Origin of the sequence: Halobellus rarus, from assembly GCF_024494595.1 — an archaeon.
GTDB classification, from domain to species: domain Archaea; phylum Halobacteriota; class Halobacteria; order Halobacteriales; family Haloferacaceae; genus Haloquadratum; species Haloquadratum rarum.
Map to the genome: position 1 here is coordinate 552,407 of NZ_JANHDI010000001.1, position 55,454 is coordinate 607,860.

Sequence of the window (55,454 nt, forward strand, 5' to 3'; positions counted from 1 at the left end):
CGCGAACGCGACGAGGTGAATGAGACCGGACGGGAGCAGCGGCTCCAACACGGGCTCGATGAGCGACGCGACGGCGGGTTCGCCGACCCACCCGAGCCCCAGCGAGGCGAGCGTGATGCCGAGTTGCGTCACCGCGAGGTAGTTGTCCAGGTCCGTCATCACCGCCTGGAGGGAGCCCGCCCCGGCCCGGCCGTCGGCGACGAGCTGTTCGACCGACGTTCCGCGGACCCGGACGAAGGCGAACTCCGCGGCGACGAAGAAGCCGTTCAGAACCACGAGGAACAGCGCCAAGAAGAGCTGTCCCACGGAGAGCGCGACGTTTACCATCGACGACGCCCGTTGGAGGTACCGCTACTCGTTTCTGCTGTGTTCATACTTCTCTCTCTCCGCCCGTTCACTAAAAAGGTCGAGTGCACGATCGGCGCGTCTCTCGGTCGTGGACGGGCCGACGTGCGCAGATGGGCGTACGTCCGTCTATCGTCAACGTTGGATTGGTCGGCTTCGATAGTTTATGTGGCCTCGGCACTCACGACTCACAATCTATCCATAGTGAATGTGCTTAGAGCGTCTATGGGCCGTGCTCGTATCGCTACTGTTTGTCCAGCATCCGAATGCCGCGCTCCACGACAGCCTCGGTGACGAAAAGACTCGTCTCCCGCTGGAGTGCTCGCATACGCGATGCCGCTTCGTCCCTGTCGAGTAATCCGCGACCGTAACCGAGTGCGATGACACCGATTGAGCCGTGTACTTCGATTCCATCGGCTGACGCCGACTCCCGAGCGGCGAGATCGTCTGTCAGAAGAACGACTTCCCGTTCCCTCGCGACTGCTATCGCGGCACGCTCTCCCGCGTCCAGTTCCTCGAACTCGACTTCTGTTCCTTCGGCTTCGACACGTTCGTACGAGAGGTCTGCAATCCCATCCGGAAGACCTCCTCTTTCGATTTCCTCGTAGACCGTCTCAGGAATCAGTAGCGAATCAAACGCCGACAACAGTTCGATCGAATCGATTTCGGCGAGGTGAATGAGCGGCCCTGCGTCCGAGACAGCGGCAAGCGTCACGCGTTCAGGCCCCAGTCCACGTCTTCCTCGACGAGGTCACGCTCTCGTTCCACTCGTTCGACTTTCGTCCGGCCGACGCGCTCGACGGCCTCCTCGCGGTCGAGTTCGCCGTCGATGTACCGAGCGAGTACGAGGTCCTCCCACAGGTCTTCGAGACCGCGTTCGAGTGCCCGTTCGAACACCTCGGATTCCGGAAGCTCTCGGGCTTCCGCGATCTCACGGACCCGGTCGGAAATTTCGGCGGCCATACCGTACGATTGCTCGGCAACGTTCTTAAATCCGTGTCCGCCGTTCCGACGAGATCCTGACTGGGGCCTCTGTCTACTGCGGCCATTTCCGGATGCCCGCAGAGACACCGTCTATCGGCAAAAATGGCGGCCTCTGCACTCATAGGGTTCGTCGTCGCCGAGCGCCACCCCGGCTCGGAACGGTGCCGTCGTCATCGGCCGGTCGGCGCTACGGACGGAAGTCAGAAGAACGTTCGGAGACGTCGGTGCCGAGAAATCAAGAAGACGTTCGGAGACGTCGGTGCCGAATTCAGACGACGCGGGCGAACGCCAGCGTCCCGCTCGTTCGCTCGACGATCGCGCGGACGGTCTGGCCCTCGCGCGCGCCGGAGACGAAGATGGTGAATTTCCCCTTCTCGGCGACGCCGTCGCCCTTCCGGCCCGTGCCGGTGATCTCCAGTTCGTAGGTCGTCCCCTCCTCGACGGCGGGGCCCGAGGAGGACTGCGTCTTCGCCGCGCGCTTCGCGACGGGTCGGAACGCGCCGCAGGCCTCACAGCGGAGCATGTCGACGCCGTCCTCGGTGACGAGGCGGGTGTCCGGGAGGCCGCACTCCGTACAGGTGACGTACTCGGCGACGTACTCGTCGATGGCGGCCTCGAAGTCCGCGACGGTGAACGATCCGTTGTAGCGCGCGCGGTTCTCGTCGAGTTGTCCGTTCGTCCCCAGTTCGCGCTGGACGTTCCGGTGGACGTGCTCGACGTCGCGGCCGAGCGCGTCGGCGATGTCGCCGATGTTCGTCAGCCGGGTGAACGCCCCGTCGGTCTCGCCCGCGGGGTCGGGAATGCTGAGTCGTGACTGCTCTTCGTTCCGCTCCGGGAGCGCGTCGAGCGCCCTGTCGAGTGAGTCGGCGTAGTTCATACTCGCAAAAATGGGTGGGGCCGTATAGCCGTTCCGTGTGCCGTGTTCGCCCGCGACGATCGGCGGTGACTTCGGACCGCTGAGTCACTCCGCGCGGGGCGAGACGACCACGAGGTTCTCCTCGTCGACCAGGTTGGACAGCCGATCCCGATTCCCCGGATCGAACTGCCGCTGGCAGCGACGCGTCCACGAATCGGACGCCGCGACCGAGTGTGTATCCGTCTCAACGGACGCCGCGCCGCTGCACTCACCGGTCGAGCGGGCGGTGGACGCGTCCTGACCCGTCTCGGGTGGCCGTGCGTCGGTCCCGTCGTCCTCGGTCGCAGTCGTCGCGTCGTCTGTCGTTCGATCCCTTCGATGCTGGCGTGCGTGTCGGACGTTGGTGCTCACTGGTATCGGCGTCGGCGGACGTTCGTACGGCGGTACGCGGATCGGAAACAGGTCACTCGCGTACGCGTACGAGAGGCATATCATCAGCGACGGCCGTATCTATAATAAAAGTTTATGGATCAACTGACGAGGAACGATTCCGCGCTCGGTGACCGATCGAAGACTCAGCGGTCCGGGGCTTCGGCCCGCTCCCGCGCGGCGGCGACGACGAGCGGCAGCGTGACAGTGGCGTCGCCGACGACAGTCACGTTTCGCGCCGACTTCTCGAGTTTCCCCCACGAGCGGGCCTCGTCCAGCGTCGCTCCCGAGAGCCCGCCGGTGTGGTCGGGGTCCATCGTCAACTGCACGGCGTAGTCGTAGGCGTCGGGGATCGTCAGCATCGTCTGGAGGACGTAGTTCTTCGGGACGCCGCCGCCGACGACCATCGCACCGGCCCGGTCGGCGTCGAACGCGAGGTCCGACAGGTGCGTCATATCCCCCAGCGCGTCCAGTCCGAACTCGGAGGTCTGCGAGTAGATCCACGCCTGAATTCCCAACACGGAGTCCTGGATCGCCGGACAGTATATCGGGACGTCGTGTTCGTAGGCGGCGGCGGCGACACCGGCGTCCTCTTCGACGTTTCGCTCGCGGTTCTGCTCGGCGTTGGCCCGGCCGAGTTCCGCGGTGAACTCCTGAATCGACACCCGGCGCTCGACGGCGGGAAAGACGTTGTCGCGGAGGTGCGACTCGAACAGCGCGAAGTGCTCCTGGGGGAGATAGACGTTGTAGATCCGGTCGACGCCCTCGTCGCGGAGGCGCTCGTCGTGATCGCGCGGCGTCTCGCCGGTCGGCTCGGCGTCGGGCGCGGCGGGATGGGGATCGTGCGGCTCCGCCCGTCCGTGGTGGTGTTTTCCGCCGACCGCCTCGATGGCGTCGTGCGTCAGGTTCGCGCCCGTCGTCACCAGCGCGTCGATGTGTCCGTCGCGGATGAGATCGACGACGATCTGGCGCATCCCGGTCGGCACCATCGCCCCCGCGAGGCCGAAGAAGTTCGTCACGTCCTCGCGAGCGAGCATCTCCGCGTACACGTCGACCGCTCGGTCGACGGTCGCCGCACCGATCCCCGCCTTGCCGTACTCGGTCGCGAGTTCGCCGACGGTCATCCCGCCGCGGACCTGCGCGTGGCCGATCGGCGACTCGTGAAACTCCTCGCGGTCGGGCTCGTGGGATTCCTCGTCCGCCCCTGAGGGGGATTCGGAGCCCTCTGCGCCGCTCTCGTCGCTGTCGTCGCTCATACACCGTTCTGTGCGGTCCGGTCGGTTATGCTTCGCGATCCGTCGGGAGAACTGCGCGCTTCTCGATCCCCGTCCCGCGATCGGTTCTGTGCCCTCTCAGTCCGCTCCGACCCCCAGTTCCGTCTCCGCGGTCGCGAGGTCTCGCATCCCTCGCAGCGCGACGGCGACGAACCCGACCTTCGAGACGATGTCGAGGTACGTGAACACGAGGACCTGCGTCTCCGGGAGGAGCAGGCCGACGCCGGTGGGCGCGAGCAGCCACACGACGGGGTAGAGCGTCCAGACGACGACCGTGAGGTTCCGAAGCGTCACGAACGCCGACTCCTGTCGCGTTGAGGCGAACGAGGCCCGACGCGGGAGCGTCCGGACCAGCAGCCAGACCAACACGAGGTACGCCAGCGTCCCGACGCCGAACAGCAGGTACCGTGTTATCCCGCCGGCCGCGGTCGCGGCGACGCCGGCGACGATGACGACCGCGTCCACGGCCACGAGCGCGCCGATCACGCGGCGGCCCGGCTGCGAGAGCAGTGCGAGATACAGCACCATAAGCGGCGTCGTCAGCAGCCAGTCGGTGTAACGGACGATTTCGACGCTCGACCCGGCGACCGTGATCGTCCCGTAACCGAACGCCATTATCAGGTACGCGACGGCCGCGATGCCGGTGATACCGAACAGGACCGCAGAGAGGTCGCGGTTCTCGCCGCCGAGGAGGAGGCGATACGCCGTCGGCAGCGTCCCCGCGGTCATACCCGCGACGCCGACCCACAGCCACAGCGTGGTGCTGAACTCCATCTCAGTCGCCCCCCGCTCCGTCGCCGTTTCGAGCGCGCGGATCGGCCGGATCGAACCCGTCGGCCCGCAGTCCGGCGTCGGAGCCGCTCCCGTTGGTCGCCGGGACGGATCCGTTACCCCCCGGATCGACGCCGGTGTCCGCCGAGAACTCGCTCGACCCGGCGCGCTCGTCGACCGTGAAGTCTTCGAGCACCGTCCTGAGTTCGCGCGCCTGTTCGGTCAGTTGCTCGGCCGCGTCGCTCACTGTCGTCATCGTGCTGGTCTGTTGTTGCGCCGCCGCCGCCGCGTCCGTCGCCTCCTCGGCCGTCTGATCGCCGATGGCCGCGACGTCGTCGACGCGATCGACGACCGACGTCGCCGAGGACGCCTGCTGTGCGGTCGCGTCGCGAATCTCCTGGATGGAACTGTCGGTCTCGTCGACCGCGGTCGCGACGTTGTCGAGCGCGTCGATCGCGGCCTCGACGGTCTCGACGCCGCTCTCGATCCGCGCCTGCGTCTCCGTCATCGCCGTCGTGGTCTCGCCCGCCCGCGCCTGGATGCGGTCGATCCGGTCTTCGATCTCCGCGGCCGACTCGGCGGTCTCCTCGGCTAGCTGCTTGACCTCGTCGGCGACGACGGCGAACCCGTCGCCCTCTTCTCCCGTTCGTGCCGCCTCGATCGAGGCGTTCAGCGCCAGCAGATTCGTCTCCGCGGCGATGTCGGTGATCACGTCGACGACCTCGCTGACCGCGTCCAACTCCTCGGCGAGCGCGGTCACTTCTTCGGCCGTCTCGGTGGTCGTCTGTTCGACCGCGTCCATCTCCTCGATGGCGCGTTCGGCGTGCTCTTGGCCCTCTTCGCCGACCTCGGCGGCGCGCTCTGAGGCCTGCGCCACCTCGTCGACCGTGGCGGCGATCTCCTCGGCCGACGAGGAGAGCGCGTCCATCTCCGTCGAGACCTCGTGGAGCGCCTCGGTCTGCCGTTCGGCCCCGTCGGAGATCTCGGTCGTCGCAGTCGTCACCTGCGAGGAGGCGTCCATCACCTCGTCGGCTCCGTCGTCGACCCGCTCGGCCGCGGTGACGACGTGCTCGGAGAACGCCTTGACCTCGCCCATCGTCTCCGAGACCGCGTCGAGCATCTGATTGAACGAGGCGGCGATGTCCGCCATCGCCTCGTGTTCCGTGTCGGTGTCGAGACGCCGGGTCAGGTCGCCGTCGGCGACGGCGTCCATCACGGTGCCGTACTCGGCGGCGGTCGCCTCGAGCGTCTGGTTCTTGCGCTCGATCGCCTCCTTCTTCTCCTCGGTCGCGCGGATCTGCGAGCGCAGTTCCCCCCGCATCTCGTCGAAGGACCGATACAGCGTCCCGAACTCGTCGGTGCGCGTCGTCGAGAGGTCGACGTCCAAGTCGCCCTTCGCCATCGCGTCCGCGCGGCCGGCGAGCTGTCGGAGCGAGACGATGGTGTTCGATCCGACCACGACGCCGACGAACGCCAGGCTCACGAGCGCGAGCAGAATCAGCCCGACGACGAAGGAGGTGATCCGGTCACCGAGCGCGTAGGCCGTCGCCCGGTCGGACCGCGCGAGCACCGTCCACTCCAGCGTCTGCATCTCGGCACCGGCGACGAGCAGGTCCTCCTGCTCTTCGAAGCCACCCGACAGCGCCGAAACGTCCCCTTCGTAGTCGGTCAGGAGCCGTTCGCTCTCGGGGTGGGCGACGATCCGGCCCTCCCCATCGACGACGACCGTCGAACCCTGGCCCGCCGTCCGGGCGAACGACTCGGTGTGGGACTTGAGGTCGATCATGTAGATGAGCGCTTTCCCCTCCGTCCCCTCGACCAGCGAGATCACCGACACCACCGGGAAGTCGACGACCGGAACGGTGAACGGCGCGGTGACGTGGGTGTCGTCGGTCCCCTCGAACGTCGGCGGGTCGGTGGCGAACGGGGCCCCCGCCTCGGCGGGATTCACGCCCTCCATCCGCGGCATCGAACTGGCCTGAATCGTTCGCTCCTCCGTGTCGTAGTAGTGGATGGCCACGACGCCCTCCGGGAGCGCGTCGCGCTCTGCGGTTTCGGTCAGGTGCCTCGATATCGCCGCCGTGTCACCCGACGCGATCACCGACCGCGTCGAGTGCAGTCGCACCTGTCCTTCGATTCCACTGATCCACGTGTCGAGTTCGGCCGCCCGCGTCTCCGCGGACGTCCCCAACTCGTTTCTGACCTCGTCTTCGAGCGCGGCCGACGTCTCCTCCTGCACGACGAAGCCGAACCCGACGACGAGCGCCACGACCGCGAGCAGGGCGACGCCCAGTTTCGCCCCGAAACTCGATCGGACGGACTCGAACATTCCTGACCGTTTCATCTACGCCACGTAGCGAGACCTCGACTAAAAGTCCGACCCGCTGATTATCCGGCGTGATAACGCCTATATCAGTCCTGTGGCCGATTTCCGCGCCTCACAGTCCAGTCGGGTGTTCGAGCACCGTCGTCTCGACGCCCCACCCCGAAACGAGGTCGGCGAGCGCCTCGACGCCGAACGTCTCCGTCGCGTAGTGACCGGCGAGGAAAACGGTTACTCCGGCCTCGCGGGCCTCGTGGTAGACCTGCTGTTTCCCCTCGCCGGTGACGAGGGCGTCGACGCCCGCCTCGGCCGCTTCGCCGAGCCAATCCACGCCGGAACCGGTAACGATCGCGACCGCTCGGATCTCCTCGGGACCGAAGTCGAGCACGTGGGGGTCCCGACCGCCGGTGTCGAGACCGGCGAGTCGCTCTCGCAGTTCCGCGACGCCGTAGGCGTCCGACGCGCGGCCGCGCTGACCGATCGTGACGGGACCCAAGGACCCGAACGGCTCGCGGGTGTCGGCGTCGAGACCGAGGTAATCGGCGAGTCCGGCGGCGTTCCCGAGTTCCTGGTGCCCGTCGAGCGGGAGGTGTGAAACGTACAGCGCGAGGTCGTTCTCGACGAGCGCGGACACGTTCTCGTACTCGCGGCCGGTCACGCGGTCGAGGCCGCCCCAGACGAGGCCGTGGTGGGTCACGAGCAGGTCCGCGCCAGCGTCGGTCGCGGCCTCGATCGTCGCCGCCGCGGCGTCGACGGCGAAGGCGACGTGGTCGACCCCTGGCGACGAGTCGCGCCCGGTGCGGGCGAGGTCGCCGGGACCGACCTGAAGGCCGTTCGTGCTGGCGTCGACGTCGGCGTAGGAATCGGTGTCGAGTCGCTCGTCGAGCCTGCCGGTGAGCGTCGAGAGTTGCATATATCGGTCGACGAGCGCCGGGCGTTTGTATCTGTATGGACCGTCCGCGTTCGCCCGACGGTGTCGCCGGCCGTCACCCGTCCGCGTGCGAGAACACGAACTCCCGGCAGAGCTTCGCCGCCAGCGACGCCGCCTGGCCGTCGTCGCGGTCGTTGACCTCCACGACGTCGAACCCCTCGGCGTAGGGGGCGACTGCCCGGACGGCGTTTCGCATCTCCCGCGGGTCGAGCCCGAACGGTTCCGGCGTCCCCGTCCCCGGCGCGAAGCCCGGATCCGCGGCGTCGACGTCGACGCTCAGGTACGTGCTGCGCCCGTCGAGGTGGGTTTCGAGGTCGAAGTCGGGAACGTCTTCGGGGGCGACGACCGTCACGTCGTCGGAGTCGGCCCGCTCCCACTCCGTCGGCGAGCCGGTCCGCGCGCCGAGGACGACCGCCTCCTCGACGTCGACGTCGAGCGAGTCGTGGCCCTCCAAAATCCGCCGTGTCACGGTCGCGTGGCTGTACTCGTTCCCGTCGTACGCCTCGCGGAGGTCCAGATGCGCGTCGAGGCAGACGAACACGTCCGGCGAGACGGCCTCGACGCCCGCCGCGGTGACGGTGTGCTCTCCGCCCAACAGGAGTGGCAACGCGTCTCCGCGGACGACGTCACGGAGTTCTCCGGAGAGCCACGCCAGGTACTCCGCGGCGTCGTCCCAGGCGCGGACGTCGCCGTAATCGCACACGGAACAGTCCGAAAAACGCAGGTCGGTCCGCCGGTCGTAGTCGTCGAACGGCCGGGCGAACCGCCGGATTCTCTCGGGACCGAAGCGGGTCCCGGGTCGAAACGAGGTCGAGATATCCAGCGGGGCGCCCACGACGACGTACGCGGCGTCGGTACGCGATGCGGTCGCCCCTGGGAACATCTCCGATCAGACGATCTTCCGCTGGCCTTCGTAATCGAGGTATTCGATCTCGTCGTCGGGCGAGAGGTCCTCGCCCTCGGGGATGCGCATCGTGAACGTCTGGTAGGTGTCGAGGTCCATGATCTGGGCGTCGCCGTCGGTGACGGAGACGACCTGTCCCTGCTTGCGCTCGATGATCGGCACCCACACCTTCGCGTCGACCGGCTGGCTCAGCGAGCGCTTCTTGTCGTCGAAGACGCCTTTCCCCTCGACTCGCGCCTTGGCGCTGCCGTGTTTGCCGGGTTTCGCGGTGCTGTAGGCGTTGATCTTACACGGCGAGTCGTCCATCATCACGTAGCTGCCTTCCTGCAGTTCGCGGACCTGCTTCTGCTCTTTCGGCATACGTCGGGATTGTCGTGTGGTCGGTATAAACGGTTTGGAAACGGCGCGTGAGTTCGGTGAGACCCCGGAACTCTCGACTCCCCCTCAGGCGTCGTCCGGGTCGCCCTCGGCCGGTCGCCGGCCCGAGTGCTCGTCGGACCGCCGACGCGTCTCGTCCTGCCGCCGGGTGAGGCTCCCGAGCGAGCCGGCGGCCACGTTCGGGAGGCTGGCACTCAGGAGAATCGCCGCGGTCGCCTCGCCCGCCGTGTCCAAGAGCGGGAGCAGGAACTCGATCGGAAACGGCAGCGGCGCGTCGGCGACGACCGAGAGCGCGACCAGTCCGGGAATCAGGACGATCCCCCACGCCATCGCCGTCATAAGTCCGTGCCACGCTCCCTCGGCGGGATCCTCACCGGCGAGGTACCCCGCGAGCGCGCTCCCGGCGAGGCCGCCGACGAGCGTGACCCGTCCGGTCGCGGCGAAGACGAGCCCCTCGCTGCAGGCCGCGAGTGCGAACCCGCCCGCGACGGCCCGCCATCGCGTCATACTCGCGCAGTCGTCGGTTCGTCGGATAAATCCACGTGTCAAATGTTCAATGGTGATAACGAGATCACGGCCGTTCCCGCGTCGGAGTCGGCACCGAGTGAGGGGACGCCCGTCACTGTCGGCGAGGACGACCGCCACTCTCAGCGATGAAGACGGTACGACTCCCGGCGAGAACGAGCGCTATTCCCGGCGAAGTCGGTACTACTCCCGACCGCGCCGGTCGCGCATACTCTGTCGCGTGAACTGGGGCTTCGCGCGGATGCCCTTCTTCCGTCGGAACGACCGATACAGCGCCACCAACGCCGGCAGCGTCAGCACGGCGGCGACGACCGCCGGGACCACGCTCGCCCCCTCGAACGCGTAGAGGATCGCCGTCGAGAGCGCCCCGACGGCGACGAAGAGACCGTAGACGATCCGACGGGCGAGCCGATCCAGCACGTCGTTTTCGTCTTCGAGTCGGACGTTGATCGAGAGGTTCTCGCTCTCGACGCGGTCGAGCGTCCGGTTCAGCTTCGGCGGCACCTCGAAGAGCGCTCGGGACGTCTCCTGGACCTGTTTGCCGCCCTTTTGAATCAGCTGTCGGGCTGTCTCCTCGTAGTAGCCCTCCTCTTGGAGGTAGTCGGTCGCGACGGAGATGAAATCGAAATCGGGGTCGAGGGTCACGCAGACGCCCTCGACGACCGTCGCGACGCGGAGGACCAACGCGAGGTTCTGCGGCAGTCTGAGCGGGAACTCGTAGATGGTCGATTCCACCTGTTCGATGATCTGCTGGACGCGGTACTGCTCTATGTCCTCCCCGCGGGCGTCGGCGATAGCGAGTTCCATCACGTCGCCCATCACCTGGCGGTCGGCCTCCGGCGAGAGCGTCCCCATCTCGATGAGCGTGTCCAGGATCGCCTCGATGTTCTGGTTCGCGACGGCGACGTAGAAGTCGATGATCTTCTCCTGGATGAACGGATCGACCCGCCCCGACATCCCGAAGTCGTAGAAGATGATCTCGCCGGCGTCGGTGACCGCCAGGTTCCCCGGGTGGGGGTCGGCGTGAAAGACGCCGTCGTCGACGATCATCTGGAGGTAGACGCGCTGGAGCGTCGTCGCCAGCTGCGTGCGGTCGATCCCCTTCTCGTCGAGGGTCTCGACGTCGTTGATCTTCGTCCCCGGGAGGTACTCCATCGTGAGCACGCGCGGCCCCGATCGCGCATCGACGGGGCGCGGGATCCGGATCTCCGGGCTGTCGACGAAGTTCGTCTTGATCTCTTCGAGGATGCGCTTCTCCCGGCTGTAGTCCATCTCCTGGCGGATCGTCTTCGCGAACTCGTCGGCGAGGTTCTCCAGGGAGAACGCCCGCCCCTGCCCGATGAAGCGTCGGATGAGCGGCAGCGACCACCGCACCACCCGAAGGTCGGCCTCGACGAGGTCCTCGATCCCCGGTCGGCGGACCTTCACTGCGACCGGCTCACCGTCGTACCGCGCGGTGTACACCTGCCCCAGGCTCGCGCCGCTGATCGGCTCGCGGTCGAAGTCCTCGAAGGCGTCGTCGACGGGGCCGAGTTCGTCTTCGAGGACCCGTCTCGACTCCTCCCAGGGGGCCGGCGGGACGTCGTCCTGGAGACTCGACAGCACGTCGATGTACTCCGCCGGAAGGATGTCCGGCCGCGTCGACAGCAGTTGTCCGAGCTTGATGAACGTCGGCCCAAGCGTCAGCAGCGAGTCCAGCAGGATCTCTGCCCGTTCGATGCGTGTCTCGGCGTCGACGCGTCGAGTCCCGCCGAAGAGGACGTACTTGCGGCGGTCGCGCGTGTACGCGACGATCAGCGGGAGGAACTGTCGGACGACGACGAGGAATCGCCAGTACGCGCGGAGGTTCACCAGCGTGACCACCCGGCGGTTACGCGTCGTCTCCGGCCGACGTGATCGGAATCGTCTCGCCCGCTTCGGCGCTCCGCTTGGGAAGCGTGACGGTGAAGACGCCGCGTTCGACCTCCGCGGCGGCACCCGCACCCGTCGCATCCGGCGGTAGCGGCAGTTCGGCGTCGATGAACAGCGACCGGCCTTCCTCGACGTACGCGAACGACGCCGGCACGTCCTTCTCGCGTCGCGCTTCGACGACGAGTCGGCCGCGATCGACGCGCATCTCCGCGGTCTCGGCCGTCACTCCGGGGAGATCGAGCACGATCCGGTAGGCGTCCTCGGACTCCAACAGGTCGGCGAACACCGACTCCGGGAGTTCCCGAAGCGCGTCCCGCAGTGTTGTCATACCCACCGATAGGGACGGCGGGTCGAAAAAGCCCGCGGTTGGTTTCCGGGACGTCGGCCACAAGAGCTACAAGTGCCGATTTCTGTCGGTCCCGCCGAACGGCACTCCACCGTCTTCGAACGCCCTCGACCATCTCCGGACGCCTCTCGACAGCTTCCGAACGCCCCTCGTCCATTTCCGAGCGCCGTCGGATGCGACGAACCCTCCCGCGAGTCGACGGCGCGTGCCGCGGCTCTTTTTGTACTCGCGACCGCAACGTCACGTATGGATTCTGCGGATACCGACGACACACCTCCGGAGCGTCAGTCGGCCGGGTTCAAGGATCGGACCCGGATCGACGACGCCCGCCGCACGCTGCTCGACGCGGCGACGCCGCACGACCGAACCGAACGGCTCTCGCTCGTCCCCGCGGACGGCCGCGCGCTCGCCGAACCGATCGCCTCCGCCCGCGCGGTCCCCGATTACGAGCGCTCTGCGATGGACGGCTGGGCGGTCCGCGCCCGCGACACGTTCGGCGCGTCGGATCGCTCGCCGGGCGTCCTCCGCGTCGCGGACGGCGAGGCCCGATCGGTCCCCGAGACGGCCGTCGGTCCCGAGACCGCCGTCCGGGTCCACACCGGCAGCGAACTCCCCGAGGGTGCCGACGCCGTCGTGATGATCGAACACGCCGAGCGCGTCGGCGACGACCTCGAAGTGTTCGACGCCGTCACCGAGGGCGAGAACGTCGCGCCCGTCGGCGAGGACGTCGCCGAGGGACAGGGGCTGTTCGACCCGGGACACCGCCTGCGTCCCTCCGATCTCGGCCTCCTGAAGTCCGTCGGCGTCGACCGCGTGAGCGTCTACGAGCGGCCGACCGTCGGCGTGATTCCGACGGGCGAGGAGCTGGTCCAGGAGGACCCCGAACCCGGCGAGGTGATCGAGACCAACGGGCTCACCGTCTCCCGACTCGTCGAGCGCTGGGGCGGGCGCCCCACCTACCGCAACGTCGTCACCGACGACGAGGCGGCGCTGCGGGCGGCGATCCAGCGCGACCTGACGAAGGACGTCGTCGTGACGACCGGCGGCTCCTCGGTCGGGGCGCGGGATCTCCTTCCGGAAGTCGTCGACGACCTCGGCGAGGTGCTCGTCCACGGCGTCGCGCTCAAGCCGGGACACCCCGTCGCCCTCGGGCTCGTCGAGGACACGCCCGTGGTGATGCTCCCCGGCTATCCCGTCGCCGCCATCGTCAACGCCGTGCAGTTCCTCCGGCCGCTGGTGAAGCACATCGGACACTTCCCGAACGGTCCACAGCCGACCACCGAGGCGCGACTCGCGCGGAAGATCCCGAGCGAACCCGGCGTGCGGACGTTCGTGCGGGTTCGGCTGGAGGACGCCGAGAACTCGGACACCGAACCGACCCCGACAGCGGCTGACACCGACGACGGCCCCGCCCTCCCCGAGGCGACGCCGACCCGCGCGTCCGGGTCGGGTATCCTCTCCTCGGTCGCGCTGGCCGACGGCTGGGTCGCCGTCCCCGAGGGCCGCGAGGGATACGACGCGGGCGAGACCGTCACCGTCGAGCACTGGGAGTGGTCGGCGTGACCGACCGCAAGCAGTTCCACGACCTCGCCGACCCCGACGTGGCTCACGAAGCGATCGAGGGACTGGACCTCACCCCCGACCCGGAAACGGTCCCGTTGTCGGAGGCACGCGGCCGCGTGCTCGCCGAGCGGATCGACGCCGACCTCGACGTCCCGGGATTCGACCGCGCGAGTATGGACGGCTACGCCGTCCGCGGCCGCGACACGTTCGGTGCCGACGAGGCCGACCCGGCCGAACTCGAACTCGTCGGTTCCGTCCACGCCGGGGCGGAACCCGACGTCGAAGTCGGTGAGGGCGAGGCAGCCGAGATCTCGACCGGCGCGGTGATGCCCGACGGCGCGGACGCGGTCGTGATGGTCGAGCGCACCGAGGAGGTGGGGGCATCGGCCGTCGCGGTCCGCACGGCCGTCGCCCCCGGCGACAACGTGATGCTCGCCGGCACCGACGTCGCCGCCGGCGCTCGCGCGCTCGGCCCCGGAACGCGGCTCACGCCCCGCGAGATCGGCCTCCTCTCGGCGCTCGGGATCGACGAGGTCCCCGTCCGCGGCCGGCCGACGGTCGGCATCGTCTCGACGGGCGACGAACTCGTCCGGCCGGGCGAAACGCTCCACAGCGAGCGCGGCGAGATCTACGACGTCAACAGCTACACCATCGCCGCGGGCGTCGAGGAGGCCGGCGGCGAGGCGGAACTGTACCCCCACGCGGGCGACGACTACGAGCAGATGGAACGGCTGCTCGTCGAGGCCGCCGCGGAGTGCGACCTCGTCCTCTCCTCGGGGTCGACCTCGGCCTCCGCGGTCGACGTCATCTACCGGGTGATCGAGGAGCGCGGCGACCTGCTCTTGCACGGCGTCGCCGTCAAGCCCGGCAAGCCGATGCTCGTCGGCGAACTCGAGGACAGCGCGTACGTCGGCCTCCCAGGCTACCCCGTCTCCGCGCTCACTATCTTCCGGACGTTCGTCGCGCCGACGATCCGCGACGCCGCGGGGCTCCCCGAACCGCAGACCGCGACCGTTCGGGGGAAGATGGCCCTCCGCGAGCGCTACGGCGAGGGCCGACTCCGCCTGATGCCCGTCGGCCTCGTCACCGACGAGAGCGGCGAGACGCTCGTCTACCCCGTCGACAAGGGGTCCGGCGCGACGACCTCGCTCGTCGAGGCCGACGGCGTCGTCGCGGTCGACCCCGACACGGAGTACCTCGGCGAGGGCGAAGCCGTCGACGTGCAACTCTTCTCGCCGGACGTGCGCGCGCCGACCCTGCTGGTCGCCGGGGAGGACGACCCCGCGCTCTCGCGGTTGCTCGACCGGCTGGACAACCCGCGCTTCCTCCCGGTCGGGAGCCGCGAGGGCCTCCGTCGACTCGGCGGCGGCGTGCCGGACGCGGCCGTCGTCGCCGGTCCGGTCGACCGCGACGTCGACACCGTCGACCTCGGCGGCTGGACCCGCGAGTGGGGCCTCGTCGTCCCCAGCGGCAATCCCGGGGAGATCGCCGGACTCGCGGACCTCGCCGACCGCGATCTCGCCTTCGTCAACCGCGGCCGCGACGCCGGCGTCCGCGCGAGCCTCGACGCCGCGGTCGACGAGTTGGCCGCCGAGCGCGACGTCCCCCGGGCGGACCTCACGGCGTCGATCCGCGGGTACGAGATCGGCTCGAAGGGGTTCGAGAGCCCCGCCCGGGTCGTCGCTCGGGGAGACGCCGACGCGGGCCTCGGCCTCCGTGCGACCGCGGAGAAACTCGGCCTCGGATTCGTCCCGCTCGGGACGGAATCGGTCAGGATCCGCGCGAACCCGGACCGAACGGAGAAACCGGGCGTCGCGGAACTGTCCGCGGAGCTCGAAGACGCGAGCGAGGACGGACTGCTCGCGTCGCTCGCGGGCTACAAAAGCGAGTAATCGGGACGTCTCGGATTTTCGGAGTCGACTATTCGACGGTTCCGCCGTCGGCGGCGACGTCCAACCCCACTCCGCCCAGCGACAGCTCGTCGAACGAGGAGACGCGGTGGTCCGCGAGGACGCAGCGGCCCCGGTGCTCCGGCGAGTGTCGCTCGACGTGGATGCCGTCGAGTCCGGCGTTCCAGGCCGCGCCGACGTCGCTCGCGCCGTCGCCGGCGAGGACGCCGCGGCCGGGTCGAGACGGGTCGCGACCGAGCCGTTCGATCGCCTGCCGGACCGGCCCGGGGTCGGGCTTCCACCCGGTCTCGGCGGTGCAGGAGACGAACGCGTCGAACCAGTCGCCGACGTCGAGGTGCTCGACGACGGGTTCGGCGAGGAACTCCTGACAGTGCGTCACGACGCCGACCGGCACGTCGGCGGCGAGTTCGGAGACGAGGTCGGCCGCGTCGTCGTGGAGGTACGTCGCCTCCGCGCGCGCCTGCGGGTCTTCGACCGCGTGAAACGCCGGCCAGAAGGTGTCGGGGTCGATGCCCCACTCGCGGAGCTGCGGGTCGCGCGCGCCGCCGAGGCCGTGCCAGAGGACCTCCGCCTCGCGGTCGGTGAACTCCCGACCCACTCTGTCGCCGACGCGGTCGAACACCTCGCGGGTGTAGGACCATTCGGCGTCGACGAGCGTGCCGTCGAGGTCGAACAGCCAGAAGTCGTAGGTGGCGTGGCCCGGATCGGTGTTCATCGGACGAGCGCTACGCCGCGCCCCCGTAAGTGTATTTCGGCGACCGCTCTCAGTCGTCGACGACCCGGATGCTGGACCCGAGGTGTCTGTGGAGGACGTCGCGCGCACTGTCGCCGTCGAACGGCTCCGGGTTCGACTCGATCGCGTCTTCGAGCGCCTCGCGGTACGCGGAGTCGAGGCGCAGTTCGCTGAACGACACGTCCGCGACGGGCACCGACAGCCACGACTCGGCGAGTTCGCGCGCGTGGCGCTCGTCGCCGACCTCCCCGCGCCAGAGCGCGTCGCGGAAGAACAGCCACTCGCCTTCACCCGGCGGATCGGCGGCGACCTCGACCGTCGCCTCGACTGTCTCCGGGGAGATGTCTACGCCCGCGGCCGTCTCGAACCGCACTGTCACCCGGAACACGTAGGCGGCGTCCACGGTCTCCGCTCAGTACTCCGAGTCGAAGAGGTTCGCCAGCCGGATGTCCTTCTCGGTGATTCCACCCTCCTCGTGGCTGGTGAGTCGGACCTCCACCTCCTCGTAGCCGATTCGAATCTCGGGGTGGTGGAACTCCTCCTCTGCGACCTCTCCGACCTGCGTGACGAACGAGATGCCCGCCAGGTAGTCGTCGAACTCGTACGTTCGTGTGATCTCCTCGCCGTCGCGCTCCCACTCGTCGGGAAGCTGCGTTCGGACCTCGTCGTCTGAGAGTAGCTCCGCCATACCGACTACGTCTCTCGCCGGGCGCATAACGTTTCTCCCGGGACGTCCCTCTCGGGACTGTCGAGAAGGGGGGGGGCAGAACCGATCAGTCGTCGGAGGCGCTCTCGAGGACGTACTGCGGTACTTCCTCGTCGCTCGACCGCTTCGTCTCGCAGTCGCCGGCGGCGTCAGCCGTCGAAGCGCCTGGCTTCCCGCCGCCTCCGTCCTCTCGCGCGCTTCGCTCCCGTCGGGAGTTCGACGCGACCGACGTCCGCGACTCGCCGAACTCCGGATCGAAGAGCGCCATCGCCGTCTGAATCGTCGACCAGTCGTCCTCGGTGGCGGCGTCGCGGAGGCTCTTCGTCGGCGCGGCGAGCAACTGGCCGACGAGCGCGTCCGCCATCGATTCGACGGTCTCGCGCTGCTCGTCGGTCAACTCGCCCTGCGCCTCCAGTCGCGAGATCGCGGTGTCGACCTCGCGGGACTTCACCTGCTCGGCCGCCTCGTACATCGTGCTGATCGCCTCGTCGGCCTGGCGGCGCTTGTAGGTGTCGAGCAGCCGATCGAACTCCGCGTCGATCATCGCCTCGACCTCCTCGGCGGCGGCCTTTCGAGCGGCTTTCGTCTCCTCGGTGACCGACTCCAGGGCGTCGATGTCGTGGACGACGACGGCGTCGACCTCCGCGGCGTCGGGGTGGACGTCGCGCGGCTGTGCGAGGTCGATCACGAGCGTCTCGCCCGCCTCGTCGACGTCCTCGGGATCGAGGAGGTACTCCGGGTGGCTCGTCGCGGTGACGACGACGTCGGCGTCGCCGAGCGCGTTCGCGACCGCGTCGAGCGACACCGCTCGGGCGGGCGTTTCGACGGTCTCGGCGACGTGTTCGGCGTGCGGCACAGTTCGGTTGGCGACGGTCAGCTCGGCGACGCCGGCGTCCGAAAGGGCGTTGGCCGCGAGCTTGCCCATCTCGCCGGCACCGACGACGAGCGCCGTCGCCCCGTCGAGATCGATCTCCGTCTCGGCGAGTCGCGCGGCCGCGGAGCCGATCGAGACCGCTCCCTCGTTGATCCCCGTCTCGGTCCGGGCCCGCTCGCCCACGTGGACCGCCTTCGTGAGCCCGATCTCCAGCGTCGGTCCGAGCGCGCCCGCGTTGCGGGCGATCTCGATCGCGTGCTTGAACTGCCCGAGGATCTGGTCCTCGCCGAGGACGAGCGATTCGAGCCCCGCGGCGACGCGGATCAGGTGTCGGAGGCTCTCCTCGTGTCCCGTCTCGACGACGGCGTCTTCGGGAGCGTCTCCGTGGACCGCTTCGAGCGCTCGTCGCCCCCGCTCGGTGGATTCGGCGACGACGTACGCTTCCGCCCGGTTGCACGTCTGAATAGCGAACGCTTCGCTGACGCCCTCGGCGTCGAGGAGCGTCTCGACGACCGCCCGGACGTCTTCGCCCGCCGCGTCTTCGATCTCGTCGACGCCGGCGCGGTCGTGCGACACACGGGACCCACAGATCACTCCCACGTCCATCGGTCACCCCCTGTCGTGTTCCGTATCACGCGTGTCGCCTCTCGACGGGGATTGGACGCCCCCGTACGTAAAGCCTTCCAAACCAGCGGGTCGCGAACCACCGCCCGGATCGCATCACGACGCGCGGACGGATCGAGGTTCGAGGCCCGCAGTTCGGCCCGTAACTCGCCGGTCAGTTCCGCCATCGCCTCGGCCCCCTCGACCTCCGATTCGATCCGCTCGCGCAGGTACTTCGCGAGCGCCGGGCTCCGCCCGTCCGTCGAGATCGCGACCCGGACGTCTCCGTCCGCGACCGTCGCGGGCACGACGGCGTCGCGAACCCGAGCCGACGCCGTGTCGTCCGATTCGACCGAACTGCTGTCGGCCCGGTTGACGAGCAGGTCTCGCTCGCGCGCCGCGGCCGCGACGGCGTCGTTCACCGCGTCGTCGTCGGTCGCGGCCACGACCAGCGCCGGATCGCTCCGCTCGATCCACGCGCCGACGTCGTCGGGCGTCGGCCGCGCGCGGACCGGCGCGATCTCGCCGGCCGCGGTCTCGTCGGTCTCCCAGTCGCTCCCCTCGTCGAACTCGGGGCTGACGACGACGACGCGCGCCTCGACGGCGAACCGGCGGGCCTTCCGCGCGCCGACCGGTCCGCCGCCGAAGACGAGCACCGTCTGCCCGGTGAAGTCGTGGTACAGCGGGATCATTTGCGTGGGTCTCGTTCCGCCTCTCCGATCATTCGGTGTTCGCCGCGGCCCGCTCGTCGAGTCTGATCCCCGTCTTCTTCAGGATTCCAGTCGAGAACAGCGAGTCCCAGTCGTCGTCGCCGACGTCCCAGTACTCGCTCATCGTCTCGCGCACCTGCTCGATCCGGCGCTCGCTCTCGGCCTCGGAGCGCCCGTGGGTCATCGCGAAGAAGTTGTACGGCCAGACGCCCTCGTGTCGCGGTCGCCGGTAGCAGTGGGTGACGAACGGCAGCGACGCCACCGCGGGGCCGACCTCGTCGACGACCTCGTCGGGAACGTTCCAGACCGTCATCCCGTTCTCGGTGTAGCCGAGCGCGTAGTGGTTCGGCACGACGCCGACGCGCCGGACCTTTCCTTCCTTCTCGAACCGCTTGATCGTCTCGACGACCCACCCGGTGTCGCGACCGATCGCGTCGGCGACGTCCGCGTAGGGCGTCTCGGTGATCGGCAGGCCGCCCTGGATCTCGACGACGAGGTCGCGTTCGGCGGGCGTCAGCGTCTTCGACTCCGTCGGGGTCACATCGGGGCCGAGATCGGACAGGTCGACGTCGCCGTCGGGGATCGGTCCGTCGACGAGGAACTTCGCCTCCACGCGGAACTCCCGCTGCTTGGGGAGGTTGTACGTTTCCTGACCGGTCTCGCGTTCGATCTCTCCGAGCACCGCCTCGACGCGGTCCTCGTCGGCGACGCTGACGACGAACCACATATTGAGGTGGGGGTGCTCACGCTCGTAGTTGTGGGCGACCTCCCGGTGGGAGTTGACCGTCTCGGCCACCTCGTCGAACCGGTCTTCGGGCGCGTGGATCGCGACCAGCGTGGCCGTCCCGCCGATCTCCTCGGCGTTCACGAGCGCGCCGAAGCGACTCAGCGTGCCGGCCTCGTCGAGTTCGCGGACCCGCCCGAGCAGTTCGTCCGCGCTCACGCCGACGCCACGCTCGCGCAGGGCGGCCGCCGCCGGTTCGAACGGCCGTTCGACGACGGGAAATCCGCCCTGGAACGCGTTGATGACGGCGCGGTCGAGAACCGAGAGATCCGGGTCGTCCGCGTCTGCCTCGCTCATACCGTACGCTCAGGCTGCCGGAAGGATAAGCGTCTCGAAGGGGTGAATGTACCCGAGGACCCCAGCGGGGCCCCGCCGCTCAGGGTTCGTCCGAGTCGGTCACCCGGAACTCCGAGGCGGCCGCTCCCGAGCCTGCCAGCACGGACGTCGCGGGGAGTTCGATCCGAACCCTGGACTCGCCCGGATGCGTCGGGAACGTCAGCCGACCGTGGGAGTTCTCGACGATCCACTTCACCATCCAGAGGCCGATTCCCTGTGCGTGATTCAGCGACGTCTCCTGCCCGGTCCGGAGCGCTCGCTGATCGTCCGCCGGGATCGGATCGCCCGGATTACGCACCTCGAGGACGACCGTTTGCTCGTGGACGTCGAGCGAGACGTTCGCTACCGGTGGCGACCGTTCCTGATGCTGGACGGCGTTTTCGAGCAACTCGTCGAGTGCTTCGCCGAAGTTCTCGTCCGCGAGCACGGTCGGGGACGCCCCCAGCGCCGTCGTGATCTCCGCGCCGGGGACTAGGCTTCGCGTCCGTTCGACCGACTCGATCACGGCCCGTTCGAGGTCGATCGGTCCGAGCCGCCCCTCCGAGAGCGTCTGCTCGACGTACCGGGCTTTCTCGGACGTCCGAACGATCTTCTCCGCGTACTGACTGGCGGTTTCGAGGCGCTCACGGTATTTCTCGGGTAGCCCCTCGTCCCGGCCGACGTCCGCGAGGTGTCCCAGCACGATGTTGAGTTCGTTGCGGATGTTGTGGCGTAGCGTTCGGTTGAGAACCCCGATGCGCTGCTCGCGCTGGACGACGTCGCGACGCGCCTGCGAGAGGTTGTACGTCTGCTCCAGCATCAACCGCGCCTCCAGTTTCGACGTCTCCGAACGCCGGAACTCCTCCGGGGGGACGTAAAAGGGGTTCTCGCAGATCCGACCCCGGTAGACGATCTGCTCGTGGGTCCACAGCGCCTTGCTGATCGACTCCTGATCGAATCGATCGAGGCTGTACTGGCAGAGCGCCGTGACCGGGAGGTCGGGCGCGCAGGCGTCGAAGTCGGACTCGAACTCGAGGACGTGATCGAACGAGAAGGAGGTGTGGAAACACCACGTGTTCTCGCCGGCGACGCTCAGTCCGGTGTACCCGGCGTCGACCGCCTCGGTCGTGGCGTCCTCGAGCGCGCCGATCATCGCCTGTGGGTCGAACTCCTCTTTTAAGTACACCTCGGTGGCGTCTTCGATCCTGAGCGCGCCGGCCGCACGCCGCTCTTCGACGTCGATGTCAGCCATCTCGAACGCCCGCCGCACGGCGGCGACGTCGTTGTCCTCGTACAGGTACAGGAACTGCCGCCCGCGTCCGAGTTCGTGCTTCGCGAAGGCCGCAGACACCGTCAACTGCGTCTCGACGTCGTCGTAGAAGAGCGCCAGGTGCCGAGGCAGATCCCGATCGATGAACTCCGAGCGGATCTCGCCGAGAGTCGGCGTCCCCTTCCGCTCTTTCGGTCTCGTTCGCTCGGTTTCTGGCGCCATATCGCACCCGTCTCGATGAACGGATATTTATCTTTTCCACCGTCGAAACCGGGGTGTGAGGCCCGTATCGGGACAGTCTACGGCACCGCAGTCACGCGATCAACGTGATCCAGCGCCTCGAGGTCTTCGGCGAGGGCGTCCTGATCGAGGCCGGCCTCGTAGTAGAACACGATGTCGAACGTCCCCTCGCGGAGCAGCTGTTGACACTCCCAGACGAACGCGTCGTCGTCGAGCGTGAGTCCCTGAAACTGGTTGGAGGCGAACTCGTCGGTGTCGTTGCCGGCGTAGATGTACGTCTCGCCCTTCTCGGCGTGTTCGGCGATCACGTCGTTGATCTCGACGGTGAGTTCCTGCATCTCCAGGTCCTCCTGGCTCTCTAAGGTCGTGTGGACGATCGCACCGAGAAGTTCGATCTCGCCGGGTTCCAGCAGCGCGAGCGTTCGCTGGTAGAGGTCTTCTTCGAGTGTCTCGCTCATACCGGAGCGTCGACCGCGCGGAATAAACGGATGGCGGTTTCGGCGTCCGGTCCGCCCCGCCCGACGGGAACGCTTTTTTCCCCGCGCGACGCCCTTCAGCCATGGCTATCGGCGATCTCTCCTCGGTCGAGGGAACGGACGACGTCCACTACGTCGACGTCGGACTCCACGACACCCCGCGGCACGGGTCCGTCTACGTCGTCGACGGCGACGAACCCGCGATAGTCGACACGGGGACCGGTTGGAACCGCGAGTACGTCTTCGACGCGCTGGCGGAACTCGACATCGACCGCGAGGCCGTCGAACATATTCTCCTGACGCACGTCCACCTCGATCACGCCGGCGGCGCGGGCTACCTCGTCGAGGCCTGCCCGAACGCGACGGTTCGGACTCACGAGATCGGCGTGCCCCACCTCGTCGATCCCGAACGGCTCGTCGCGGGGACCAAGGACGCCGTCGGCGACAACTGGGACTTCTACGTCGACCCGAAACCGATCCCCGATGAGCGCATCGAACCGCTCGTCGACGGCGACGAGATCGACCTGGGCGACCGCACGCTCTCGGTGACCCACACGCCGGGACACGCACCTCACCATTCGGTGTTCTTCGAGCCCGACGACGGCCTGCTCTACACCGGCGACGCGACCGGGATCTACGTCCCCGAGCGCGACGAGATCCGAGAGACCTCGCCGCCGCCGCAGTTCGATCTCGAGGGGTGTCTCGCCGACGTCCGCACGATCGAGGACCTCGCGCCCGAGACGCTCTGCTTCGGCCACCACGGCGACGTCGAGTACGACCCGGCGCTGATGGAAGGCTACAAGCGGACGCTCGTCGAGTGGGTCGAGGCCGTCCGACGGAAGCGGGCGGAACTCGGCGACGACGAGGCCGTCATCGAGCACTTCGAAGAGCATTCCGAGATGGTCGAGGTGTGGGGCGAGCGGAAGGCCCGCGCGGAGGAACGACTGAACACGCGCGGCGTCCTCGCCTCACTGGACAGACAGGCCGAGGACACGTAGCGTAGCTGTGTCGCGCTCCGGTGAGAGACGGAGGGAGTGAAAACGCTCTCTGGGGAGAGGGTTTCGGACGCGTCTCGGAATCAGACTCTCGAAAAGGCGGGTCCGCGTGGTTCGACCCTCGCCCGTGCGGCGGCCGCGCGACCCGACCGACCGTGTCGCGTTCGGTGGTGCCGGGGCGGCGTCCGCGTCTCGGCCTCAGGACCGCACTGTCATCAGCGTTGTCGTGTCGGCTCCCGCTCTGCCCGCGGGGAATCCGTCGGGCCGTCGGGAATCAGTCGTCCGCCGGCGCGGGGCTGTCACCGCTGGAGACGCCCGTTCCGGGGCCGACGTCGATGCCGAGTTCGTCGAGTCGGTCGTCGGGCACGACGCCGTCGACCCACTGGCGGCGCTCGTAGTATTCCGCTTTCATCTTGTCGAGTTCGCAGAGCTGGCCCTCGGCTCCGCCCTGTCCGGGGATGGCCTCGTCGTGTCCCTCGACGAACCGCCCCGGCAGCGAGTCGTCCTCGCCGTCGAAGCCGACGAGGTTGTTGTAGTACCGTTCGAGGGTGTAGATGCGGTCGCCGGCCTCCATCAGTTCGTCCTCGGTGACGTCGAGACCGGTCATCCCGTTGTACTGGGCGACGTACTCGTCGATGCCCTCCGCGAAGGCGTTGAACTTGCAGATGTCGAAGGAGTCCGAGATGGCGTGGAGGTCCTGGAAGAGCGCGCACAGCTCGCCCTTGCCCTCCCACTCGGAGGGGTCGACCTTCTCCGGGATGCCGAGGATCTCCGCCGACGGCGTGTACCCGCGGAGGTGACACGCGCCGCGGTTCGAGGTGGCGTAGCCGATCCCCATTCCCTTCATCGCGCGCGGGTCGTAGGCGGCGATCGTCTGCCCCTTGACCGCCAGCGAGTTGTCGTGCGCGTCACGTTCTTCCGCCACGCGGCGGGGACCCTTCGCGAGGAGTTCGCCGAGTTCGGACTCCCCGTGGGCGATCTCCTCGAGCAGGTCGATCATGTGCTCGGTGTCGCCCCACTCGAGCCCGTCGTCCAGGTCGTCGAGTTTGCCCTGCTCGTTCATCTCCATCGCCATCGCCATCATATTCCCGGCCTCGATGGTGTCGATACCGAGGTCGTTACACCGGTTGATCATCACGGCGATGCTGTCGCGGTCGTCGTTCATCGAGTTCGGGCCGAGCGCGTACGCCGACTCGTACTCGTAGGACTCCCCGCGGACGTTCATCTCCTCGCCCTTGTGTTCGTAGGTGACCTCGGTCTCCTTCTTGCAGGCGACCGGGCAGGAGTGACAGGTCGGCTCGTCGACGAGGATGTTCTCGCGGACGTTCTCGCCGGAGACTTTCTCGGCGTCGATGTTGGGTTCGCTCGGGTCCTCCTCGGCCTCGGAGTGCGTCGAGGTGTATCGCCCGTTCCGCGTCGGCAGCCCGTCCATCTCCTCGGCGAGGTTCATCAGGACGTTCGTGCCGTACAGCGACAGCCCGCCCTCGTTGGGGCCGGTGACGTCGGACTCCCGGATGAGCTGCATCGCCTGCTGATAGCCCTCGGTGAACGTCTCCGGTTTCTCCGGCTTGGGCATCTTCGTCCCGGACTTGACGACGACCGCTTTCAGGTTCTTCGAGCCCATCACGCAGCCGGTGCCGCCGCGGCCCGAGGCGCGGTCGTCCTCGTTGATGATGCAGGCGTACTTCGTGCCGTTCTCGCCGCCCGGTCCGATCGCCATCGCCGAGAGGTTCTTGCCGAACTGACCGTCGTGGCCCTCCTCGATGGCGTCCATCGTGTCGTGGACGCCCATCCCCCAGAGGTCCGAGGCGTCTCGGAGTTCGACCTCGCCGTCTTCGACGTAGGCGTAGACCGGCTCGTCGGCCTGCCCCTCGAAGAGCAGCCCGTCGAAGCCGGACCACTTGAGCCGCGCGCCCGACCAGCCGCCGTGGTGCGAGTCGGTGACGGTCCCGGTCAGCGGCGATTTCGTACAGACGGCGATTCGACCGCTCATCGGGGCTTGCGTTCCCGTGAGCGGGCCGTTCATGAACGCGAGCAGGTTCTCCGGGCCCTCCGGATCGACGTCCGTGCCATTGTCGAAGACGTACTTCACGCCGAGGCCGCGCCCGCCGATGTACTTGCGGGCGTCTTCCTCGTCGATTCCCTCGTACTGCACGTCCCCGCTCGTGAGGTCGACGCGGGCGACGTGGTCGTTGAATCCACCTAGATCTGTCATAGTTAATGTCCGTCCTTACCTTAGGGCCGAATTCTGTTAGTCGTTACCACCGCGGGGTAACCGGAATACGTTACGTCCGCTGCCACGAAAGCGACCCTGCTCTCCGCGGGAACGACGCCGCCGAGAGAGGCCACGCACAGACGACGGAGATTTACCGGTTCGTCGAGTACCGACTCCCAATGAGTCAGCCGAGTCCGGAGGTCTACGAGCGGGGAAAGGGGATGGACGCCCACAACCAGGTGATGCGGGAGATACGGAGTGAAAAGGAGAAACACTACGATCCCCACGAACCGACCCGGGTCTGGCTCGACGAGGACAACACCCCAGACGGCGTGGTCCAGTCGCTGACGATCATCCTGAACACGGGGGGCTGCCGGTGGGCCCGCGCCGGCGGCTGCACGATGTGCGGCTACGTCGCGGAGTCCGTCGAGGGCGGCAGCGTCGCCCACGACGCCCTGATGGACCAGATCGACGTCTGCCTCGAACACGAGGCCGAGAACGCCGAGGAGCCCGCGGACCTGATCAAGATCTACACCTCCGGGTCGTTCCTCGACGAGCGCGAGGTCGGGGCCGAAACCCGAACCGCCATCGCCGAGACGTTCGCCGACCGCCAGCGGATCGTCGTCGAGTCGCTTCCGGACTTCGTCGACCGGGAGAAGATCGCCGACTTCACCGACGTGGGCCTGTCGACGGACGTCGCGATCGGTTTAGAGACCGCGACGGACCGGATCAGACACGACTGCGTGAACAAGTACTTCGACTTCGCGGACTTCGAGGCCGCCTGCGAGGAGGCCCGCGACGCCGATCTGGAGGCCGACGGCGTCGACGCCGGGATCAAGGCGTACCTCCTGATGAAACCGCCGTTCCTCTCGGAGTCGGAGGCCGTCGACGACATGATCTCCTCGGTCCGCCGGTGCGCCGCAGTCGACGGCTGTCACACCGTCTCGATGAACCCGACGAACGTCCAGCGGTACACGATGGTCGACGAGCTGTTCTTCCGCGGCGGCTACCGCCCGCCGTGGCTCTGGTCGGTCGCCGAGGTCCTCGAATCGACCGCCGACGTCGACGCCATCGTCGTCTCCGACCCCGTCGGTCACGGCTCCGATCGCGGTCCGCACAACTGCGGCGAGTGTGACGACAGAGTACAGAAGGCGATCAAGGACTTCGACCGCCGGCAGGACCCTTCCGTTTTCGAGCAGGTCTCCTGCGACTGTGAGGCGACCTGGGAGTACGTGATCGAAGCGGAGACGAGCTACGGGATGCCGCTGGCGCGGTAGGGGCTCACAGGCCTGTGGGAGTCAATTCAGCACCCAGAACCGGTAGTTGAGGTAGGCGGCAAAGCTCACCCAGACGAGGTACGGAACCAGCAGCAGCGCCGCGCGCCGATCCACCCGAGCGAACGCCCACATCGTCGCGACGATGAGCCCCCAGAGCACGACGATCACCGCGAGTCCGAGCCCGATCGCCTGCATCCCGAAGAACGCGGCCGACCAGCCCAGGTTGAACGCGAAGTGGACGGCGAACACGACGCCGGCGACGCGGACGGTTCGAGGTTCGGCGGGTGCCCGTCGCCACACGAGCCACAGTCCAGCGCCTATCAGCGCGAACAGCGCGGTCCAGACGGGACCGAACACCCAGCTCGGCGGCGCAAGAGCGGGCCGGACGAGCGAGTCGTACCACTCGCCGAGCCCCTGCGCAGTGAAGAGCGCGCCGGACGCCCCGACGAGTTCGACGGCCAGAATCGAGAGCGCGAGCGCGAGGAGCGGTCGCTCGCCGGGCAGTTCTCGGAGACGAGTTCGGAGCCGGGCCATACGACACCGTCGGTCGCCGCCGACATAACACGCCCGCCAGTCCGGGGCCGGAAGCGTCGATCCGCCCCGCCGACGGGCCCGGACCCAACTTGGGACGCCCTGGCCGGCTCAGACGAACGCCGAGAGCACGCCCTGGCCGTCGACGCTGCGGCCGAGGTCGGGGAGCGACGCGCGCTCGGGGTGCGGCATCATCACCGCGACGGTCTCCCGGTCGCCGAGGATCCCGGCGACGTTGCCGCGGGAGCCGTTCGGGTTCGCCTTTTCGATTATGTTCCCGTCGGCGTCACAGTAGCGAAAGAGGACCCGGTCCTCGGCGACGAGGTCGTCGTAGCGCTCCTCGCCGATCTCGAAGCGGCCCTCGCCGTGGGCGATCGGGATCTCGATCACGTCGCCCTCTTGGTAGGCGGCGGTCCAGGGCGTGTCGGCGTTCTCGACGCGGAGGTGGACCGACTCGCACTGGAAGCGCGCGCTGGCGTTCGTCGTGAACGCCCCGGGCGTCAGTTTCGACTCGCAGCCGATCTGTGCGCCGTTGCAGACGCCCAACACGGGGACGCCATCCTCGGCGGCGTCGCGGACGTCGTTCATGATCGGCGAGTGCGCGGCCATCGCGCCCGCCCGGAGGTAGTCGCCGTAGGAGAAGCCGCCGGGGAGGACGACTCCGTCGACGTCCGACGGCAGGCCGTCCTCGTGCCAGACGCGTTCTGCGTCGACGCCGACGTGGGAGAGCGCGCGGACGGCGTCGCGGTCGCAGTTCGAGCCGCCGAAAGTGACGACAGCGACCGTCACGGCGAGTCACCTCCGTATGCCTCGACGACGGTCGGTGTCGGTGAAGCGACGCTCATCAGGCTTCGGCCACCTCGACGTCGTAGTCGTGGATCGTCGGGTTCGCGAGCAGTCGCTCGGCCATCTCGTCGGCCCGGTCGGCCGCGGCCTCGGCCGACTCGGCGTCGAGGTCGACCTCGAACTGGTCCGCCGAGCGGAGGGCGTCGAGCTCGAAGCCGAGGCGTTCGAGCGCGCGCTTGGTCGTCTCGGCTTCGGGGTCCAACACGCCCCGCTTGAGGCGGACCGTCACCGTCGCGGTGTACGTCGTCATCGAGTCGTAGTGCGCGGTCGTGCGTAAAAGTCGTTTTGGACTGGTTCGGTTATACACGAACGTGGTTCCTCCCCCGTATCGTGGGACCCCACCGGTCGGATCCGCCTGCGTGACTCGTCTCTCGTCCCGTAGCGCCCGGCCCCGGAGGGCTCATCTCGCACCGCGGGGGTCGGACGGGGCATTGTTCAGAGTAGAGCGAAAAGATACTTTCCGCTCGGCGACGAGGTCGAAGGCGACTCCCACTCTCAAATGATCCGTTCTCCGCTTCGAGCCAAACAGGTCGAACATCTCCTCTACCTGCTTCTCGTTCTCGCCGGGGGCGCGCTGCTCCTGTGGTTCGTCTTCGACTACTTCGCGCTGATCGAAGCGGTCACGGAGCACGCGCCGTGGTGAGCGTCGGATTCGCAGGGAACGAGTCCCGAACCGAGCGAGATCAGAGGTCCCGGACGGCATCGACCGCGTCCTCGATATCCGGCGCGTCGAACCACTCGGTCCCGATGTAGGCGTTCGTCCCCGCGGCGTAGAGGTCGGAGACGGCGTCGAGGACGTCCGCCGGCAGCGACTCGGGCGAGCGCTCACACAGCGTCCGCCAGTCGGCGACGCCCGCCTCGCGGGCCCGCGATTTCGCGTCGGAAACGGCCTCGACCCACTCGGGATCCGTCCGCTTGTAGTACTGCCTGACGACCTCCTTCGAGATCTCTTGGCCCCCGTACGAGAAGCGGTTCTCGTCGAACGTGCCGACGACGTCGGCGACTTTGATTTCCCCGTCGTGGTACAGACACTCGATCTTGCCGTCCTCGTGGACGAACCTGCGCTCCTCGGCGCGGCGGTTGAGCGCGTCGTTCACCGCGAGCGCGAGGTCCCCTAGGGCATCCAGGTCGGCGACGCCGGCGATCCGGTCGGCCTCCTGTCGGGAGAGATAGCGGTCCTGCTCCTCGTACTTCGTCGAGAACTCGACGACGGGTTCCGGGAGGTCGACGACCTCCTCGGGCCACTCGTCGGCGTCCAGCCCGTACTCCGTCGGCGATCCCCGCGAGCGGAGACTCGACCCCACGGGGACCGTGTTACGGAAGACGATTTCGAGGGGGATCAGGTAGTTCTCCCCCGCGGCGTCGTGGTAGGCGTCGTAGTCGTACGCGCCGTCGCCGAGGTACGGGAGGTCGGGGACCTGCGTGAGTTCGATCGCCATCTCCGTCGGCGGGGCGGCGCAGTCGGCGAGGGCGACGGGATCGGCCGTGTCGCTGTCGACCGCGTCGGCGTCCGGTTCGGGATCGTAGACGCCGACGTAGTGCGTCGGCACGTCCGCTTCGGCCAGTCGATCGAAGTTGAACGCGCCCATCGTACACAGCGACGCGCCCTTCTTCGGGACGTGATCGGGCATCTCCCCCCAGTCGAAGACGGAGTACTGGTCGGTGAAGACGAACCGGCCCCGACCGAGTTCCGTCGCGGTCGGCTCCGTCTCGACGCGGAACTCCTTGACGCTCGTCATACGGCAAACTGTCTCGGGTGTCCACAAGAAGGCTTCCACTCCCGTGCGCACTTCGCGAGACGACAGGCGATGTCTATCCACGATCGCGTATACTCCTCGGTCTCCGTGGGTTCGGGTCGCAACGGCGGGTCGGCGCGCTCGACTCATCCGCCGGGAGGCCCAGGTTTTTGGTTTCGGACGACCCGAAGGGTGGTATGCGAGAGCCAGCGGGACCGACGGACGACCGGTCCGCGTTCGACTTCGACGTCGTCCCCGAAACGGACCAGTCGTTCGAGAACGCGCTGGCGAAGGCCCGCGCGGGCGACCGCCTGACGGTCGACGACGGGATCGAACTGCTGACGACGGGGACCGAAGATGAGGGAGTCGACCCGATCCGGAAGGAGCGGGTGCTCGAAGCGGCCGACAGGCGGCGCGCGGAAGTCGTCGGCGACGACGTGACGTTCGTCGCGAACCTGAATAACAACGTCACGACCGCCTGCAACACCGGCTGTCTGTTCTGCAACTTCAAGGACACCGCCCGCCGGTTCGAGGCCGACCACGACGGCGAGCACGCGGGATTCACCAAGACGCCGGCGGAGTCGCGTGCGATCGTCGAAGACGCACTGGAGCGAGGGATCTACGAGGTGACGTCGGTGTCGGGGCTCCACCCCGCGTTCGCGCTGAACGAGGAGCACCACGAGATCCTCGACGCCCACGACAGCCCCGCCAGGGACGTCGATTACAAGCCGCCGAGCGTCTACGACACCGACCCGGGGACGTACCTCGAACAGATGCGCGCGATGTCCGTCGGCGGCGTCCACCTCCACTCGATGACGCCCGAGGAGGCCGACCACGCCCGCCGCGGGACCGAGTGGTCCTACGAGGACGTCTACCGGGAACTGAAGGCCGCCGGCCTCGACTCCGCGCCGGGGACCGCCGCGGAGATTCTGGTCGAGGAGGTCCGCGAGGTCATCTGTCCGGGAAAGATCTCGACAGACGAGTGGGTCCGGGCGTTGGAGGGCGCGATCTCGGCCGGTCTGGACGTGACCTCGACGATGATGTACGGCCACGTCGAGAACGAGGCCCACCGCGTCCGCCACCTGAAGGTGCTCCGCGATCTCCAGGACAGAACGGGCGGCATCACCGAGTTCGTCCCGCTCTCCTTCGTCCACCAGCACACGCCGCTGTACGAGCGCGGCGTCGTCGACGGCGGCGCGAGCGACGCCGAGGACGAACTGCTCGTCGCCGTCTCGCGGCTCTTCCTCGACAACGTCGAGAACGTCCAGTCCTCGTGGGTGAAGTTCGGGAACGCGAAGGCGCTGAAGTTGCTCAACTGCGGCGCGAACGACTTCATGGGGACGATCCTCTCCGAGGAGATCACGACCCGCGCCGGGGGCACCTACGGCGAATTCCGCTCCTTCGAGGAGTACGTCGGGATGATCTCCGCCATCGGGCGACCCGCGGTCGAGCGGTCGACGGACTACCGGACTCGCCGCCGGATCGACCCCGACGACCCGCCGTTCGGTCCGCGGTTAGGTCCGCGCGCGGACGGCACGCCCGTGCTCGACGGTCGGCCCCCCGAACCGGGCGACCCCGCGCCCGCAGACGATTGATCCGGGCTGGCTCCCGATCCGGACCGGCACCTGATCCCGCCTGACTCTCGCCGACGAAGTCGCGTCGGCGGAGCGAGACGCCCACGGATGGGACGCCGACCTGGCGGACTGCGAAGGGGACGCCGACGTGTCGCCGCCACCCGCCCGTACGGGCGACACTATATTGTTCTCGGCGGTGGATATCTCTCCACAGATGAAGATCGCACTCCTGGGCGTCGGGCAGGCCGGCGGGAAGGTCGCCGACGCAATCTTGGACTACGAGGCGGCGAGCCGAGCCGACTTCGTCACCGATACCGTCGCCATCAACTCCGCGAGAGCCGACTTGCTCGGCCTGGAACGGATCCCGGTCGACAGGCGCGTGCTCATCGGCCAGTCGCGCGTGAAGGGCCACGGCTGCGGGGCCGACAACGAGCTCGGCGTGACCGTCGCCGAGGAGGACCTCGACGAGGTGCGGGGCGCGATCGACGACCTCCCCGTCCACGAGGTCGACGCGTTCCTTGTCGTCGCCGGACTCGGCGGCGGGACGGGATCGGGCGCCGCGCCCGTCATCGCCCGCGAACTCTCACGGCTCTACACGGAGCCGGTGTACGGACTGGGGATTCTCCCCGGCAGCGACGAGGGGGGCATCTACACGCTGAACGCGGCGCGGTCCTTCCAGACGTTCGTCCGCGAGGTCGACAACCTGCTCGTCTTCGACAACGACGCCTGGCGGCGATCGGGCGAGAGCCTCCGGGGCGGCTACGCGAGCATCAACGAGGAGATCGCGCGACGCCTCGGCGTCCTCCTCAGCGCCGGCGAGGTGTCGGAGCCGCCGTTTCCCGAGTCCGTCGTCGACGCCTCCGAGATCATCAACACGCTCGCCGGCGGCGGTGTGACCACGATCGGCTACGCGAACTCCCAACTGGATCGGCCGTCCCGCGGACTGTTCGGCCGCCGCGAACCGGATCCGAACGAGACCGACGTCGTGAACCGGATCACGACCACCGTGCGCCGGGCGACCCTGGGGAACCTGACGCTCCCGGCGAACGTCGAGAGCACTGAGCGCGCCCTCGTCGTCGTCAGCGGCCCGCCGCAGTACCTCAGCCGGAAGGGGATCGAGGGCTCGCGGCGGTGGCTGGAAGAGGAGACCGGCACGATGGAGGTCCGCGGCGGCGACTATCCGATTCCCAAATCGGACTACGTCGCCGGTCTGGTGGTCCTCTCGGGCGTCACCGACGTCCCGCGGATCAAGGAGCTCCAGCAGATCGGCGCGGAGACGCAGCGGAACCTCAAAGCACGCGCGGAGCAGCGACCCGAGGCGCTTCGAGACCTCGTCTGGGACGGCGACGGCGAGATCGATCCGCTGTTCTAGCCGGAGTCCCGACGCGCTCGAGGCACAGACTCAAATCCGTCGCGGCCGTCCCTTCGTTCGATGATGGTCACCACCCACGTGGCCGCCGGACTCCTCCTCGCGGTGCCGGTGGCGTCGGCCGCGCCGCACCTCGCCGTCCCCGCCGCGACCGGGGCCGTCCTCGGCGGCATCGTCCCCGATCTGGACCTCCTCGCGGGCGTCCACCGCAAGAGCCTCCACTTCCCGGTCTATTACTCCGTACTCGGACTCCTCGTCGGGGCCGTCGCGGCGTTCGCTCCCTCGCCCGCCGCCGTCGCCGCCGCGCTCTTCTTCCTCGCGGCGGGACTGCACTCCGTCTCGGACTGGTTCGGCGCGGGCGAGGAACTCCGCCCCTGGGAGCGTACCTCCGACCGCGCGGTGTATCTGCACCCCCGACGCCGCTGGCTCCGTCCGAAGTACCTCGTCCGCTACGACGGCGCGCCCGAGGATCTCCTCCTCACGGTCGGCCTCGCGCTCCCCGCGGCGGTGACCTTCGACGGCTTGCTCCGGACGGTCGTCGTCGCCGGCGTGCTCCTCGCGGTGGTGTACACGGTCTTTCGGAAACGAGTCCCCGAGTGGCTCGGCGTGTGAGCGGGCCGGTACCCCCGTTCGCCGGGCGGACCGGCTCACTGGGGGGCCGTCCGAAGCGGTCCGTCTCGGATCGCCACCTGCCGGAACCGCCGCCCGTGGACGTCGCCGCCGCCGATCGCGTCGAGGACCGGGTCGGCCAGCCACGCTCCCTCGGCGATTCGGCCCCCGACGTCCTCGCGTCGGAACTCCGCCGGGAGATATCGGTCGTACACCGGCAGCCGCTCGTAGAGCGGGACGCCGGCGTCGTCGGCTAACTCCGCTAACTCCCGGAGCGCGGGCCAGCCGTACTCGGGGTTGATGTAATCGTCGGTGACCGGCGAGACCCCGCCCAGATCGTCGACGCCGCAGTCCAGCAGCTCGCGCGTCGGCGAGAGGTTCGGCGGTACCTGCACCGACACCTCCTCGGGGAGCGCGGCGCGCGCCATCGCGACGACGCGCCGCATCGTCGCCGCGGAGGGACGCTCGAAGGCCGAGCGCTCGTTGGGGACGACGTTCTGGACGATGACTTCCTGAACGTGGTCGTACCGCTCGTGGAGTTCGCGGATCGCGAGCAGGCTCTCGGCGCGGTCGCGCCACGTCTCGCCGATGCCGACGAGGATTCCGGTGGTGAACGGTACGCCGACCTCCCCGGCCGCGCGGATCGTGTTCAGCCGCTGGCCGGGCGTCTTCCGCCGCGTCCCCGAGTGCGCGCGGACGTCCGCGGTCGTCTCCAACATCACGCCCATACTCGCGTTCACCGGCGCGAGCCGCTCGAAGCCGCCCTCGGTCAGATCGCCGGGGTTCGAGTGCGGGAGGAGTCCCTCCTCCAGCGCCATCTCACAGCAGTCGCGGAGGTAGTCTAAGACGTCGTCGTACCCCCACTCGGACAACCGCCCGTGGATCTCCGTGTAGCGCTCGTCGGGTTCGTCGCCGAACGTGAACAGCGCCTCCGTACAGCCGGCGTCCGCGCCGATCCGGAGTCGCTCTCTTACTTCCCCCGGCGAGAGCAACGTCGCTTCGCCCGGCGCGTCGTAGTAGGAACAGTACGTACACGTGTAGCGGCAAGCGGTCGTCAGCGGGAGGAAGACGTTCCGGGAGAAGGTCAGTTCGGCCGCCGAAGAGACGTCGTCGGGGGTCACCGAGAGCAGTTCTTCGACGTCCGACCGCTCGACTTCGACGTCGACGCCGTACTCCTCGGCCGCGGGGAACATCGTACGCGACGTGAGTCGCGGACGCACAAAAACAGTCGTGCTCTCGTCTCGCTGGCGACCCCGTCGCGTTCTCGTCTCCCTGGCAGACGTGCGTTTATATACGAACGGGCGGCCAGTCGCCCCGTGACGTGAAGGTCGCCCCGCGTCGGGCTGCGGTTGCTCGGCACGTCGACGCGGGATCTGTGTGACGACCGCTGGCCGTCCGGGGCGGCTGACGGGCCGTCAGCGCGTGTGCCGACTGTTCGCCCTACTTCAAACCCCGACGGACGCCGACCCGCCCGTCGTCGCCATCGTCGACCTCGAAGCCGGCCTCGACGAGCCACTGCCGCGCCCGCCCGTCGCCGTGCAGGAGCACTTCGAGGAGGTCCGACGGCTCGTCGACGTCGGTCGCCAGCCGCATCGAGTCGACGACGTCCGCGGACAGTCCCGCGTCGGCCACGATTTGACGGTGGTCCCGGTATGACGCGCCGTGGTAATCGACGAAAAAGGCGGGGTCGCGAACGACGAGGGCGTTCGTGCCCCCGCCGCGCCCCGGTACGATGGCGACGTCGCCGCCGGCGGCGAACAGCCGTCGGAGCGCCGTCGGCGTCGCGAGCGCGAGGTCCGCCATCACGACCGCCTGGTCCGGTCCGTCGTCGAGCGCAGCGTTCACGGCGACCGTCAGCGGCCTGTCGTCGACCGTCGTGGGGAGTGAACCGAGCAGTGCTGCCGCGTCGTCGACGACTGCGGCGGACGGTCCGCCGTCGATCGTCGCTTCGAGATCGAGCGGTTCGTCGAGGAGCAATTCGGGTTCGTAACCGGTGCGCTCGACGGCGTCGACGACGTCACACAGCATCGCGAGCGCGAACTCGCGCCGTTCGGCCGCCGAGAGAACGGGAGCGAGGCGGCTCTTCGGATCGCGGTTCGCGAAGGGGACGATGATGCGCATCTCGGGGTTCGACTGGTCCGTCAGCCGAGTTTGTCGTGACCCGACTGCTGAGAGCGCCAGTAGAGGAAGCCGCCGACCAGGAGGCCGACGATCACCAGCCCGCCCACGGCGTAGAGGATGAGTTGCATCCGCTGGTTCGACTGCTGGGTCTGCTGGGCCCGCTCTTCGGCCTGCCCGGCGAGGTCCGTCGCGAGGGTGAACTCCTCGCCGTCGTACGCCTCGATCGCGTTCCCGAGTCGACGTTCGGCCTCCTCGTCGTTCACTTCCTCGACGGTCGACGCGGCGTCGTCGATCGCGTTCCGGGCCTCTCGGCTCTCCTGGGTGTAGTGGGTCGCGGTCCAGGTGTCGATCTCGTTGGTCGATCCGCCCTCGCGGGTCTGTTCGAGCCCCATCACCGTGAACGACTGCGGCGGTTCGTAGGTGTAGTCGTCGACCTGCGGGACCGTCCCCGTCACGCGGACTTCGACCTCGCTGGTGCCGTCGTCGGCGACGACCTCCGCGCCTGAGAACGACTGCCCGTCGTAGGACTCTTGATCGACCTTCGCGCCGGTCTGGTCGTAGTAGACGACCGTCCACGTCACGTCCGTCAGTTCCGTGCTCCCCGCGAGCGTCCACTCCTCCAGCGAGGGGTCCTGATACAACTCGGTCAGCGTGGCTGTTGCGGTGACCTCGGTTCCGACCTCGGCGTCACTGGTGACGGTCGAATCGCCGACCGAGACGGCGGCGGCGGGGACCGTTGCGACGGAGAGGACGAAAAGACAGGCCAGCGCGAGCTTAGAAAAGCGACTCCAGCTCGTCTTCGTCATCGTTTACTAGGTTCTCCAGATTGTCTTCGCTCTCCTCTCGGATGTCGTCGATGTTCTCTTGCGCCTCGATTGCGACCTGCTGTAGCTCCTTGATCCGGGGCACGTTCGTCACGCCAGAGAGGAGAATGACGGACGCAACTTTCCCGGAGTCCCTGATGGGGTAGTCGCCACCGCGGACCTCCATACTGCCGGTCTGCTCTTCGATCCACTTGCGACCGCGCTCTATTCCCTTCCGGTTCAGGTGCTGGGAGGGACCCGCCATCACGAGCAGCGCGCGTTCGGCCCCTTCGATCTCACAGGGGAGGGTGAGTCGCCCGAGCGCGGCCTTGCGGACGAGCGAGGTGATTCGATTGGTCGTGTGGGCGGTGTCGAGTTCGTTCTCCTCGTTGCTCCCGGTGATCCGCGAGAGCAGGCCGCCGCCGGAGGAGTCGTTCTCGACGGTTTCGGACGCGTATCCGACGGTCGAAACGCCGCCGCCTTCGAGCGTGTTGATGATCTCCGAGGAGTCGACGACGCTCTCGGCGACTTCGCCGCCCTGACCGATCTCGCCGGCGCCGAACAGGACGCCGAAGCGGGTGACGATCTCCTCGTTGATCTCGTCGTAGCCGCCTTGGACGGATTCACCGGTCTTCCGCCAGGCGTCGTTGTCGAAGACGAGCAGGTTGTCGACCTCGCGGACGAACGTCTGGAACGATCGCGCTGCGTTCAGCGTGTAGATACCCCCCTCGTCGCTGCCGGGGAGGACCCCCAGGCCGTACACCGGTTCCGTGTAGATCCGTTGGAGGTGTTTCGCGAGCACGGGCGAACCGCCGCTGCCGGTGCCGCCGCCGAGTCCGGCGACGACCAGGAACGCGTCGATCTCGTGAACCGGGATGCTGTCGATCGCACCCTGCACTTCGTCGATGTCTTCCTCGGCCACTTCGGCGCCGAGTTCGTTGTCGGCGCCGACGCCGTGGCCCTTCACGCGCGACTGGCCGATGAGGACCCGCTGGTCCTTCGGGATGTGTTCCAACCCCATCAGGTCGGCCTTCGCCGTGTTGACCGCCACTGCCGCGCGGACGATCCCCGAGTCGTGGCGTTTGTCGTATTCGACGAATTTGTCGACGATCTTTCCCCCGGCCTGCCCGAAACCGATCATTGCAAGCTTCATGTATCGGGTCCCCTCGCCATTGCGTGTAACCCAGTGCAAACGCGGACATAAACCTTGTGATGGTGTGAAACGCCCGTAAGGGGACTCATACCGGAATAACCGCACGACAGCGACGGGGTCTTAATGAGTCATTAGAACCCGCTCCCCGCGAAGTGACGCTCTATTTCTCAGGATTTATATTTGTACCGGGCCGTCGACACGACCCCGACCCACCCGGCTCAGTTCGACGTGGCCGTCGCTCCCTTCCTGTCCGCTCCGCCGGCCTGCCCGTTCAGGTACGCTCTCAGCGTCGTCAGTTCGCCCACGCCCACGCCGAAGGCGTCGGTGTCGTTGTCGTCAGTGACGTTGTCGAACTGCAGCGAGCGGTACTGGTCTTTCCCCATCGGGAACCCCGGAACCAGATCCCCGATACTGAGTCCGATCTTGGCGAGCCCCATCGGGACCGGAACGATGGTCGTCGACCGGCCGTCGGCGTCGTGGATCAGGCGGGCGATCTCCGCCAGCGTGAGTTTGTCGGGGCCGCCGATCTCGTAGGTTTGCCCGACGTGCGTTTCGTCCTCGATTGCGTCGGCCAGAATCGGCACGAGATCGCCGACCCAGATCGGCTGGAACCGGGTCTTACCGCCCCCCGGAAGCGCGCTGACGTACGGCGGTGCGAGCAGCTTCGTGAAGGAGACGAACTCGCCCCCGTCGCCGAAGACGACCGAGGGTCGAAAGATCGTGTAATCGAGGACGGACTCGGTGACGATCTCCTCGGCCTCCCCCTTCGAGCGGATGTACGCCGTCGGCCCGTCCGGATCGGCCCCGAGCGCGCTCATCTGGACGAGATGACCGACATCGTGTTTTTCGGCGGCGCGGACGACGTGTTCGGTTCCCTTCCGATGTATCTCGTCGTGCATCTTATCGCCGCCGCTGGGTTTGAAAAGCGGCGAGAGCGCGACCAGATTGTACACCGCGTCCTTCCCCTCGAACGCCTCGCGGATGGATCCGTACTCCCTGACGTTACCCATCACTTTGTTGACTCCTTTCGGGAGGTCGTCGCTGCTCGGACTCCGCGAAAGCGCCGTCACGTCGTGGCCCCGACGCTTCAACTCGCCACAGAGGGTGCTTCCGATGAATCCGCTTCCGCCGACGACAAGTACTCTCATACCCGTGATATCTCTCCGCGCCGACGTAAAGCTAACTGCCGATCGGAACCCGAGACGGGCTGTCGGTTTCGCTGGACCGTTTATTATTTTCTGTAGCTTCTCAATAGCAAAGTTATTATATTTACACTCTATGTTATTAATTAGATGAAGACAACCAGACGCCAGCTGCTCGCGACGGCAGCGGGGGTGGCCGCGTTGGGTGCCAACGCCGGTTGCGTCGGCGGGACGACGAACAGCGACCAATCGGATTCCGGACGGACCACCGTGCAATCCTCGTTCTTCGTGTTCGGGGACGTCACGGCGAACGTCGCGGCAGACGCCGCGGCATCCGAACTGCTCGTCCCAGTCGGACAGCACGGGCACGGGTGGGAGCCCGGACCGCGGGTTCGCGAGGCGGTCCACGACGCGGCGCTGTTCGTTCACGGGCCGGTCGGTTTCCAGCCGTGGGTCGACGACATCCTCGGCGACCTCTCCGACGACGGTTCGGACGTTGCGACCGTCGACGTGACTACCGGGATCGACCTGTTGTCGGCCGATGACGCTCACGACCACTCGGATCAAGACGAGCACGGAGCGGACGACCACGACGACCGCGAGGAGGACCGGACCGAAGACGATCACCGCACCGAGGACGACCACGACGAACACACCACGGACGATCACGACGAACACGATCGCGGAACCGACCCGCACTTCTGGATGGACCCGCTTCGCCTCGGGAGAGCGATCGAAAGCGTCCACGACGCCCTTACGACGATCGACCCCGACAACGCCGAGACGTACGCCGGGAACGCCGCGTCGTTCCGAACCGACGTCGAAGCCCTCCACGAGCGGATCGATTCGACGGTCGAGGAGGCGTCGAACGGCGTCGTCCTCGTGGCCGGCCACAACTCCCTCCGGTACTTCGGCGACCGCTACGGCGTCGAGATCGAGGCGCTGACGAACGTCTCTCCCGACGACCGTCCGACGCCGAGAGACATCGAACGCGCGCAGGCGGTCATCGACCGACACGGCCTGCGGTACGTCTGTGCGGACCCGCTGGAATCGCAGCAGGCGGCCGAGCAACTCGTCGCGGAGACCGACGCCGAGGCCGTGCTGCCGCTGACCTCGATGCCCGGGCTGACGGAGGAGTGGGAGGCCGAGGGCTGGGGCTACCTCGACGTGATGCGCAGCGTGAACCTCCCGACGTTGGAACGCGCGCTGGAGGCGTGATGGCCGCAATCGATGTCCGGGACGTCACGTTCGGGTACTCGGGACGACCAGTCGTCGAAGACGTCTCGTTCGCGGTCGAGGAGGGGGCGTTCCTGGGGCTGGTCGGGCCGAACGGGTCGGGTAAGACGACTCTGTTGGAGCTGATGATCGGGCTCCGCCGACCCGACAGCGGGGCGGTCTCGCTGTTCGGCGCTCCCGCCGCCGAGTTCGACGACGGCGAGCGGATCGGTTACGTTCCTCAAGACGTCGCGAACGCCGACGAGGCGATGCCGATCACCGTCTCGGAGGTCGTTCGGATGGGGCGGTATCCGCGTCGACTCGTCGGCCGGTTCTCCGAGGCCGACCGCCGCGCCGTCGACGACGCGATGGAACGCGTCGAGATTGCGGATCTGGCCGACCGTCGCGTCGGTCGCCTCTCTGGCGGTCAGCGACAGCGCGTGTTCATCGCCCGCGCGCTCGCCGGCGAGGCCGACCTCTTGGCGCTCGACGAACCGACCACCGGCGTCGACGCCGAATCCCGGGAGTCGTTCTACGAGTTGCTCCACGAACTGAACGCCGAGGGGATCACGGTCGTCCTGATCGAACACGACATCGGCGTCGTCACCACCCACGCCTCCGAGATCGCGTGTCTCAACCGCGAACTCTACTTCCACGGCAGCCCCGAGGCGTTCGTCGAGACCGACGCCCTGGCCGACGCCTACGGCGGGAGCCAACACGTCGTTCACCACGATCACTGATGGTCGCCGCTTCACTCCTCCCGTCCCTCGCGCTCGCGACGCCCGCGGACGGGTTCGTCCCCCTCGCGACCGCCGTCGACCGAGCGGTCGATCTCGTCCTCGACGACGTCTGGGGAACCGCGCTCGACGTCCTCGCCGCCGCGACCGGGATCGAGATCCTCGCGTCGCCGTTCATACAGCGGGCCTACCTGGCGGCGGTCTGCATCGCCGTCATCGGCCCGCTCGTCGGGAGCTTTCTGGTCCACCGCGAGATGGCGATGATCGGCGACACCCTGGCGCACTCGGCGTTCGCCGGCGTCGCGGCGGGGCTGTTCGTCAACGGCGTCTTCGCGCTGACGATCCCGCCGCTTCTGACCGCGCTCGTCGTCGCAGCCGTCGCCGCGCTGGCCGTGCAGGCGCTCGTCGATCACGCCGGCACGTACCGGGACACGTCGCTCGCGATCGTCCTCACCGGCTCGTTCGCGGTCGGCAGCGTGCTGGTGACGGCGACCGACGGCGGGATCGCGGTCGGCATCAACGCGTACCTCTTCGGCTCGCTCGCGACCGTCTCCAGGGTGAACGCCGCGATCCTCCTGGCGATGAGCGTCGCCGTCAGCGCGGTCGTCGCCGTCGCGTACCGCCCGCTCGCGTACGTGACGTTCGACGAGGTCGGCGCGCGCGCCGCCGGTCTCGACGTCACCCGCTACAGCCAGCTGCTCGCAGTCCTGACGGCCGTCGTCGTCGTCGCCGCGATGCAGATCATGGGCGTCATCCTCGTCGCCGCGATGCTCGTGATCCCGGTCGCGGCGGCGACACCCGTCCGCGGGTTCAAGCGGTCCGTACTCGCGGCGGTCGGGGCCGGGCTCCTCTCGACGCTCGCCGGCGTCACGCTGTCGTACTGGTACGACGTCGCCGCCGGGGGAACGATCGTCCTCGTCGCGATCGGTGTCTACGGTCTCTCGAAGGCCGCCGTGCGGGGCCGTCGCCGGAGCTAGACGGCCCGTTTCGCGGCGTCGTCGCGGACGGCTGCCGCCGATCGCGGACCGGCCGGATCGGGGTCGACCGACACCGCCGACTCCGAGGAGTTTTAACGCTCCTGCCCGCCACCTCGAACTATGCTCCTCACCCTGGAGGGACTGGACGGCAGCGGGAAGACCACGGCCTGGGAGGCCCTCGAAGACGAGTACTCCGAGCCGACCTTCACCCGCGAGCCCACCGACTCGTGGTACGGCGACGCCGTCGAGCGATCGATGCGCGACGACGGGGCCGACCCGCTCGCCGAGCTCTTCCTGTTCACCGCCGATCACGCCGACCACCTCTCGCGGGTCGTCCGACCGGCGCTCGCCCAGGGGAACGTGGTGATCTCCGATCGGTACACCGACTCGCGCTTCGCCTACCAGGCGGCCTCGCTCTCGGAGTCGTATCTCAGTGGCGCGCGCGACCCGCTGCAGTACATCCAGGAGATCCACGGCGCCTTCTCGCACCCGCCCGACGCGACGATCTACCTCGACGTCGACCCGGAGACGGCCGCCGCCAGGGCCGGCGCGACCAACAAGTTCGAGCGGGCGGCGTACCTCGAACGGGTCCAGGAAAACTACGAACGGCTCATCGAGGCCGACCCCGACCGGTTCGTTCGCGTCGACGCGACGCGGCCGCTCACCGAGGTGGTCGACGTCGTCGGCGATCACGTCGAGCGGCTGGTCGGCGATCAGCTGTCGTAGGCGACCCGAACGCCGGCGGCGGAGTGAGTCGTTTCCCCCTTCAGGTCCGACCGTTTTTTTTTATCGGGTCCGATCGGGCAGGTCGATCTCCTCGGGCGGCGGAACGTACAGCGTGTCGATGGTGAACCCGAGCGCCAGCGGGAGACCGATGGCTGCTCCCAGGAGGGCTGTCCCACCGAGGTTCAACCCGGCTCCGATCGGGAAGACGCCGAAGAAGACGAGCGTCGTCACGAGGAGGACCACGGGGATGATCGCGAACGAGTAGATCACGTATCCCCACTGCGTCTTCAACCGCAGTCGGAAAAACCGGGTGAGGACCGCCGCGAACAGGGTGTGGACCACGAGCACCGCTCCGAACAGGACGAGTCCGACGACCGAGGCCATACCGGTGGTAGGGGCGCGGAGGCCTTTACCGATTCGGCTCCGACGCGGTGTCGCGTCCCGATCCGACTCCGGCGCTGCGCCGACGACCGCCAGGCGACGGTCAGTCCATCGCGATGTACGTTTTCGTGTCGGTGACGCCCGTCAGCCCCTGGATATCACTCGCCGACGCGTTCAGGACGTCGTACACCTCCTCGGCGTCGGTTTCCGCGATGATGTCGTACGCGCCCGCGACGATGTGCGCCTCGGTGACGTTCGCGAGCCCGCGGACGGAATCGACGAGTTGCTCGGACTTCCCCGGGCCGGTCTTCACCAGGATAAACGCGTGCACCATATTGCCGTGGTACGCGGTACCGTCTCAAAGTGTTTGTGCCGACGGGGGTCCGGGTTGGACCGGGTGGGATACCGCATAGACGTTATGGAGAAACATTATTGACACCCGCCGGCGTACGGCACTGTATGCGGTTCGTTATCATTGGTGCAGGTCGTGTCGGACTCCGGACCGCCCGGGTCCTCAGAGACGAGGGGCACCAAGTCACGCTCGTCGAACGGGACCGCGACCGGGTGGAACGCGCCCGCGAGGCCGGCTTCGAGGTGGTCCACGGCGACGGATCACTGGAAGACGTTCTCGCGGAGGCGGGTATCGAGGACGCCGACGGTCTGGGGGCGCTCACGAGCGACCTGAACGTGAACTTCGCGGCGTGTTCGATCGCCAAACACCACCGGACGTGGACGGTGCTCCGTGTCGACGAGGACTACCGCGAGGAGGTCTACGAAAAGTACGCCGACGAGGTGGACGAGGTCGTCTATCCCGAGCGGTTGGGTGCGATCGGCGCGAAGAACGCACTCCTCGGCGGTTCGATCCGCGCCATCGCCGACGTCGCACAGCACCTGCAGGTGGTCTTGATGACCGTCACCGAGCAGTCGCCGATGCGCGGCTACACGATCGAGGAGGTCGCGCTGCCGGCGAACTCCCGGATCGTCGCGTTCGGGAAGGCCGAGGAGCCGATGGGGCTGCCGCTGTCGGACGACTCCCTCGAAGTCGGGGACCGTCTCGCCGTCCTCGCGGACTTCGACGTCCTCGAAGAGGTCAGACAGCTCATCGTCGGCGAGACGCTCGCCCCCGAACCGGACGAGGGGGTGGCCTGATGGTCACCGCCTACGTGATGGTGAAAGCCTCCACCGGCGACGTCGACCGACTGAAGTCGGAGATAGCCGCCGTCGACGGCGGCGTCGAATCCATCAGCGTCGTCGCGGGCGATATCGACTACATCGTGAAGGTCCGCGTCGACAGTCCGGGCGACGTCAAGGATATCGCCACGGCGATCCACGAGATAGCCGGTATCGAGGACACTCAGACGTACATCGCGATGGACTGACACGGGCTATCGCCGTCTCTCATCGGTGATTATGCTGGGAGAAAGCGACCGCCGTACACGGGCGACGACAGTTGGTACGAGACGGTCGGTCGTCGCTTCCGGCCGAGCGAGCAAGCGAGCGCACGGCTCGGACCGCCCTCAGAGCGGCGTCCCGCCTCGACTGCCGCCCGCCGTATCGGCCGCCCGCTGAATGAGGTCCGTCACCGGTTCCGTGTAGTCGTAGCCGGGGATGACGCCCTCGACGTACGTCCCCTCGACGTACTCTACGACGGCGACCGCGTCTTCGGCGGCGCGGTTCGCATCTAGGTCCGCGATTGCCACGTGTACGACGGCCTCGTCGTCCGCCCGTTCGACGTCGACAGCCACGTCGTCGCTTCCGCGGAGGACGCCGTCGACGTCTTCGAGTCGAAGCGTGAACGTGTCGAACCAGCCGTCCTCGACGACCGGAGCGACCCGATCGGCCGTGACTGCGTCGAGCAGCGGGACGCGGATGGCGACCGAGAACGTCGCTTCTCCGCCCGCGGAACCGACTTCGACGTCCGCGTCGAACACCGTCGTCGTAACTGCGTAGCGGTCCGCTTCCCGCGCTTCGAGCGATTCGTGGCGGTCGGCGGCGCGTCGGGCGCGCTCGACGGCGTCACTCTCACTCATCTGAACTCACTCATTGGGGAGTGGAGGGGCCACGCCGACAAAAGCGTCTCGCGTCGCGGGGCACTCGCGGAGATCGACCGCGGATTTTCCGGAAACTTCTGACCGGGTACGGCACGTTTAAGTGCATTCCACTCCTTCGCCCAGGTGACGCTTCGTCTGGAGGGCCGAAGCGTCAGCGGGGACCAATTCAGGGCGGCAGCAGCCGTCCGGGCCGTTCCCGGACGGCTGCTTCCTTTTCCGCGATATCACGACGGTGAGCCGCGCGACCGCCGCTGTTCGTCTCTTCCGCCTCGGACGGGCGTGATCGTCGCGCCGCCACTCCGTGCGATTCAAGTACTCACCCGGCCAGTTACCCCGTATGCAGGACCAAGGACGTTCCAAGCGGAAGCGCACCGGCGGTCGACGCCGGCGCTCGCACAAGAAGACCCGCCACCAGCTCGGTCGCCAGCCCGCCGAGACCACCGTCGGCGAACCCCGGTTCCAGGTCATCGACTCCCGCGGCAACAACGAGAAGGTGCGCGCGCTCTCGGCGGACACCGCGCAAGTCGCGATCGACGGCGAAGTCACCGAGGCGACGATCGAGAACGTGGTCGAAAACCCCGCGAACGTCAACTACGTCCGCCGGAACATCATCACGAAAGGCGCGGTCATCGAGACGACGGAAGGGCGCGCCCGCGTGACGTCCCGTCCCGGCCAGACCGGCCAGGTCAACGCCGTCCTCGTCGACGACGAGTAACTCGTTTCTCCACCTTCTTCGACTTACGGCGTCGGCGCGGCCTTCTGCAGCGCCGTCTCCGCGATGTTTCCGCCGTAGTCGGCGCTGCGTGACACCGAATCGACGATGAGTCCCAGAAGTTGCGCGCGAGCGGGGTCGAGATCGCGGAGCAGTCCGTCGATCTTTCTGGCGCGTTCGTCGATCACCTGGACGGACTCGCGGGCGTCGTTCGCCAGGCGGGTCGCCTCGTCGCTGTCGTCTGCGAGCAGGGCGTCCATCCCGTCGTCGATGATCGTTCTGGCCTCCTCGTGAAGTTCCGCCAGCGCCTCGACGACCTCGTCGGGGATCGGATTCTCGAACTCCAGGGTGAGGTGGGCGATCTTCGTCGCGTGGTCGGCGATGCGTTCGAGTTGTCGCGCCGCGGACTGGTAGTCGAAACAGACCTCGCGGGGCAGGCCGAGTTCCTCGGCGGCCTTCGGCGTCCGAAGCGTCGACCGGAATATTCGGGAGACGACCATCCACAGCCGATCGACGTCGTCGTCGCGCTGGATCACGTCCCGGGCCATATCGGTGTCGAGTTCGGCGAGTGCCTCGACCGCGTCCGCGAGCATCGACAGCGAGATGAGCCGCATCCGTCTGACGGCGGTGTGGATCGACAGTTCAGCGGAATCGAGCAGGTCGCGGATGACCACCGTATCGCGGGTCTCCTCGAGGACTTCCAGGCCGACGAGACTCTGCGTCGCCTGCCGGATCGTCCGCCGCTGATCGGTCGTGATCCGCGAACTTTCGAGCGTGATGATGTCGAAGCCGCTGACGTACATCGTCATCACCGCGCGCGTGAGTTCGTCGCCAGCGAGGTCGGTCACGTCGAGGGCCCCCTCCGTTCGCTCTTCCCCGTTCGCCGGCGCCAGAAACAGCGAGTCCCCCTCCGGATAGAACTCGACGACGCTTCCGGCCGAGACGTCGTTCTCCGTCGCCCACTCCTTCGGAATAGAGACCGTGAACGTCGAGCCCCCGGTGACCTGGACCTTCCGCGTTTCCACCATACGAGGCCGTAGCGATCAGTGGAATATAAATTTGGCTATTACTATATAGCAACCGGCACGGAATAGTCGAATCCGGTCTCGGACACATTGAGCCGCTGAGATATGTACCCGGAAGTCTCTCCGGACGAAACCGAGCGTCGATTCTGCGACCTCCCTGGGCGAAAGCAATTGGACTAATGTGGGTGTTTCACCGATAGAAGATCGAATAACCGATCTATCATCGGCCATTTTGAACAATACTGTTCCTCTGTGGCGCACACCAGAGGGCAATTGCTCTATCTACGGTCGAGTATTGTCTGCTATTTCTTCTATATAGTTATATTAGTAGCGGTTTTATTCTATCTACGGATACGAAGTGGTAATGACGCGCGAACCCGAGCGCAACAGTCGTTTCTCACGTCGTGAGTTCCTCGCAGCCACCGGCGGTCTGGGTGTCGCCGGTCTGGCGGGTTGCACGCAGGACAACCCGAGCGACGGCGCGACCGCCGACCCGACCGAGACCGGATCGGACGGGTCCGACTCGGACGGTTCCGGAGGCGACGGCGGATCCGGTGAACTCTCCGGAGAGATCTCGATCGCGGGCTCCTCGACGGTGTTCCCGCTCGCGAGCGCGATGGCGGAACGCTTCGAAGAGCGGCACAGCGGCGTCAGTACGAGTCTCCAGTCGACCGGATCCGGAGGCGGCTTCGCGAACTACTTCTGCACGGGTCAGACCGACTTCAACAACGCTTCGCGGCCCATCCAGCCCGAGGAGGAAGAACAGTGCGCCGGCAACGACGTCGAGCCCGTCGAGCTCAAGGTCGCGACCGACGCGCTCACCGTGATCGTCAACAACGACAACGAGTTCCTCGGCGAGGGGCTCACCGTCGAGCAGCTCCGCGAAATCTGGTCCGCGGAGTCGCAGCCGGAGACGTGGGCCGACGTCGACGCCGAGTGGCCCGACGAACCGTTCGAGCTGTACGGCCCCTCGGACGCCTCGGGGACGTACGACTACTTCATCGAATCCGTGCTCGGCGAGGAGGGGCCGGGTCACCGCCAGGACTACTCGCCGACCGAGCAGGACCGGACGATCATCCAGGGGGTTTCCGGCTCGGAGTTCGCGATGGGCTATCTCGGCTTCGCGTACTACAGCCAGAACCAGGACACGGTGCAGGCCGTCCCGATCAAAGACGGCGAGGGCGACTACGTCGAACCGTCGCTCGACACCGCGCTGTCGGGCGACTACACGCCGCTGTCGCGGCCGCTGTTCACGTACCCCAAGGTGTCCGCGCTCGAAGAGGAGCACATCGCCGAGTTCGCGCGCTTCTGGATCGAGAACTCGACCAGCCGCGAGATCGTCGCCGACGAGGTCGGATACGTCCCGCTCAGCGAGGACGAGCGCGACGAGATGCTCGGGAAGATCGACAGCGCGGTCGGGGACTCGGACTGAGCCGCCGTCGGGGGCACTCACTGCACAACTGCCGCGACTAACGTCACACTGATATTATGAGCATATGAGCACGGACGAACTGACGACGGACATCACGACGCAGACGGAGAACTCCCCGCGAGAGCTACTGACGCGGACGTTCTTCTTCCTCTGTGCGGCGCTCTCGATCGTGACGACGATCAGCATCGTCGCCCTCTTGGTGACGGAGGCGGCGAGGTTCTTCTCGCTCACGGCACCGCTCCTGGGCGTCACCGGGCCGACCGCATCGATCGTCGACTTCCTCACCGGGACGTCCTGGAACATCAACGGCGGCGAGTTCGGCGTCCTCACGCTCGTCTCGGCGACGGTGATGATCACGCTCGGGTCGGCCGTCATCGCTATCCCGCTGGGCGTCGCGACGGCGATCTACCTCAGCGAGTACGCCAGCGAGCGGGCCCGCTCGCTGCTCAAACCCGCGCTGGAGATCCTCGCCGGGGTCCCGACGGTCGTCTACGGCTTCTTCGCGCTCATCTACATCACGCCGGCGCTCTCCGTGGTCTTCCCGAGCATCGGGACGTTCAATATGCTCTCGGCCAGCATCGTCGTCGGGATTATGATCATCCCGATGGTCGCCTCGATCAGCGAGGACGCGATGTCGGCGGTCCCCGACGAACTCCGGCAGGCCGGCTACGGGATGGGTGCGACGAAGTTCGACGTCGCGACGGGGATCGTCGTTCCCGCGGCGCTGTCGGGCATCTTCTCGTCGTTCATCCTCGCGCTCTCGCGGGCCATCGGCGAGACGATGGCCGTCACCATCGCCGCCGGCTCGCGGGCGCAGTTCCTCAATCCCGTCAACCCCGCGTCGTTCCTCGAGGGATCGCTCCCGATGACGGCCGCGATGGTCCAGTTGCTCCTCGGCGACATCACCGGCGGGGGGCTGGCCTACCGCAGTCTGTTCGCCATCGGGCTCGTCCTCTTCGTCATCACGCTCGTCATGAACGTCATCAGCGACTTCGTCGCCCAGCGATATCGGGAGGAGTACTGAGATGGCGGCCGAAACCGACACCGGAGCGATCGAGGACTTCGGACAGGTCAGCCGCACGGTCGGGACCGTCTTCCGCTACCTGCTATTGGCGGCGACGATGTTCGGCATCGTGATGCTGGCGGTCCTGCTGCTGTACGTCGCCAACGACGCGATCCGGCCGCTGACAGCCGATCCCGGCTGGTACCTGGCGTTCTTCCTCGCCCTGGTCGCCCCGACGGGGATCGCCGGGTGGGCCGTCCGGCGTCGCGACCCCGCGGCGCTCACCTTCGGGACGTTCCTCGTCGGGATGCTCGTCGTCTCACTGATGTTCAGCGGCGGCGTCGCGCTCCTCGTGATCGACGTCGTCCCGCCCCTCGTCGCACTGGCGTTCGCGATCGGACTCGCCGTCCCCATCGGCGCGACGGTCGGTCTCACCCGTTACGCCCACCGGATCTCGTTCACGCTCAGACTCGCGGCGACGACGGCGGTCTTCTACCTCTCGCTGTTCGGCCTCCCCGGGCCGATCGGCGATGCCGTCGGCGCGCCGCCGATCGTCCCGAGCCTCGTCGCGCTCGTCCAGTCGGTCCCCGTGATTCCGGTCGACTGGATGATGGTCGCGGCCGTCGTCGGGGGCGGTTCCGCCGCGGCGATCGGCACCTACGTTGCGAGCGTCGGCGACGGTTCCGCGGGGCTGTACGCGGCCGGTGTGGCACTCGCAGCCAGTGCCGCCGCCGGTGCTGCCGGTCCGCTCGTCGGCGTCGACTCGGTCCCGGCGGTCGTGATCACGGCCGTCGCGCTCGTGCCGACCACGGCGTACGCCTGGCGCGGGGGGTTCACCGAGGAAGGTTCGCCGCTCGGCCTGGTCTTCGCGGCGACGGTCGTCGTCGGGGCTCTCGTCGGAGCTGCCGCCGTCGACGTTCTCGGGTTCGCCGGCCCGCAGTCGTGGGTCGACTGGGGGTTCCTCACCAGCGCGCACAGCGGGACCGCCGAGAACGCGGGGCTGTACCCCGCCATCGGCGGATCGATCCTCCTGATGACCACGGTCGCGGCGCTGTCGTTCCCGGTGGGTGTCGGCGCAGCGGTCTACTTGGAGGAGTACGCCGGCGACAACGCCCTCACCCGGTTCGTCGACGTCAACATCTCGAACCTGGCGGGGGTGCCGTCGGTGGTGTACGGGCTGCTCGGCCTCGGCGTGTTCGTGACGTACCTCGGGCGGTCGGCCGGGACGGTCCTCGTCGGCGGCGCGACGCTGGCGCTGCTCATCCTCCCGATCGTCATCATCTCAGCGCGGGAGGCGATCCGCTCGGTGCCCTCGGACATGCGGCAGGCCTCCTACGGGATGGGCGCGACGCGCTGGCAGACGGTGAAGAACGTGGTGCTCCCCGAGGCGTTCCCCGGGATCCTCACCGGGACGATCCTCGCGCTGGGACGCGCCATCGGGGAGACCGCGCCGCTCATCATGATCGGCGCGCCGAACGTCGTGTTCAACCTGCCCACCGCCCTCGGATCGAAGGTGAGCGCGATGCCGCTGCAGGTGTACGCGTGGTCCAGTCTCTTCGCCAGCGAGGACTTCTACACGAAGGCGGTGCCCGCCGGCGTGGTCGTTCTCCTCGCCGTGTTACTGGCGATGAACTCGGTCGCGATCGTGCTGCGGAACAAATTCGAGCGAACACAGTGAGTGAGAACCCAATGAGTCAGCATCCAATGAGCCAGAACTCAACGAACAAACAGAACCGGAACGAACGGGCGGAGAGAGACGAATCGGCGGACCCGACCGCCGACGGGATGGACATCCAGACGGACGTCAGCGGCAGCGTCGCCGCTTCCGCGGGCGGATCGCCGACGCGAGAGACCGTCGTCAGCGCGAAGCACATCAGCGTCTGGTACGGCGACGACCAGGCGCTCTCGGACATCACGATGGACATCCCCGAACGGAGCGTCACGGCGATGGTCGGCCCCTCGGGGTGTGGGAAGTCGACGTTCCTCCGCTGTATCAATCGGATGAACGACCTCATCGACAGCGCTCGCGTCGAGGGAGACCTCTACCTCCGCGGGAAGAACGTCTACGACGACGACGTCGACCCCGTGGCGCTGCGGCGAAGAGTGGGAATGGTATTCCAGAAGCCGAACCCGTTCCCGAAGAGCATCTACGACAACGTCACGTACGGATTGAAGATCCAGGACAAGGGCGGCGACTACGACGAGATCGTCGAGGAGTCGCTGAAGCGCGCCGCGCTGTGGGACGAGGTGAAGGACCAACTCGGCGAGTCGGGGCTGGAGCTCTCCGGCGGCCAGCAGCAGCGGCTCTGCATCGCCCGCGCCATCGCGCCGGACCCGGAGGTCCTGCTGATGGACGAACCCGCCTCCGCGCTCGATCCGGTGGCGACCTCCCAGATCGAGGATCTCATCGAGGAGCTCGCGGAGGACTACACGGTCGTCATCGTCACGCACAACATGCAACAGGCCGCCCGCATCTCCGATCAGACCGCGGTCTTCCTGACCGGCGGGGAACTCGTCGAGTTCGACGACACCCAGAAGATCTTCGAGAACCCCGAGAGCCAGCGGGTCGAAGACTACATCACCGGGAAGTTCGGGTAATACACTATGCCCAGACAGGAATACCAGGAGTCCCTCTCGAACCTCCGCGACGACGTCCTCTACATGAGCGAGGTCGTCGCCGAACGGCTCCGACTCGGACTCGACGCGCTCGAACAGAAGGACAGAGAGATCGCCGAGGAGGTCGTCGGCGGCGACGACGAGATCAACCAGATGTACCTGGACCTCGAGAGCGAGTGCGTCAATCTGATCGCGCTCCAGCAACCCGTCGCTTCCGACCTCCGTTTCATCGCCGCGTCGTTCAAGATCATCACCGACCTCGAACGGATCGGCGACCTGGCGGTCAACCTCGCGCAGTACGCGATGGACGCCGACCGGGACGTGTTCCCGGAGGTCGACGTCCAGCAGATCGGCGTCGAGACGCTCGACATGCTCGAATCCGCGATGGCCGCCTACGCGAACGACGACCCGGAGGCGTGTTACGCCGTCGCCGAGCGCGACGACGACCTCGACGCGATGTGCGAGGCCGCCAGTTCCACCGTCGTCCGGGACCTCATCGAACACGACCCGTTCGGCGACGACGACGCCGACGCGGAGGCGTACCTGCAGGACATCTCGCGACTCTTACTCACGATCCGTGACCTCGAACGGATCGGCGACCACGCGGTCAACATCGCCGCGCGCGCGCTGTATATGATCGAGGACGACGCCGAACTGCTGTACTGAGCAATTAGCGCGATTCGACGGGCAGTGTTTTGGTGAAAACAAGTGATCGATAGACGTGCAAATCTTGTACGGCCAAATAGTCTGAACCGACGTTACACTGGACACGCAGAGTTAACGCGGGTGGACGTGTTCACGTCGAGTCAGGCTTCTCGTCGGAATCGTCGGCCTGTCCCGATTCGTCGGCCCCAGCCACGATATCGGGGTCACGAGCATCACCATCAGCCGTAGTTACGTCTTTCTCTCCATCAACCCGATCGCCGGTCAGAGAGGTCGACACCGACTCCACACCCGATCCGAATAGATCTGGAACTACCACGCGTGCGAAGTCCGCGATGACGACAAGAAGCAGGGGTCCGAGAAAGAGCCCATACCACCCGAACAATAGCGGGCCGAGGATGTATGCGAACATCACCGCACCTACGTGGAGGTTTCGCCCCGAGACGTATGGGCGGATCACCAAGTCCGGGATCGTGTCCACGACGACGAACGTAACGGCGAAAAAGATGACCGGAAACCAGAGTAACTGGGGATCAGAGATCACTGCCAGGCCGGCGAGATAGAGTGATACCGGTACGTAGACGATCTTCATTCCAACGACTGGAACGAGACTTCCGGCTCCAGCGAGCAGACCGAGCAGGATCGGGACCGGAACTGGAACGGCTGTCGGCGCGATCGCCGCGAGGATCGAAAACACAATCGCGCCGACGGTCCCAATAAGCAGTGCGTTCAGAATGTTCCCAAAGAAGACAGTCTTGAGGTCGGCATCCACCTCGCGTCCGTAGGTGACAAGCGTTTCGTCGGTGAAGTGGGTACGGGTCCACGCGACCAAGCGGTCGCCGTCTCGAAGCAGGTAGAATGCTAGCGCCACTGCGATAAACAAGTGGAGGAGTCCTGTGAGAATGACTCCGAGATACTGCGTCATCGCTGCGGCGATATCCGTTAGAATGCCTTGTAGACGCGATTCTGCCAAGAGCTGCTCAGGATCGGATGTCAGCGTTTGAAGCACCGTTTGAAGTTCTGCTGTCAGACCGGCGAAGTCGGTGTATGGGGCTAGAAGCCCCTCGTAGGCAGACAGGTCCAGTTCGGCGAACGACCGGAGTTCTCCGATACCAAGCGCAGCCGTATACCAAAACAACAAGACGACGGGCAGTACGAGTACGAACAGAGCCACCGCTGCCGCCAGAGTCGGCGGTTGAATCCGGTGCCGCAGGCGTACGTAGATTGGGCGGGATGAGTAGTACAGAAACAGGCCGAGAACGAACGTCCCGACGAATGAGTAGAGAACGAAAAGCAAGGCTCCCGCGAGGACGAAAGCCAGCCCCATCCAGACAGTACGAGAGTAGTCACTTGATCCGAACATAGACTTCCGCTGGCGCGTTGCCGACGGCTGAAGAGGGGTTGTCTCGAACACCCGTAGTTATGGAGTACTTAGACGACCGGAGCGGTTGAAAACCGAGAAGAGTTGTTGGCTGATCTGTCGTTACCGCTCTGCTGCATAGATCCTCTGTACTGATCGCCTCGTCGCCGACAGGCGAGACGATCGTTCGTCGTGACCTCGCTTCTCGCTGTCAGAAGATGTTCGCCTGCCGGTAGACGCTGATCCCCGACTCGGTGAGTTCGTAGGGCTTCGTCGCCCGGGAGTGGTTCGCGTCCCTGATCTTCTGGATCTCGATGGCCAGTCGCGTCTCCCGGAAATCGCTCTCTCTGACGTACTGGAGCACGAATACGGCGTCGGCGAGGTACTCGACGATCCCGAACCGCGAGGTGTAGGGGTTGTCCTCGCTCGCCTCCGAGGTCAGAAGCGTCGTGATACCCGCGTTCTTCAGCGCGCGCGTGAATCCGAACACCTGACTCCGTCGCTTCGGGGCACTCTCGTACATCATCTCCAGCAGCGAGACGGAGTCTAGCACCAGGCGGTCGGCTCCGAACTCCTCGATGAGATCGGGCAGGTCGTTCTGAATACTGTCGAGGCTGTTCGCCATCTCGATCGGATCGATGTCGACGACGGCGAGTCGGTCCTCGTCGACGTAGCCCTCGAAGTCCCACCCCTTCTCGCCGGCGGTGTCGAGGATCCGTTCGTAGCTCTCCTCCAGCGTGATGTAGACGGCCGATTCGCCGTTTTCGAGGCCGTGGTTCAGAAACTGCAGGCCGAACGTCGTCTTCCCCGTCCCCGCCGACCCGACCGCGACCATCAGCGACCGGCGCGGGACGCCGCCGAGGATCATATCGTCGAGGCCGTCGATCCCGACATCGAGTCGATCGAGTTCGGAGTCGAACTCCTCCTCGTCGAACTCCTCTTCGCCCCCGCCGAAGCCGAACGCTTCGCCCTCGGACTCCGCGCCACCGAACCCGAACGCGTCGCTGGACTGGCCCTCGCCGTCGACGTCGCCGAAGCCGAAGTCGTCGTCGGACCCGCCGGGCGACGGCTCGTTCGATCCGCCGCCGAATCCGGACGGCTGGTCCGCTCCCGGGTCCGGGGCGTTCTCCAGCGCCGTGGCGAAGTCCTGGTCGAACGGATTCTCGTTCGCGCCGTCGGAAGCGGGATCCGAGGCGGTCGTCCCGTCGGAGCCGGATGCAGGTCCGTTCCCTCCGGAGTCCGCGGTTTCCACTCCCGACTCCGATTCCCCGGCGTCGGGATCGCCACCGCCTGTCGAGGCAGTCCCTCCCGTCGCTCCGGGGTCTGTCAGCGCTTCTCTCTCCGTCTCGTCGCGCTCCGACCCATCCGATAGCGAGCCATCGTTCTTCGGCCGGTCCGCTCCCGCCGACGCGTCCCCGTCCGACTTTGCGTCCTTCGACGCCGACGCGTCCCCGTCCGAGTCTGCGCCCTTCGACGCCGACGCGTCCCCGTCCGTCTCGTCCGCCGCGTCTGCGGCGTCTTCTCCTCCCTCTCGGAGCGCCTGCTCGAACCAGTCGTCGTCACTCACGGTCTGCCACCCCGCACCGCGGTAGCCCTGTACTCGCCGTCCGACTCGGGCACGCTGCGCCCTGGCGGCTCCGTTCCATCACCGTCGTTTCCACGTCGACCGGGGCGGCTATCAATGTTGCCCGTCGCCCGCGTCGTCGCTCCCAGCACCGAGACCGGGCTGCTCGCCGACGAGTCACGGGCCGGAGGCCCGTGACGGAGCCCTTTTTGGACGTCGCGTCGAACGCTGCGACGGAGATGAAGGTGGCCATCGTCGCGCAGTGGGGAAACGACCGAACGGCCCGTCTGGCGAGCGAGATCCGACAGCGACTCGTCTCGGAGGGCCTCACGGTGTGGGTCGACACGGCGACGGCCGCCGAACTGGACGTCGAGGGACGCGACGTCGACGAGTTCGACGCGGCCGACCTCGTGGTGAGCATCGGCGGCGACGGGACGTTCCTCTTCGCCGCTCACGGTGC

At 67.3% G+C, this 55,454-nt stretch carries 59 protein-coding genes (2 of these 59 running past the window's edge); 21 read left to right on the forward strand and 38 right to left on the reverse strand.

Annotation, left to right across the window (positions count from 1 at the left end; all coding sequences use genetic code 11):
• The 14 genes from NO876_RS02930 to NO876_RS02995 all read right to left on the reverse strand — a co-directional run.
• Positions 1–327 carry the 5' portion of a hemolysin family protein gene (locus NO876_RS02930; RefSeq protein ID WP_256420157.1) on the reverse strand. 1,014 nt of this gene lie to the left of the window's left edge, so the window shows 327 of its 1,341 coding nt (coding positions 1–327); the start codon lies at positions 325–327; the stop codon falls past the left edge of the window.
• Between the two features lie 262 nt (positions 328–589).
• Positions 590–1,060: a PIN domain-containing protein gene (locus tag NO876_RS02935; RefSeq protein WP_256420158.1), complete on the reverse strand. Its 471-nt coding sequence runs from the start codon at positions 1,058–1,060 to the stop codon at positions 590–592.
• Positions 1,057–1,308, reverse strand: coding sequence for a hypothetical protein (locus tag NO876_RS02940; RefSeq protein ID WP_256420159.1), 252 nt, complete (start codon positions 1,306–1,308; stop codon positions 1,057–1,059). Before NO876_RS02940 ends, NO876_RS02935 begins: the two co-directional genes overlap by 4 nt.
• Before the next feature lie 289 nt (positions 1,309–1,597).
• Complete coding sequence (locus NO876_RS02945) at positions 1,598–2,206, reverse strand: translation initiation factor IF-2 subunit beta (RefSeq protein ID WP_256420160.1); 609 nt, start codon at positions 2,204–2,206, stop codon at positions 1,598–1,600.
• An 84-nt stretch (positions 2,207–2,290) separates the two neighbouring features.
• A complete protein-coding gene (locus NO876_RS02950) occupies positions 2,291–2,596 on the reverse strand; it encodes a hypothetical protein (protein WP_256420161.1) in 306 nt (101 codons plus the stop codon).
• Between the two features lie 164 nt (positions 2,597–2,760).
• Positions 2,761–3,870, reverse strand: a complete 1,110-nt coding sequence (locus NO876_RS02955; RefSeq protein WP_256420162.1) for a deoxyhypusine synthase — start codon at positions 3,868–3,870, stop codon at positions 2,761–2,763.
• Between the two features lie 96 nt (positions 3,871–3,966).
• Complete coding sequence (locus NO876_RS02960; protein WP_256420165.1) at positions 3,967–4,662, reverse strand: bacteriorhodopsin; 696 nt, start codon at positions 4,660–4,662, stop codon at positions 3,967–3,969.
• Position 4,663: 1 nt separating this feature from the next.
• A complete protein-coding gene (locus NO876_RS02965; protein ID WP_256420166.1) occupies positions 4,664–7,003 on the reverse strand; it encodes a methyl-accepting chemotaxis protein in 2,340 nt (779 codons plus the stop codon).
• Positions 7,004–7,097: 94 nt separating this feature from the next.
• On the reverse strand, positions 7,098–7,895 hold the full coding sequence (locus tag NO876_RS02970) for a Nif3-like dinuclear metal center hexameric protein (RefSeq protein ID WP_256420167.1): 798 nt from the start codon (positions 7,893–7,895) through the stop codon (positions 7,098–7,100).
• 73 nt (positions 7,896–7,968) lie between these two features.
• Entirely contained in the window at positions 7,969–8,796 is an 828-nt protein-coding gene (locus NO876_RS02975; RefSeq protein ID WP_256420168.1) for an agmatinase family protein, read from the reverse strand.
• Between the two features lie 6 nt (positions 8,797–8,802).
• On the reverse strand, positions 8,803–9,177 hold the full coding sequence (locus tag NO876_RS02980; protein ID WP_256420169.1) for a translation initiation factor IF-5A: 375 nt from the start codon (positions 9,175–9,177) through the stop codon (positions 8,803–8,805).
• Between the two features lie 84 nt (positions 9,178–9,261).
• The gene (locus NO876_RS02985; RefSeq protein ID WP_256420170.1) at positions 9,262–9,702 is read right to left on the reverse strand and encodes a DUF5518 domain-containing protein; all 441 of its coding nucleotides are present in this window, start codon (positions 9,700–9,702) and stop codon (positions 9,262–9,264) included.
• Between the two features lie 201 nt (positions 9,703–9,903).
• A complete protein-coding gene (locus NO876_RS02990; RefSeq protein WP_256420171.1) occupies positions 9,904–11,583 on the reverse strand; it encodes an ABC1 kinase family protein in 1,680 nt (559 codons plus the stop codon).
• A 7-nt stretch (positions 11,584–11,590) separates the two neighbouring features.
• On the reverse strand, positions 11,591–11,959 hold the full coding sequence (locus NO876_RS02995; RefSeq protein WP_256420172.1) for an Hsp20/alpha crystallin family protein: 369 nt from the start codon (positions 11,957–11,959) through the stop codon (positions 11,591–11,593).
• 264 nt (positions 11,960–12,223) lie between these two features.
• Between NO876_RS02995 and NO876_RS03000 the strand changes: the two genes are divergently transcribed.
• Positions 12,224–13,540 carry a molybdopterin molybdotransferase MoeA gene (locus NO876_RS03000; protein WP_256420173.1) on the forward strand — a complete coding sequence of 439 codons (1,317 nt, stop codon included), beginning with the start codon at positions 12,224–12,226 and terminating at the stop codon, positions 13,538–13,540.
• Positions 13,537–15,432 (forward strand): molybdopterin biosynthesis protein, encoded by a 1,896-nt coding sequence (locus tag NO876_RS03005; RefSeq protein ID WP_256420174.1) that lies wholly within the window; start codon positions 13,537–13,539, stop codon positions 15,430–15,432. Before NO876_RS03000 ends, NO876_RS03005 begins: the two co-directional genes overlap by 4 nt.
• Positions 15,433–15,460: 28 nt before the next feature.
• On the opposite strand, the gene NO876_RS03010 is transcribed toward NO876_RS03005, so the two are convergent.
• The 8 genes from NO876_RS03010 to NO876_RS03045 form a co-directional block, all read right to left on the reverse strand.
• A complete protein-coding gene (locus NO876_RS03010; RefSeq protein ID WP_256420175.1) occupies positions 15,461–16,165 on the reverse strand; it encodes an HAD family hydrolase in 705 nt (234 codons plus the stop codon).
• A gap of 49 nt (positions 16,166–16,214) precedes the next feature.
• Positions 16,215–16,586 (reverse strand): LWR-salt protein, encoded by a 372-nt coding sequence (lwrS, locus tag NO876_RS03015; RefSeq protein WP_256420176.1) that lies wholly within the window; start codon positions 16,584–16,586, stop codon positions 16,215–16,217.
• Between the two features lie 9 nt (positions 16,587–16,595).
• On the reverse strand, positions 16,596–16,871 hold the full coding sequence (locus tag NO876_RS03020; protein WP_256420177.1) for a 4a-hydroxytetrahydrobiopterin dehydratase: 276 nt from the start codon (positions 16,869–16,871) through the stop codon (positions 16,596–16,598).
• Between the two features lie 85 nt (positions 16,872–16,956).
• Positions 16,957–18,369, reverse strand: coding sequence for a glutamyl-tRNA reductase (gene hemA / locus NO876_RS03025; RefSeq protein ID WP_256420178.1), 1,413 nt, complete (start codon positions 18,367–18,369; stop codon positions 16,957–16,959).
• Positions 18,354–19,058, reverse strand: a complete 705-nt coding sequence (locus NO876_RS03030) for a precorrin-2 dehydrogenase/sirohydrochlorin ferrochelatase family protein (protein WP_256420179.1) — start codon at positions 19,056–19,058, stop codon at positions 18,354–18,356. Before NO876_RS03030 ends, hemA begins: the two co-directional genes overlap by 16 nt.
• A 28-nt stretch (positions 19,059–19,086) precedes the next feature.
• A complete protein-coding gene (gene ahbB / locus NO876_RS03035) occupies positions 19,087–20,157 on the reverse strand; it encodes a siroheme decarboxylase subunit beta (RefSeq protein WP_256420180.1) in 1,071 nt (356 codons plus the stop codon).
• Between the two features lie 79 nt (positions 20,158–20,236).
• Complete coding sequence (locus NO876_RS03040; RefSeq protein ID WP_256420181.1) at positions 20,237–21,667, reverse strand: MEDS domain-containing protein; 1,431 nt, start codon at positions 21,665–21,667, stop codon at positions 20,237–20,239.
• Between the two features lie 77 nt (positions 21,668–21,744).
• Positions 21,745–22,143, reverse strand: coding sequence for a DUF5778 family protein (locus tag NO876_RS03045; RefSeq protein ID WP_256420182.1), 399 nt, complete (start codon positions 22,141–22,143; stop codon positions 21,745–21,747).
• 101 nt (positions 22,144–22,244) lie between these two features.
• Here NO876_RS03045 and NO876_RS03050 point away from each other — a divergent pair, with 101 nt between their 5' ends.
• A complete protein-coding gene (locus tag NO876_RS03050) occupies positions 22,245–23,159 on the forward strand; it encodes an MBL fold metallo-hydrolase (RefSeq protein WP_256420183.1) in 915 nt (304 codons plus the stop codon).
• A 271-nt stretch (positions 23,160–23,430) separates the two neighbouring features.
• On the opposite strand, the gene NO876_RS03055 is transcribed toward NO876_RS03050, so the two are convergent.
• Positions 23,431–25,371 (reverse strand): aldehyde ferredoxin oxidoreductase family protein, encoded by a 1,941-nt coding sequence (locus NO876_RS03055; RefSeq protein WP_256420184.1) that lies wholly within the window; start codon positions 25,369–25,371, stop codon positions 23,431–23,433.
• A gap of 179 nt (positions 25,372–25,550) precedes the next feature.
• Between NO876_RS03055 and NO876_RS03060 the strand changes: the two genes are divergently transcribed.
• Positions 25,551–26,648: an archaeosine biosynthesis radical SAM protein RaSEA gene (locus NO876_RS03060; RefSeq protein WP_256420185.1), complete on the forward strand. Its 1,098-nt coding sequence runs from the start codon at positions 25,551–25,553 to the stop codon at positions 26,646–26,648.
• A gap of 21 nt (positions 26,649–26,669) precedes the next feature.
• Here NO876_RS03060 and NO876_RS03065 read toward each other — a convergent pair whose 3' ends face one another.
• The 3 genes from NO876_RS03065 to purS all read right to left on the reverse strand — a co-directional run bounded on the left by NO876_RS03065 (position 26,670) and on the right by purS (position 28,275).
• Positions 26,670–27,182: a TspO/MBR family protein gene (locus tag NO876_RS03065; protein WP_256420186.1), complete on the reverse strand. Its 513-nt coding sequence runs from the start codon at positions 27,180–27,182 to the stop codon at positions 26,670–26,672.
• Between the two features lie 108 nt (positions 27,183–27,290).
• Positions 27,291–27,968, reverse strand: coding sequence for a phosphoribosylformylglycinamidine synthase I (gene purQ, locus NO876_RS03070; protein ID WP_256420187.1), 678 nt, complete (start codon positions 27,966–27,968; stop codon positions 27,291–27,293).
• 55 nt (positions 27,969–28,023) lie between these two features.
• On the reverse strand, positions 28,024–28,275 hold the full coding sequence (gene purS, locus NO876_RS03075; RefSeq protein WP_256420188.1) for a phosphoribosylformylglycinamidine synthase subunit PurS: 252 nt from the start codon (positions 28,273–28,275) through the stop codon (positions 28,024–28,026).
• Positions 28,276–28,524: 249 nt separating this feature from the next.
• Between purS and NO876_RS03080 the strand changes: the two genes are divergently transcribed.
• Complete coding sequence (locus NO876_RS03080; protein ID WP_256420189.1) at positions 28,525–28,668, forward strand: hypothetical protein; 144 nt, start codon at positions 28,525–28,527, stop codon at positions 28,666–28,668.
• A 40-nt stretch (positions 28,669–28,708) separates the two neighbouring features.
• On the opposite strand, the gene NO876_RS03085 is transcribed toward NO876_RS03080, so the two are convergent.
• Complete coding sequence (locus NO876_RS03085) at positions 28,709–29,764, reverse strand: phosphoribosylaminoimidazolesuccinocarboxamide synthase (protein ID WP_256420190.1); 1,056 nt, start codon at positions 29,762–29,764, stop codon at positions 28,709–28,711.
• A 194-nt stretch (positions 29,765–29,958) separates the two neighbouring features.
• Here NO876_RS03085 and cofH point away from each other — a divergent pair, with 194 nt between their 5' ends.
• From cofH to NO876_RS03100, 3 genes are all read left to right on the forward strand, one after another.
• Positions 29,959–31,356 carry a 7,8-didemethyl-8-hydroxy-5-deazariboflavin synthase subunit CofH gene (cofH, locus tag NO876_RS03090; protein WP_256420191.1) on the forward strand — a complete coding sequence of 466 codons (1,398 nt, stop codon included), beginning with the start codon at positions 29,959–29,961 and terminating at the stop codon, positions 31,354–31,356.
• A gap of 193 nt (positions 31,357–31,549) precedes the next feature.
• Positions 31,550–32,707, forward strand: a complete 1,158-nt coding sequence (locus NO876_RS03095; RefSeq protein WP_256420192.1) for a tubulin/FtsZ family protein — start codon at positions 31,550–31,552, stop codon at positions 32,705–32,707.
• Positions 32,708–32,767: 60 nt separating this feature from the next.
• Positions 32,768–33,316, forward strand: a complete 549-nt coding sequence (locus NO876_RS03100; protein WP_256420194.1) for a metal-dependent hydrolase — start codon at positions 32,768–32,770, stop codon at positions 33,314–33,316.
• A 35-nt stretch (positions 33,317–33,351) separates the two neighbouring features.
• Here NO876_RS03100 and cofG read toward each other — a convergent pair whose 3' ends face one another.
• From cofG to NO876_RS03125, 5 genes are all read right to left on the reverse strand, one after another.
• Positions 33,352–34,506 carry a 7,8-didemethyl-8-hydroxy-5-deazariboflavin synthase subunit CofG gene (gene cofG, locus NO876_RS03105; RefSeq protein WP_256420195.1) on the reverse strand — a complete coding sequence of 385 codons (1,155 nt, stop codon included), beginning with the start codon at positions 34,504–34,506 and terminating at the stop codon, positions 33,352–33,354.
• A 247-nt stretch (positions 34,507–34,753) separates the two neighbouring features.
• On the reverse strand, positions 34,754–35,434 hold the full coding sequence (gene cofC, locus NO876_RS03110) for a 2-phospho-L-lactate guanylyltransferase (RefSeq protein ID WP_256420196.1): 681 nt from the start codon (positions 35,432–35,434) through the stop codon (positions 34,754–34,756).
• A 20-nt stretch (positions 35,435–35,454) separates the two neighbouring features.
• Positions 35,455–36,240: a hypothetical protein gene (locus NO876_RS03115; protein ID WP_256420197.1), complete on the reverse strand. Its 786-nt coding sequence runs from the start codon at positions 36,238–36,240 to the stop codon at positions 35,455–35,457.
• Positions 36,209–37,390, reverse strand: a complete 1,182-nt coding sequence (locus NO876_RS03120) for a tubulin/FtsZ family protein (RefSeq protein ID WP_256420198.1) — start codon at positions 37,388–37,390, stop codon at positions 36,209–36,211. Before NO876_RS03120 ends, NO876_RS03115 begins: the two co-directional genes overlap by 32 nt.
• Positions 37,391–37,608: 218 nt before the next feature.
• The gene (locus NO876_RS03125) at positions 37,609–38,538 is read right to left on the reverse strand and encodes a complex I NDUFA9 subunit family protein (RefSeq protein ID WP_256420199.1); all 930 of its coding nucleotides are present in this window, start codon (positions 38,536–38,538) and stop codon (positions 37,609–37,611) included.
• 144 nt (positions 38,539–38,682) lie between these two features.
• On the opposite strand from NO876_RS03125, the gene NO876_RS03130 reads away from it, so the two are divergent.
• The 4 genes from NO876_RS03130 (at position 38,683) to tmk (ending at position 42,187) form a co-directional block, all read left to right on the forward strand.
• Positions 38,683–39,750: a metal ABC transporter substrate-binding protein gene (locus tag NO876_RS03130; RefSeq protein WP_256420200.1), complete on the forward strand. Its 1,068-nt coding sequence runs from the start codon at positions 38,683–38,685 to the stop codon at positions 39,748–39,750.
• The gene (locus NO876_RS03135; RefSeq protein WP_256420201.1) at positions 39,750–40,487 is read left to right on the forward strand and encodes a metal ABC transporter ATP-binding protein; all 738 of its coding nucleotides are present in this window, start codon (positions 39,750–39,752) and stop codon (positions 40,485–40,487) included. The genes NO876_RS03130 and NO876_RS03135 overlap by 1 nt, the downstream gene beginning before the upstream one ends.
• The gene (locus tag NO876_RS03140; protein ID WP_256420202.1) at positions 40,487–41,461 is read left to right on the forward strand and encodes a metal ABC transporter permease; all 975 of its coding nucleotides are present in this window, start codon (positions 40,487–40,489) and stop codon (positions 41,459–41,461) included. Before NO876_RS03135 ends, NO876_RS03140 begins: the two co-directional genes overlap by 1 nt.
• A 120-nt stretch (positions 41,462–41,581) precedes the next feature.
• The gene (gene tmk / locus NO876_RS03145) at positions 41,582–42,187 is read left to right on the forward strand and encodes a dTMP kinase (protein ID WP_256420203.1); all 606 of its coding nucleotides are present in this window, start codon (positions 41,582–41,584) and stop codon (positions 42,185–42,187) included.
• Positions 42,188–42,247: 60 nt separating this feature from the next.
• On the opposite strand, the gene NO876_RS03150 is transcribed toward tmk, so the two are convergent.
• Both NO876_RS03150 and NO876_RS03155 read right to left on the reverse strand, forming a co-directional pair.
• Positions 42,248–42,571, reverse strand: a complete 324-nt coding sequence (locus NO876_RS03150) for a DUF7991 family protein (protein ID WP_256420204.1) — start codon at positions 42,569–42,571, stop codon at positions 42,248–42,250.
• A 100-nt stretch (positions 42,572–42,671) separates the two neighbouring features.
• Positions 42,672–42,902 (reverse strand): Lrp/AsnC family transcriptional regulator, encoded by a 231-nt coding sequence (locus NO876_RS03155; RefSeq protein WP_256420205.1) that lies wholly within the window; start codon positions 42,900–42,902, stop codon positions 42,672–42,674.
• Positions 42,903–43,027: 125 nt separating this feature from the next.
• On the opposite strand from NO876_RS03155, the gene NO876_RS03160 reads away from it, so the two are divergent.
• Positions 43,028–43,717, forward strand: a complete 690-nt coding sequence (locus NO876_RS03160) for a potassium channel family protein (protein WP_256420206.1) — start codon at positions 43,028–43,030, stop codon at positions 43,715–43,717.
• A complete protein-coding gene (locus NO876_RS03165; RefSeq protein ID WP_256420207.1) occupies positions 43,717–43,947 on the forward strand; it encodes an Lrp/AsnC family transcriptional regulator in 231 nt (76 codons plus the stop codon). The genes NO876_RS03160 and NO876_RS03165 overlap by 1 nt, the downstream gene beginning before the upstream one ends.
• Before the next feature lie 138 nt (positions 43,948–44,085).
• On the opposite strand, the gene NO876_RS03170 is transcribed toward NO876_RS03165, so the two are convergent.
• A complete protein-coding gene (locus tag NO876_RS03170; protein ID WP_256420208.1) occupies positions 44,086–44,598 on the reverse strand; it encodes a DUF5813 family protein in 513 nt (170 codons plus the stop codon).
• Between the two features lie 358 nt (positions 44,599–44,956).
• Between NO876_RS03170 and NO876_RS03175 the strand changes: the two genes are divergently transcribed.
• Positions 44,957–45,334 (forward strand): 30S ribosomal protein S8e, encoded by a 378-nt coding sequence (locus NO876_RS03175; RefSeq protein ID WP_256420209.1) that lies wholly within the window; start codon positions 44,957–44,959, stop codon positions 45,332–45,334.
• Between the two features lie 23 nt (positions 45,335–45,357).
• On the opposite strand, the gene NO876_RS03180 is transcribed toward NO876_RS03175, so the two are convergent.
• A complete protein-coding gene (locus tag NO876_RS03180) occupies positions 45,358–46,359 on the reverse strand; it encodes a phosphate signaling complex PhoU family protein (RefSeq protein WP_256420210.1) in 1,002 nt (333 codons plus the stop codon).
• 361 nt (positions 46,360–46,720) lie between these two features.
• On the opposite strand from NO876_RS03180, the gene NO876_RS03185 reads away from it, so the two are divergent.
• The 5 genes from NO876_RS03185 to phoU all read left to right on the forward strand — a co-directional run bounded on the left by NO876_RS03185 (position 46,721) and on the right by phoU (position 52,073).
• Positions 46,721–47,788: a PstS family phosphate ABC transporter substrate-binding protein gene (locus tag NO876_RS03185; RefSeq protein WP_256420211.1), complete on the forward strand. Its 1,068-nt coding sequence runs from the start codon at positions 46,721–46,723 to the stop codon at positions 47,786–47,788.
• Between the two features lie 64 nt (positions 47,789–47,852).
• A complete protein-coding gene (gene pstC / locus NO876_RS03190; RefSeq protein ID WP_256420212.1) occupies positions 47,853–48,812 on the forward strand; it encodes a phosphate ABC transporter permease subunit PstC in 960 nt (319 codons plus the stop codon).
• Position 48,813: 1 nt separating this feature from the next.
• Complete coding sequence (pstA, locus tag NO876_RS03195; RefSeq protein ID WP_256420213.1) at positions 48,814–50,469, forward strand: phosphate ABC transporter permease PstA; 1,656 nt, start codon at positions 48,814–48,816, stop codon at positions 50,467–50,469.
• A 107-nt stretch (positions 50,470–50,576) separates the two neighbouring features.
• Entirely contained in the window at positions 50,577–51,389 is an 813-nt protein-coding gene (gene pstB, locus NO876_RS03200; RefSeq protein WP_390276876.1) for a phosphate ABC transporter ATP-binding protein PstB, read from the forward strand.
• A gap of 6 nt (positions 51,390–51,395) precedes the next feature.
• Positions 51,396–52,073: a phosphate signaling complex protein PhoU gene (phoU, locus tag NO876_RS03205; protein ID WP_256420215.1), complete on the forward strand. Its 678-nt coding sequence runs from the start codon at positions 51,396–51,398 to the stop codon at positions 52,071–52,073.
• Between the two features lie 130 nt (positions 52,074–52,203).
• Here the strand turns inward: phoU and NO876_RS03210 are convergent, their stop codons facing one another.
• Together NO876_RS03210 and NO876_RS03215 are read right to left on the reverse strand one after the other, a co-directional pair.
• On the reverse strand, positions 52,204–53,433 hold the full coding sequence (locus tag NO876_RS03210; RefSeq protein WP_256420216.1) for an AI-2E family transporter: 1,230 nt from the start codon (positions 53,431–53,433) through the stop codon (positions 52,204–52,206).
• A 208-nt stretch (positions 53,434–53,641) separates the two neighbouring features.
• Complete coding sequence (locus NO876_RS03215; RefSeq protein WP_256420217.1) at positions 53,642–54,997, reverse strand: KaiC domain-containing protein; 1,356 nt, start codon at positions 54,995–54,997, stop codon at positions 53,642–53,644.
• A gap of 236 nt (positions 54,998–55,233) precedes the next feature.
• Between NO876_RS03215 and NO876_RS03220 the strand changes: the two genes are divergently transcribed.
• Positions 55,234–55,454, forward strand: the start of a protein-coding gene (locus tag NO876_RS03220; protein WP_256420250.1) for an NAD(+)/NADH kinase. It continues 604 nt past the right edge of the window; only the first 221 of its 825 coding nucleotides appear in the window; its start codon is at positions 55,234–55,236; its stop codon lies beyond the right edge, outside the window.

Coding starts and splice junctions, on each gene's coding strand:
- NO876_RS03010 (WP_256420175.1), bottom strand. CDS start 16,165: ATGAACACCGATCCGGGCCACGCCACCTACGACTTCTGGCTGTTCGAC.
- NO876_RS03210 (WP_256420216.1), bottom strand. CDS start 53,433: ATGTTCGGATCAAGTGACTACTCTCGTACTGTCTGGATGGGGCTGGCT.
- NO876_RS03065 (WP_256420186.1), bottom strand. CDS start 27,182: ATGGCCCGGCTCCGAACTCGTCTCCGAGAACTGCCCGGCGAGCGACCG.
- NO876_RS02975 (WP_256420168.1), bottom strand. CDS start 8,796: ATGTTCCCAGGGGCGACCGCATCGCGTACCGACGCCGCGTACGTCGTC.
- pstB (WP_390276876.1), top strand. CDS start 50,577: ATGGACATCCAGACGGACGTCAGCGGCAGCGTCGCCGCTTCCGCGGGC.
- NO876_RS03050 (WP_256420183.1), top strand. CDS start 22,245: ATGGCTATCGGCGATCTCTCCTCGGTCGAGGGAACGGACGACGTCCAC.
- NO876_RS03180 (WP_256420210.1), bottom strand. CDS start 46,359: ATGGTGGAAACGCGGAAGGTCCAGGTCACCGGGGGCTCGACGTTCACG.
- NO876_RS03060 (WP_256420185.1), top strand. CDS start 25,551: ATGAGTCAGCCGAGTCCGGAGGTCTACGAGCGGGGAAAGGGGATGGAC.
- NO876_RS03130 (WP_256420200.1), top strand. CDS start 38,683: ATGAAGACAACCAGACGCCAGCTGCTCGCGACGGCAGCGGGGGTGGCC.
- NO876_RS03155 (WP_256420205.1), bottom strand. CDS start 42,902: ATGGTGCACGCGTTTATCCTGGTGAAGACCGGCCCGGGGAAGTCCGAG.
- cofG (WP_256420195.1), bottom strand. CDS start 34,506: ATGTTCCCCGCGGCCGAGGAGTACGGCGTCGACGTCGAAGTCGAGCGG.
- NO876_RS03040 (WP_256420181.1), bottom strand. CDS start 21,667: ATGGCGCCAGAAACCGAGCGAACGAGACCGAAAGAGCGGAAGGGGACG.
- pstC (WP_256420212.1), top strand. CDS start 47,853: ATGAGCACGGACGAACTGACGACGGACATCACGACGCAGACGGAGAAC.
- NO876_RS03165 (WP_256420207.1), top strand. CDS start 43,717: ATGGTCACCGCCTACGTGATGGTGAAAGCCTCCACCGGCGACGTCGAC.
- NO876_RS03185 (WP_256420211.1), top strand. CDS start 46,721: ATGACGCGCGAACCCGAGCGCAACAGTCGTTTCTCACGTCGTGAGTTC.
- NO876_RS03020 (WP_256420177.1), bottom strand. CDS start 16,871: ATGGCGGAGCTACTCTCAGACGACGAGGTCCGAACGCAGCTTCCCGAC.
- NO876_RS02955 (WP_256420162.1), bottom strand. CDS start 3,870: ATGAGCGACGACAGCGACGAGAGCGGCGCAGAGGGCTCCGAATCCCCC.
- cofC (WP_256420196.1), bottom strand. CDS start 35,434: ATGCGCATCATCGTCCCCTTCGCGAACCGCGATCCGAAGAGCCGCCTC.
- tmk (WP_256420203.1), top strand. CDS start 41,582: ATGCTCCTCACCCTGGAGGGACTGGACGGCAGCGGGAAGACCACGGCC.
- NO876_RS02965 (WP_256420166.1), bottom strand. CDS start 7,003: ATGAAACGGTCAGGAATGTTCGAGTCCGTCCGATCGAGTTTCGGGGCG.
- NO876_RS03160 (WP_256420206.1), top strand. CDS start 43,028: ATGCGGTTCGTTATCATTGGTGCAGGTCGTGTCGGACTCCGGACCGCC.
- NO876_RS03055 (WP_256420184.1), bottom strand. CDS start 25,371: ATGACAGATCTAGGTGGATTCAACGACCACGTCGCCCGCGTCGACCTC.
- NO876_RS03080 (WP_256420189.1), top strand. CDS start 28,525: ATGATCCGTTCTCCGCTTCGAGCCAAACAGGTCGAACATCTCCTCTAC.
- cofH (WP_256420191.1), top strand. CDS start 29,959: ATGCGAGAGCCAGCGGGACCGACGGACGACCGGTCCGCGTTCGACTTC.
- NO876_RS02985 (WP_256420170.1), bottom strand. CDS start 9,702: ATGACGCGATGGCGGGCCGTCGCGGGCGGGTTCGCACTCGCGGCCTGC.
- NO876_RS03045 (WP_256420182.1), bottom strand. CDS start 22,143: ATGAGCGAGACACTCGAAGAAGACCTCTACCAGCGAACGCTCGCGCTG.
- NO876_RS03115 (WP_256420197.1), bottom strand. CDS start 36,240: ATGACGAAGACGAGCTGGAGTCGCTTTTCTAAGCTCGCGCTGGCCTGT.
- NO876_RS03120 (WP_256420198.1), bottom strand. CDS start 37,390: ATGAAGCTTGCAATGATCGGTTTCGGGCAGGCCGGGGGAAAGATCGTC.
- NO876_RS03150 (WP_256420204.1), bottom strand. CDS start 42,571: ATGGCCTCGGTCGTCGGACTCGTCCTGTTCGGAGCGGTGCTCGTGGTC.
- NO876_RS02960 (WP_256420165.1), bottom strand. CDS start 4,662: ATGGAGTTCAGCACCACGCTGTGGCTGTGGGTCGGCGTCGCGGGTATG.
- NO876_RS03135 (WP_256420201.1), top strand. CDS start 39,750: ATGGCCGCAATCGATGTCCGGGACGTCACGTTCGGGTACTCGGGACGA.
- NO876_RS03175 (WP_256420209.1), top strand. CDS start 44,957: ATGCAGGACCAAGGACGTTCCAAGCGGAAGCGCACCGGCGGTCGACGC.
- NO876_RS03170 (WP_256420208.1), bottom strand. CDS start 44,598: ATGAGTGAGAGTGACGCCGTCGAGCGCGCCCGACGCGCCGCCGACCGC.
- NO876_RS03125 (WP_256420199.1), bottom strand. CDS start 38,538: ATGAGAGTACTTGTCGTCGGCGGAAGCGGATTCATCGGAAGCACCCTC.
- NO876_RS02980 (WP_256420169.1), bottom strand. CDS start 9,177: ATGCCGAAAGAGCAGAAGCAGGTCCGCGAACTGCAGGAAGGCAGCTAC.
- NO876_RS03140 (WP_256420202.1), top strand. CDS start 40,487: ATGGTCGCCGCTTCACTCCTCCCGTCCCTCGCGCTCGCGACGCCCGCG.
- NO876_RS02970 (WP_256420167.1), bottom strand. CDS start 7,895: ATGCAACTCTCGACGCTCACCGGCAGGCTCGACGAGCGACTCGACACC.
- ahbB (WP_256420180.1), bottom strand. CDS start 20,157: ATGAGCGAGGCAGACGCGGACGACCCGGATCTCTCGGTTCTCGACCGC.
- NO876_RS03085 (WP_256420190.1), bottom strand. CDS start 29,764: ATGACGAGCGTCAAGGAGTTCCGCGTCGAGACGGAGCCGACCGCGACG.
- NO876_RS03100 (WP_256420194.1), top strand. CDS start 32,768: ATGATGGTCACCACCCACGTGGCCGCCGGACTCCTCCTCGCGGTGCCG.
- phoU (WP_256420215.1), top strand. CDS start 51,396: ATGCCCAGACAGGAATACCAGGAGTCCCTCTCGAACCTCCGCGACGAC.
- NO876_RS02940 (WP_256420159.1), bottom strand. CDS start 1,308: ATGGCCGCCGAAATTTCCGACCGGGTCCGTGAGATCGCGGAAGCCCGA.
- NO876_RS02945 (WP_256420160.1), bottom strand. CDS start 2,206: ATGAACTACGCCGACTCACTCGACAGGGCGCTCGACGCGCTCCCGGAG.
- NO876_RS03000 (WP_256420173.1), top strand. CDS start 12,224: ATGGATTCTGCGGATACCGACGACACACCTCCGGAGCGTCAGTCGGCC.
- pstA (WP_256420213.1), top strand. CDS start 48,814: ATGGCGGCCGAAACCGACACCGGAGCGATCGAGGACTTCGGACAGGTC.
- NO876_RS03095 (WP_256420192.1), top strand. CDS start 31,550: ATGAAGATCGCACTCCTGGGCGTCGGGCAGGCCGGCGGGAAGGTCGCC.
- hemA (WP_256420178.1), bottom strand. CDS start 18,369: ATGGACGTGGGAGTGATCTGTGGGTCCCGTGTGTCGCACGACCGCGCC.
- NO876_RS02995 (WP_256420172.1), bottom strand. CDS start 11,959: ATGACAACACTGCGGGACGCGCTTCGGGAACTCCCGGAGTCGGTGTTC.
- NO876_RS03030 (WP_256420179.1), bottom strand. CDS start 19,058: ATGATCCCGCTGTACCACGACTTCACCGGGCAGACGGTGCTCGTCTTC.
- purS (WP_256420188.1), bottom strand. CDS start 28,275: ATGACGACGTACACCGCGACGGTGACGGTCCGCCTCAAGCGGGGCGTG.